This is a genomic window from Pseudodesulfovibrio alkaliphilus (assembly GCF_009729555.1).
Classification (GTDB): domain Bacteria; phylum Desulfobacterota; class Desulfovibrionia; order Desulfovibrionales; family Desulfovibrionaceae; genus Pseudodesulfovibrio; species Pseudodesulfovibrio alkaliphilus.
Genome location: NZ_WODC01000003.1, coordinates 1 through 57,671, shown reverse-complemented (window position 1 = coordinate 57,671; position 57,671 = coordinate 1). Strand labels below are relative to the sequence as shown.

General features: G+C 63.7%; 45 protein-coding genes (1 of these 45 running past the window's edge). 20 read left to right on the top strand and 25 right to left on the bottom strand.

Features of this window, described 5'->3' with window-relative positions:
* Nucleotides 1-295: the 3' portion of a carboxymuconolactone decarboxylase family protein gene (locus GKC30_RS05745; protein WP_155932972.1), read on the top strand. It extends 35 nt beyond the left edge of the window; only the last 295 of its 330 coding nucleotides appear in the window; its start codon lies off the left edge, out of view; its stop codon occupies nt 293-295.
* A gap of 143 nt (nt 296-438) precedes the next feature.
* Here GKC30_RS05745 and GKC30_RS05740 read toward each other — a convergent pair whose 3' ends face one another.
* From GKC30_RS05740 to GKC30_RS05705, 8 genes are all read right to left on the bottom strand, one after another.
* Nucleotides 439-2,064, bottom strand: coding sequence for an FmdE family protein (locus GKC30_RS05740; protein WP_155932970.1), 1,626 nt, complete (start codon nt 2,062-2,064; stop codon nt 439-441).
* A 472-nt stretch (nt 2,065-2,536) separates the two neighbouring features.
* Nucleotides 2,537-3,787, bottom strand: coding sequence for a sulfate reduction electron transfer complex DsrMKJOP subunit DsrP (gene dsrP / locus GKC30_RS05735; RefSeq protein ID WP_155932968.1), 1,251 nt, complete (start codon nt 3,785-3,787; stop codon nt 2,537-2,539).
* 11 nt (nt 3,788-3,798) lie between these two features.
* Nucleotides 3,799-4,572 carry a sulfate reduction electron transfer complex DsrMKJOP subunit DsrO gene (dsrO, locus tag GKC30_RS05730; RefSeq protein ID WP_155932966.1) on the bottom strand — a complete coding sequence of 258 codons (774 nt, stop codon included), beginning with the start codon at nt 4,570-4,572 and terminating at the stop codon, nt 3,799-3,801.
* A complete protein-coding gene (gene dsrJ / locus GKC30_RS05725) occupies nt 4,572-4,961 on the bottom strand; it encodes a sulfate reduction electron transfer complex DsrMKJOP subunit DsrJ (RefSeq protein WP_155932964.1) in 390 nt (129 codons plus the stop codon). Before dsrJ ends, dsrO begins: the two co-directional genes overlap by 1 nt.
* Nucleotides 4,962-6,632, bottom strand: a complete 1,671-nt coding sequence (gene dsrK, locus GKC30_RS05720; RefSeq protein ID WP_155932962.1) for a sulfate reduction electron transfer complex DsrMKJOP subunit DsrK — start codon at nt 6,630-6,632, stop codon at nt 4,962-4,964.
* Nucleotides 6,633-6,675: 43 nt separating this feature from the next.
* The gene (gene dsrM, locus GKC30_RS05715) at nt 6,676-7,713 is read right to left on the bottom strand and encodes a sulfate reduction electron transfer complex DsrMKJOP subunit DsrM (RefSeq protein WP_155932960.1); all 1,038 of its coding nucleotides are present in this window, start codon (nt 7,711-7,713) and stop codon (nt 6,676-6,678) included.
* A gap of 209 nt (nt 7,714-7,922) precedes the next feature.
* A complete protein-coding gene (locus GKC30_RS05710; protein WP_155932958.1) occupies nt 7,923-8,438 on the bottom strand; it encodes an RsbRD N-terminal domain-containing protein in 516 nt (171 codons plus the stop codon).
* A gap of 265 nt (nt 8,439-8,703) precedes the next feature.
* On the bottom strand, nt 8,704-11,634 hold the full coding sequence (locus tag GKC30_RS05705; RefSeq protein WP_231117064.1) for a sensor domain-containing diguanylate cyclase: 2,931 nt from the start codon (nt 11,632-11,634) through the stop codon (nt 8,704-8,706).
* 264 nt (nt 11,635-11,898) lie between these two features.
* Between GKC30_RS05705 and GKC30_RS05700 the strand changes: the two genes are divergently transcribed.
* From GKC30_RS05700 to GKC30_RS05690, 3 genes are all read left to right on the top strand, one after another.
* A complete protein-coding gene (locus GKC30_RS05700; RefSeq protein WP_231117063.1) occupies nt 11,899-12,351 on the top strand; it encodes a DUF2318 domain-containing protein in 453 nt (150 codons plus the stop codon).
* A 1-nt stretch (nt 12,352) separates the two neighbouring features.
* Complete coding sequence (locus GKC30_RS05695; protein ID WP_155932956.1) at nt 12,353-13,516, top strand: ABC transporter permease; 1,164 nt, start codon at nt 12,353-12,355, stop codon at nt 13,514-13,516.
* Nucleotides 13,517-13,758: 242 nt separating this feature from the next.
* Nucleotides 13,759-14,421, top strand: a complete 663-nt coding sequence (locus tag GKC30_RS05690; RefSeq protein ID WP_367613999.1) for an ABC transporter ATP-binding protein — start codon at nt 13,759-13,761, stop codon at nt 14,419-14,421.
* A gap of 83 nt (nt 14,422-14,504) precedes the next feature.
* On the opposite strand, the gene GKC30_RS05685 is transcribed toward GKC30_RS05690, so the two are convergent.
* The 3 genes from GKC30_RS05685 to GKC30_RS05675 form a co-directional block, all read right to left on the bottom strand.
* On the bottom strand, nt 14,505-15,437 hold the full coding sequence (locus GKC30_RS05685; protein ID WP_155932954.1) for a hypothetical protein: 933 nt from the start codon (nt 15,435-15,437) through the stop codon (nt 14,505-14,507).
* A 96-nt stretch (nt 15,438-15,533) separates the two neighbouring features.
* Entirely contained in the window at nt 15,534-16,811 is a 1,278-nt protein-coding gene (locus tag GKC30_RS05680) for a Y-family DNA polymerase (protein ID WP_155932952.1), read from the bottom strand.
* Between the two features lie 33 nt (nt 16,812-16,844).
* Nucleotides 16,845-17,261 (bottom strand): LexA family protein, encoded by a 417-nt coding sequence (locus GKC30_RS05675; protein WP_155933488.1) that lies wholly within the window; start codon nt 17,259-17,261, stop codon nt 16,845-16,847.
* A gap of 431 nt (nt 17,262-17,692) precedes the next feature.
* On the opposite strand from GKC30_RS05675, the gene GKC30_RS05670 reads away from it, so the two are divergent.
* Both GKC30_RS05670 and GKC30_RS05665 read left to right on the top strand, forming a co-directional pair.
* Nucleotides 17,693-18,436, top strand: a complete 744-nt coding sequence (locus GKC30_RS05670; protein WP_196772821.1) for a helix-turn-helix domain-containing protein — start codon at nt 17,693-17,695, stop codon at nt 18,434-18,436.
* Between the two features lie 65 nt (nt 18,437-18,501).
* Nucleotides 18,502-19,074 (top strand): EF-hand domain-containing protein, encoded by a 573-nt coding sequence (locus GKC30_RS05665; RefSeq protein ID WP_155932948.1) that lies wholly within the window; start codon nt 18,502-18,504, stop codon nt 19,072-19,074.
* Nucleotides 19,075-19,162: 88 nt separating this feature from the next.
* On the opposite strand, the gene cydB is transcribed toward GKC30_RS05665, so the two are convergent.
* The 3 genes from cydB to GKC30_RS05650 form a co-directional block, all read right to left on the bottom strand.
* Nucleotides 19,163-20,212 carry a cytochrome d ubiquinol oxidase subunit II gene (gene cydB, locus GKC30_RS05660; protein ID WP_155933486.1) on the bottom strand — a complete coding sequence of 350 codons (1,050 nt, stop codon included), beginning with the start codon at nt 20,210-20,212 and terminating at the stop codon, nt 19,163-19,165.
* Nucleotides 20,213-20,242: 30 nt separating this feature from the next.
* On the bottom strand, nt 20,243-21,565 hold the full coding sequence (locus tag GKC30_RS05655; protein ID WP_155932946.1) for a cytochrome ubiquinol oxidase subunit I: 1,323 nt from the start codon (nt 21,563-21,565) through the stop codon (nt 20,243-20,245).
* 125 nt (nt 21,566-21,690) lie between these two features.
* Nucleotides 21,691-23,016: an ATP-dependent 6-phosphofructokinase gene (locus GKC30_RS05650; protein ID WP_155932944.1), complete on the bottom strand. Its 1,326-nt coding sequence runs from the start codon at nt 23,014-23,016 to the stop codon at nt 21,691-21,693.
* 106 nt (nt 23,017-23,122) lie between these two features.
* On the opposite strand from GKC30_RS05650, the gene GKC30_RS05645 reads away from it, so the two are divergent.
* The 4 genes from GKC30_RS05645 (at nt 23,123) to GKC30_RS05630 (ending at nt 26,538) form a co-directional block, all read left to right on the top strand.
* A complete protein-coding gene (locus GKC30_RS05645; protein WP_155932942.1) occupies nt 23,123-23,542 on the top strand; it encodes an Hsp20/alpha crystallin family protein in 420 nt (139 codons plus the stop codon).
* A gap of 94 nt (nt 23,543-23,636) precedes the next feature.
* The gene (locus tag GKC30_RS05640) at nt 23,637-24,488 is read left to right on the top strand and encodes a zinc metalloprotease HtpX (protein WP_155932940.1); all 852 of its coding nucleotides are present in this window, start codon (nt 23,637-23,639) and stop codon (nt 24,486-24,488) included.
* Between the two features lies 1 nt (nt 24,489).
* A complete protein-coding gene (locus GKC30_RS05635; protein WP_155932938.1) occupies nt 24,490-25,854 on the top strand; it encodes a trypsin-like peptidase domain-containing protein in 1,365 nt (454 codons plus the stop codon).
* Nucleotides 25,855-25,899: 45 nt separating this feature from the next.
* The gene (locus tag GKC30_RS05630) at nt 25,900-26,538 is read left to right on the top strand and encodes a class I SAM-dependent methyltransferase (RefSeq protein ID WP_155932936.1); all 639 of its coding nucleotides are present in this window, start codon (nt 25,900-25,902) and stop codon (nt 26,536-26,538) included.
* A gap of 16 nt (nt 26,539-26,554) precedes the next feature.
* Here GKC30_RS05630 and GKC30_RS05625 read toward each other — a convergent pair whose 3' ends face one another.
* The 4 genes from GKC30_RS05625 to GKC30_RS05610 all read right to left on the bottom strand — a co-directional run bounded on the left by GKC30_RS05625 (nt 26,555) and on the right by GKC30_RS05610 (nt 29,918).
* The gene (locus GKC30_RS05625) at nt 26,555-27,466 is read right to left on the bottom strand and encodes a DMT family transporter (protein WP_367613998.1); all 912 of its coding nucleotides are present in this window, start codon (nt 27,464-27,466) and stop codon (nt 26,555-26,557) included.
* A gap of 128 nt (nt 27,467-27,594) precedes the next feature.
* Nucleotides 27,595-28,206, bottom strand: a complete 612-nt coding sequence (locus tag GKC30_RS05620) for a WbuC family cupin fold metalloprotein (protein WP_155932932.1) — start codon at nt 28,204-28,206, stop codon at nt 27,595-27,597.
* A 57-nt stretch (nt 28,207-28,263) separates the two neighbouring features.
* Nucleotides 28,264-29,124 (bottom strand): GNAT family N-acetyltransferase, encoded by an 861-nt coding sequence (locus tag GKC30_RS05615; protein WP_155932930.1) that lies wholly within the window; start codon nt 29,122-29,124, stop codon nt 28,264-28,266.
* Nucleotides 29,124-29,918 (bottom strand): polysaccharide deacetylase family protein, encoded by a 795-nt coding sequence (locus GKC30_RS05610; protein ID WP_155932928.1) that lies wholly within the window; start codon nt 29,916-29,918, stop codon nt 29,124-29,126. The genes GKC30_RS05615 and GKC30_RS05610 overlap by 1 nt, the downstream gene beginning before the upstream one ends.
* A 141-nt stretch (nt 29,919-30,059) precedes the next feature.
* On the opposite strand from GKC30_RS05610, the gene GKC30_RS05605 reads away from it, so the two are divergent.
* From GKC30_RS05605 to GKC30_RS05595, 3 genes are all read left to right on the top strand, one after another.
* The gene (locus tag GKC30_RS05605; RefSeq protein ID WP_155932926.1) at nt 30,060-31,136 is read left to right on the top strand and encodes a radical SAM protein; all 1,077 of its coding nucleotides are present in this window, start codon (nt 30,060-30,062) and stop codon (nt 31,134-31,136) included.
* Between the two features lie 132 nt (nt 31,137-31,268).
* The gene (locus tag GKC30_RS05600) at nt 31,269-32,435 is read left to right on the top strand and encodes a glycosyltransferase family protein (RefSeq protein WP_155932924.1); all 1,167 of its coding nucleotides are present in this window, start codon (nt 31,269-31,271) and stop codon (nt 32,433-32,435) included.
* Nucleotides 32,436-32,464: 29 nt separating this feature from the next.
* Complete coding sequence (locus tag GKC30_RS05595) at nt 32,465-33,706, top strand: glycosyltransferase family 4 protein (RefSeq protein ID WP_155933484.1); 1,242 nt, start codon at nt 32,465-32,467, stop codon at nt 33,704-33,706.
* Between the two features lie 154 nt (nt 33,707-33,860).
* Here GKC30_RS05595 and dapF read toward each other — a convergent pair whose 3' ends face one another.
* Nucleotides 33,861-34,712 carry a diaminopimelate epimerase gene (gene dapF, locus GKC30_RS05590; protein ID WP_196772820.1) on the bottom strand — a complete coding sequence of 284 codons (852 nt, stop codon included), beginning with the start codon at nt 34,710-34,712 and terminating at the stop codon, nt 33,861-33,863.
* A 174-nt stretch (nt 34,713-34,886) separates the two neighbouring features.
* On the opposite strand from dapF, the gene GKC30_RS05585 reads away from it, so the two are divergent.
* The 6 genes from GKC30_RS05585 to GKC30_RS05560 all read left to right on the top strand — a co-directional run bounded on the left by GKC30_RS05585 (nt 34,887) and on the right by GKC30_RS05560 (nt 46,513).
* Nucleotides 34,887-35,675: a polysaccharide deacetylase family protein gene (locus tag GKC30_RS05585; protein WP_155932922.1), complete on the top strand. Its 789-nt coding sequence runs from the start codon at nt 34,887-34,889 to the stop codon at nt 35,673-35,675.
* Between the two features lie 144 nt (nt 35,676-35,819).
* The gene (locus GKC30_RS05580; protein WP_155933480.1) at nt 35,820-36,491 is read left to right on the top strand and encodes an ABC transporter permease; all 672 of its coding nucleotides are present in this window, start codon (nt 35,820-35,822) and stop codon (nt 36,489-36,491) included.
* A gap of 67 nt (nt 36,492-36,558) precedes the next feature.
* Entirely contained in the window at nt 36,559-37,347 is a 789-nt protein-coding gene (locus GKC30_RS05575) for an ABC transporter ATP-binding protein (protein WP_155932920.1), read from the top strand.
* The gene (locus tag GKC30_RS05570; protein ID WP_155932918.1) at nt 37,344-42,335 is read left to right on the top strand and encodes an FtsX-like permease family protein; all 4,992 of its coding nucleotides are present in this window, start codon (nt 37,344-37,346) and stop codon (nt 42,333-42,335) included. Before GKC30_RS05575 ends, GKC30_RS05570 begins: the two co-directional genes overlap by 4 nt.
* Entirely contained in the window at nt 42,332-44,338 is a 2,007-nt protein-coding gene (locus tag GKC30_RS05565) for a DUF6785 family protein (RefSeq protein ID WP_155932916.1), read from the top strand. The genes GKC30_RS05570 and GKC30_RS05565 overlap by 4 nt, the downstream gene beginning before the upstream one ends.
* A gap of 216 nt (nt 44,339-44,554) precedes the next feature.
* On the top strand, nt 44,555-46,513 hold the full coding sequence (locus GKC30_RS05560) for an OPT family oligopeptide transporter (protein ID WP_155932914.1): 1,959 nt from the start codon (nt 44,555-44,557) through the stop codon (nt 46,511-46,513).
* An 84-nt stretch (nt 46,514-46,597) separates the two neighbouring features.
* Here the strand turns inward: GKC30_RS05560 and GKC30_RS05555 are convergent, their stop codons facing one another.
* From GKC30_RS05555 to dnaE, 5 genes are all read right to left on the bottom strand, one after another.
* Nucleotides 46,598-48,028: a sensor domain-containing diguanylate cyclase gene (locus GKC30_RS05555; protein WP_155932912.1), complete on the bottom strand. Its 1,431-nt coding sequence runs from the start codon at nt 48,026-48,028 to the stop codon at nt 46,598-46,600.
* A gap of 39 nt (nt 48,029-48,067) precedes the next feature.
* Nucleotides 48,068-48,529: a D-aminoacyl-tRNA deacylase gene (dtd, locus tag GKC30_RS05550; protein ID WP_367613996.1), complete on the bottom strand. Its 462-nt coding sequence runs from the start codon at nt 48,527-48,529 to the stop codon at nt 48,068-48,070.
* A gap of 37 nt (nt 48,530-48,566) precedes the next feature.
* Nucleotides 48,567-48,947, bottom strand: a complete 381-nt coding sequence (gene queD / locus GKC30_RS05545; protein ID WP_155932910.1) for a 6-carboxytetrahydropterin synthase QueD — start codon at nt 48,945-48,947, stop codon at nt 48,567-48,569.
* A 163-nt stretch (nt 48,948-49,110) separates the two neighbouring features.
* Nucleotides 49,111-49,458, bottom strand: coding sequence for a nucleotide pyrophosphohydrolase (locus tag GKC30_RS05540; protein ID WP_155932908.1), 348 nt, complete (start codon nt 49,456-49,458; stop codon nt 49,111-49,113).
* 163 nt (nt 49,459-49,621) lie between these two features.
* Nucleotides 49,622-53,134, bottom strand: coding sequence for a DNA polymerase III subunit alpha (gene dnaE, locus GKC30_RS05535; RefSeq protein ID WP_367613995.1), 3,513 nt, complete (start codon nt 53,132-53,134; stop codon nt 49,622-49,624).
* A 237-nt stretch (nt 53,135-53,371) separates the two neighbouring features.
* On the opposite strand from dnaE, the gene GKC30_RS05530 reads away from it, so the two are divergent.
* The gene (locus GKC30_RS05530; protein WP_367613994.1) at nt 53,372-54,619 is read left to right on the top strand and encodes an SLC13 family permease; all 1,248 of its coding nucleotides are present in this window, start codon (nt 53,372-53,374) and stop codon (nt 54,617-54,619) included.
* Nucleotides 54,620-54,659: 40 nt separating this feature from the next.
* Here GKC30_RS05530 and GKC30_RS05525 read toward each other — a convergent pair whose 3' ends face one another.
* Complete coding sequence (locus GKC30_RS05525; RefSeq protein WP_155932902.1) at nt 54,660-56,957, bottom strand: hybrid sensor histidine kinase/response regulator; 2,298 nt, start codon at nt 56,955-56,957, stop codon at nt 54,660-54,662.
* Nucleotides 56,958-57,671 lie beyond the last annotated feature (714 nt).

Genomic DNA, 57,671 nt, shown 5'->3' with positions numbered 1-57,671 from the left:
TCGGCAGATGAACAAGAACCGCCGTGACATTTTCAAGGCGTACCAGGGGTTCACTGCGGCCATCAAGAAAGGGAGCGCCATTGAGGACAAGTACCAGTCCCTCATCCTCATCGCCTGTTCCATTCTTTCCCAGTGCGACATGTGTATTTCCCTGCATGTGCAAAACGCCGCCTCCCACGGTGCCACCCGCGATGAAATCATCGACGCCGGCCTTCTCGCAGTCGCCATGGGCGGCTCCCCCAAAATGATGTATATGCGGTATGTCTACGAAGAGGTGGACAAGCTCTTCGAGTAACCGCCCTGTCCCCTGCCTCGTAACGAAAACGGCTGGTCCGCCCATATGGGGGGCCAGCCGTTTCCGTTGTAGGGCGGGATGGGGATGCCGGGTGAAACCTTACGGGAAGAGCCTCCGCTCTGGCTGGCGGAGGCTCTGTCGCATTATTTGCCGAAGGGGCATTTGGGGAAGGAGCAGGTTTTGCAGTTCATGCAGAAGCCGCCTTCGCCGAGACGGGCGAGCGTGCGTCGGGTGATGGTCTGGTTGGCGAGCAGCCTGGGCAGGAGTATGTCAAAGGAAGTGGTTTTGTAGAACAGGGCGCAGGCGGGAACGCCGATGATCTGGGCCGGGCCGAGCCTGCCCACCAGGGTCATGGTGCCGGGCAGCATGGGCGCTCCGTAGAGGTCGTCGCGCAGTCCCGCGTCCAGCAGGGCGGCGCGGGTGACATCGTCAGGGTCCACGGACATGCCTGCGGTGGTCACGATCAGGTCGCATCCGGCGTGGAGCATGGCCTTGGCGCTGGCGGTGATGGCTGCCTGTTCGTCGGGCACGATGTCGGTCCGGGTCACTTGGCAGCCGAGGTTGATGACTTTGGATGAGATGACAGGGATGAACTTGTCGTCAATGAGTCCCTGGAAGACTTCGGTGCCGGTCACGAGAATGCCCACCTTTGCCTGCCGCAGCGGGAGGATCTGGAGCAGTGGGTCGTGGCCCAGGGCTGCCAGGGCTCGGCTGAATCTTTCGCGGGAGATGTACAGGGGGATGGCGCGGGTTCCGGCCACGCCCTTGCCCTCGGGAATCAGGGCGCCGTCGTGCCGGGTGGCGAGCATGACATCGGGCGAGAGGTTGAAGCGCTCCAGGGCGTCGAGGTCGATGGAGAGCATGCCCGAAGCAGCGGCGTGGAAGTTGATCTTGCCTTCCTTGGGATTGGGGTCGTAGGTGATGCCGGGGCCAGCCATGCGTTTGGCAAAGGCCTTGACCGCGTCGTTTTCATGGACCCATTCGTCGCCGGGCAGGTCTTCCTGGACAAAGACGTTGTGCTTGCCGATACGTTGCAGGCGGCAGACATCCCCCGCCTCCAGGGTGTCGCCCGCGCTGGCGACCGGGCCTTTGGACTCGCCGGGCACGATGCCGGTCATGTCGTGCAGGGCCTTTTTGCCCACGGCCTGTTCCACCGGAACGGCGCGAAGCGCCGGGGCATCGTCGCGGCAGATGGCGTTTTCCATGGCAGCGTAGGGGGCCTCGCCCTGGCAGCCGCGGCAGATGGGCCCGTCGCTGGAGGGATAGGCCTCGGCGCAGACCGGGCAGACATCAATGGCCGACATGTGCCCGTGGCCCAGGTATTTGGGGTCAATGGTGATGGGACGGATGGAGCAGATGGTATCCCCTGCCGCCTTGATGTCGGCAAAGAGTTTTTCCGTGTCCTGCTCGGCCTTGGGCTTGAGTTTCATGAACCAGCCCTTGATCTCGGGCCAGTCCTCGAGTTTTTCCTGGTCGATGGCCACGCGAAACCCCTCGCCTGTGTACTTGTCGTACAGGGAGACGGCATAGCGGCCGAGGAGTTTGATCTTCATCCAGTTGTTGCCGATGCTGCACACGGTGAGCAACTGGACGGCGTCGGGCAGACATTTGCCGGATTCCACCATGGCTTCAAAGAGCGTCCCCTCTGGCAACCGGGCCTTGGCCGCCGCGACCATGTAGCCGCCGATGAGCAGGCCTGGGGCTGGGTAGCCGTGAAATTCCTTGGCTTTTTCCTTGAACTCTTCAAAGGTGTACGGGCCGATATTCATGCGATTCCCCTTGCTGGTGGTTTGGTTCCCGATTTCGGGTGGGCAGTGGTCCGGGCCGACCGGGCGTGGCGGGACGCGAGACTATGCCACGGGCGGGCGCGGGGTGCAATTCTCTGGCGCTTGTGACGGTTTGTCACAAGCTGTGCACACAGGAAGAAGAGGGCCTCGCTCCGTGTGGAGCGAGGCCCGTTTCTTCAGCCCGGCGAGGTGACGTTATGTGGCAGGGCTTTTGCGGCTGTTGGAAAACGACGATCTGCGGACGTTAAGCGACTGTAGGCGAGTCTTCGAGCCGTACAGAAAGCTTATTCAAAAAGTTCAAACCCTCGCGTACAGGAAGTACATCTCTGCTCTCATGATCCGTAAGGCTCGAAGACTCGCCAACGGCTCAAGGGCTTCGGTCTTGAACTTTTTTCGCGCCTAGCATCTCACCATTTTTGAACAGCCTCCATTTTTTGACTTAATCAACGGTCAGTTAGGCCTCTTTGCAGGTGCATTGGTCAGTGCAGCCGCACTCGGGGGTGCAGTCGCACTCGTCCTCGGTTGAGCAGCCGCAGGGCATGGCCTGGGCCTGTCCCAGCTCCTCTTTCACTTCGGTGGCGATCTTGAAGAGGATCGTGACCACCAGGGCGCCGATGGCGTAGACCATCATGGACACCAGCAGTTCCTTGGCCGTGGGCCAGTAAGGGGTGATGGTGTGGAACGGGGTCGGGTTGAAGCCGCCGATGAGCAGGCCAAGGCCCTTGTCGATCCAGGTGGCGATCACGAGGATGCCGAGCGTCCAGGGCAGCAGCTTGAAGTTGTTGCGGAACTTCGGAGTGACCAGCAGGGTGATGGACACAGCGGCCAGGCCGATGAATGTCCACATCAGGCCGACCAGTTCGGTATGTCCGTGGTAGCCTGCGAACAGGTAGACCAGCGGGTGCATATGGCCGGGCATGTTGGAGTAGAAGGCGGTGAAGACCTCAAGGGAGAAGAAGAACATGTTCACGCACATGGCGTACATGATGATCTTGACCAGGGTGGACACGGCCTTTTTGGGCATCTTGAAGGTGGTGAACTTCTCCGTGATCATCATCACCAGAAGGAGGATGGCGGGGCCGGAGCAGAAGGCGCTGGCCAGGAAGCGGGCGGCCAGGATGGCGGTGAGCCAGTAGTGGCGGCCGGGCAGACCCTGGTAGAGGAACGCCGTCACCGTATGGATGGAGAAGGCCCAGATGATGGAGGTGTAGATGAAGGGCTTGAGCCACTTGGGATGCGGCAGACGCGCGCGGTCGGCCTGGAGGCAGACCCATCCCACCAGCAGGTTCAGGCCCAGATAGCCGTTGAGCACGATCATGTCCCAGAAGAGGATGGAGTTGGGCGTGGCGTGCAGGATGACGTTGAGCATGCGGGTGGGCTGGCCGATATCCACCACGATGAAGAGCAGGCACATGATGCAGGCGGCAATGGCCATGAACTCGCCGAAGATGACCATGTGCTTGTTGGGTTTGTATCCATGGAAGTAGTTGGGCAGGACGATCATGACGCCCGAGGCGGCCAGACCGACCAGATAGGTGAACTGGGAGATGTAGAATCCCCAGGACACGTCGCGTCCCATGCCCGTGATCTTCAGGCCGTTGATCAGCTGGTCGAGCCAGGCCATGGACCCGATGCCGATCAGGACCAGGAGGAACGCGATCCAGCCGTAGTATCTTTTGGAACCTTTCAAGGCTATTTCAAGCATTCTGATTCCCCCTAGATGATGTAGTACACGCTGGGCTCGGTGCCAGCGGAGGGTTTGCGCCTGATGGTGAAGCGCTCGCGCAGGACGGCGCGGATCTCGGAGTTCGGGTCGTTGAGGTCTCCGAAGTGGATGGCGCCGTTGCTCGCCTCGACGCAGGCCGGGAGCTTGCCCACAGCCAGCCGCTCGACGCAGAAGTTGCACTTCTCAACAACCCCGCGCATGCGGGTGGGGTATTCCTTGTTGAGGGCGTCGAGGTCCAGGTGGTCGCGGGGCTCGCCCCAGTTGAAGGAGCGGGAGCCATAGGGACAGCCCGCCATGCAGTAGCGGCAGCCGATGCAGCGGTGGTAGTCCATGTCCACGATGCCGTCGGGCCGCTTGTAGGTGGCCTTGGTGGGGCAGACGCGCACACAGGGCGGGTTCTCGCAGTGGTTGCACAAAAGGGCGTATTGCCGCCGCGTGACCGCATCGGGCAGGTGGGGGTTCTCCTGCTCGGTGAACGAATGCTCGTAGATGTCCGGCCACAGCCATTTCACTTCCTGCTTGCCCTCGATGGACGGGACGTTGTGGACCGTGTGGCAGACCTTGGCCAGCTTTTCGATGTCCTTGGCCGTGTTGAGTTTGGTTGTGTCGATGACCATGGCCCACTGTTTGGCAGTGATGCCCTTGGGGTCATCCTTGATCGGGGCGCTTCCCCCCATGGCGGCGGCCATGGCCCTGGGGGCGATGCCCAGTCCCGCGGCGGCGATGCCGGCAAGCTTGATGAAGGATCGTCTGTTGTTCTTCATTACTTCAAACCCTCCGGCTGAATGTGGCAGTCCCAGCAGTAGGGGGAGACACCGGCGTCCGTGTGACACTTGTCGCAGAAGTCCGCCCTGGAGACATGGCACTTCATGCAGGTGTTCTGCAGGCTGATGGTGAATTCCTTGCCAGCGTGGTTGACATAGATGCGCTTGCCGTCGCGCAAGGCCCAGTCGCGCCAGTCGTTGAGCAGTTTCATGTGCTTCTCGCGCATGAACTCCTTGGACTCGACGCACTCCTTTTCATCGGCGGGCATCTTCAGCTCGGGCTGCTTGTAGGTCTTGGTCACGGCCGTGCCCACCACGAAGGGCGCACACAGCGCTCCGACGAAGATGACCAGGCCTGCAATGATGGGTGCTCCGTAGTGCATTTTCATTTATGCCTCCTCCGTGTTCGGGGGGGTCCAGTCGTCGTCCTCGTCCTCGAAACCGGGCAGCGGCTCCTGGCGCAGATCCATGGTCCGTTTTTCGCCTTCCTCGAAGACCAGGGCGTTGGCCACAAGCTCATGGGTGCCGGTGATCTGGACGCCGGGCGCCCAGTAGTCGGCCAGGGGAATGAGGGTGGCCCGGTCGATGGCGCAGATGCAGGCCATGGTGTTGACCCCGTGCCTGTCCTGCACATGCCTGAGGGCGTTGCCCCGGGGCAGACCACCGCGCAGGCGGATTTCAAGGATTTCCTCGGTGTTCAGGCCCGAGCCGCCGGCGCAGCAGAAGGTCTGCTCCCGGGTGGTGCCTTCGGGCATCTCGAAGAAGTTGTTGCACACGGCCTTGATCACGTAGCGCGGCTCCTCCAGCAGACCCATTCCCCGGGCGGGGTTGCACGAGTCGTGGAAGGTGACGCGCAGGTGGTCGTTGCGGGTGGGGTCGAGCTTGAGCTTGCCGTGCTTGATGAGGTCGGCGGTGAACTCGACGATGTGGAGCATCTTGGTGGCTGCCGCGGTGTCGAACACGGTGCCGGTGACGGGCGACTTGGGCGTGGTCATCTGGGGGCCCTGGGTGTCGCCGTTCATGGTGTCCATGTACTGGTGCACCACGCGCCACATGTGGCCGCACTCGCCGCCGAGGATCCATTTGCAGCCGAGGCGGTTGGCCTCGTGATACATCTTGGCGTTGAGCTTCTTCATGACCTCGTTGTTGGTGAACGAGCCGAAGTTGCCGCCCTCCGAGGCGTAGGTGGACATGGTGTAGTCCAGGTCCAGGTAGTCGAAGAGCATCAGGTAGCCCATGAAGGTGTAGATGCCCGGATCGGCGAACACGTCGCCCGAAGGGGTGATGAAGAGGATCTCGTGGCCGTGCTCGTTGAGCGGGGCCTTGACCCGGCGGCCGGTGATCTCTTCGATGTCGTCCACCATGAAGTCCACGATGTCCTTGAAGGCGTGGGGCTGGATGCCGAGGTGGTTGCCGGTGATGTTGCAGTTGGTGACCGGCTCCATGATCCAGTTGGTATTCAGGCCGACCAGGTGCATCAGCTCGCGGGCCATCATGGTCATTTCGGCGGTGTCGATGCCGTAGGGACAGTACAGCGAGCAGCGGCGGCACTGGGTGCACTGGTAGAAGTAGATGAACCACTCCTTGAGCACATCCTCTTCCATGACCCGGGAGCCGGTCAGCTGGGAGAGGATCTTGCCCGCCAGGGTGAACTCGCCGCGATAGACCGAGCGCATCAGCTCGGCCCGCAGCACGGGCATGTTCTTGGGATCGCCGGAGCCGATGAAGAAGTGGCACTTGTCGGCACAGGCGCCGCAGCGCACGCAGATGTCCATGAATAGCTTGAGGGTGCGGAACTTCTCAAGGCGCTCGCGGAAACCGTTGACCACGGTTTCCCTCCAGTTGGGGGGCAGCTTCCAGTCGGCATCGCCCGGCGACCATTCGCGGGCCTTTCCCCACAGGCCGGGGAGCTTGGACTCGATGTACTCGATTTTCTCCGGCTTGGCGGGGTAGCACCAGTTGCCCGGCGAGAAGTTCACCGGGGTTTCCATCCAGCCCGTGAGGGGTGGCGTGTAGTCTATGCTCTTGAAGAGCTCGTCAGCTTTGGGCATGTCGGACATATTCTTCTCTCCTAGATAAAGAGGTCTCGCCTGTTGGTGAACCCTAGGCCTTTTCCTCGGCGCCCGCGTTTTCGGGATTGTCCAGAGGCAGGCCCGCCTCGGCCATGAACGGGCCGAACTGCTTCTCGTAGTCGGCGTAGGAGTGGGCCTTGATGTTGGGGTCGTTCCAGGGGTTCACATGGTGCTTGGTCCGTGTGTCGTTGGGCAGGTTCCTGGTGGGCGAGAGGAAGACGCCCGGCAGGTGCATCAGCTTGCTGAAGGGGAAGTAGACCATGAGCACGCTGACCAGGAAGACGTGGACGAAGAAGGAGACATCAATGGTTTCCGGGATGTGGTAGTTAAAGGTCACAAGCCCCATGGTCAGTTCCTTGATGGCGATGACATCGACCATGGCGAAGTAGCGCATGTAGATGCCCGACAGGGCGATAGCCAGAATCAGGAACAGGGGAAAGTAGTCGGAAACGTAGGAGATGTAGTTGATCTTCGGGTTGACGAGGCGTCTGCCCAGGAGCAGGAGTACGCCGGCCACCAGCCCGATGTCGGCCAGATACATGGTGGGTGCGCCGATCTGCAGCAGACCGTCCACGAACTCCAGGCCGTTGACGAAGAACGGGACTGGCTCAAGGAAGAGCCTCAGGTGCCGCAGGGCGACGATGAAAAAGGAGTAATGGAAGGTGATGGCAAAGACCCAGAGCCACTTGCTCGACTTGTAGGCCACCACCGGGCCGTCCTTGGTCTCGTGCAACGATGCCGCGGTGTTGCGGAACAGGGACCGGAAGGCGAAAACTTCGAGGACCATGCGCACAAAGGTCTGGGCGCCGGTCTGCGGACAGTCGTACTTGTTCTGCTTGAACAGCACGGGGTCGAAGGACTTGAACTGACCGCCGGTTGTGGGGATGCGGAACGGCACTGCGCTCCGGCCCCAGTTGACGACTTTATAGATAAAGCCGAGCAGGAAGATGATGAACGCCGTGATCGGGATGCAGACACCGAAGAATGTCTTCATGTGTGCAGCATCAACCCCGAACAACGGGATCAACACCAGGAGAAAGACGAACAGAAGTGAGTAAAGAGCATTCATCTACCGTCACCTCGCTTGAAGGTTGGACCGGCCGGGACACTCCCGGATGGCCTGCCACATTCGGCCCGCGCCGTCGGCGGAGATGATGGATGGCGGTCTGCGGATAACGCGATGGCCGCCGCGCCCTTGGGCGCATGCCTGCCTTCGACGCGGTCAACCGGAACCCCCCAATGCCAACCACAACCCCGCGGCGCGTCCTGATCGGCCGACTAGTCGGCCGTAACGTCCACTATCATGCCGGCTTTCCTGAGCAGACTGCTCTGGGCGCGTTTCACCTCGTCAACGCGCAGCCGGTACATGGTCTCGCGACCCTTTGCGTAGATGTCAAACGACATCATGGCCAGGTTGTCCACCTTGGCCTCGAACCTGAGCAGTTCGTCGAGCCTGCCTCCGGCCTGCATGGGCTTGAAGAACTCCTCTCGCAGCAGCTTCTTGAGCAAGAAGACGAAGCTGACCGCCTGGGAGGGCGAAAAGTCCTGTACGGACCGGATGCGGATGAGCTTGTCCAGGCTGGACGCGATCTTTTCCGCGTCCTCCCATTGGAGGGTAAGATCGAACAGCTCCCGGGTCGCATCAATGATGGCGGCCCCCACCGGGTTCTGGAAACGATCCTTTTGTCGGCCCCAGATTTTCCGGGTCTCCGCAGGGTAGGACCCGAGAACCAGGTCCGCCCATTTTTCCGACAATTCGGCCTTCCGTTCGGCCAGCTCGGATTCAAACCGCATCTACGCTCTCTTCAAGGCCAATGAAATCAGGTGCATCCCGGAAGCTTCCCTTCCGGGGGGCACGCAATTTCCCAAGCCGGGCTTGAGTATGTTGTGAAAAAGGTCACTTAAAGCTCCCAACCATATTCCAAACCCCTTGGGAAACGTCAAGGTTTTTTCCAGGAAAACCCGGCTTGTGAGCTTGCGTGGGCAGTGTGGCACGGCTTTGGTAGCCAGGGCGCAACGTCTTGTGCTGTCTCGGTTTTCGAGTCCAAGGCGGGTCGGGTCAGCCGGTTTCCACCCGGTTGCGGCCCATGCGCTTGGCCCGATAGAGGGCCTCGTCGGCCCGGTTGACGGTGTCTTCGATGACGCGGTCCTTGTTCTTGAGCGCTGCGATGCCGATGCTCACGGTGAAGTTGACCGCCTTGTCGCGCAGGCGCACCGTGAGTCCGGCCAGATCCTCGCGCAGACGCTGGGCCACCCGTCGGCCGTTTTCCAGGTCGGTTTCCGGCAGGACGATGGCGAACTCCTCCCCGCCCAGCCGTCCGAAGATGTCCGTGTCGCGCAGGGAGGCGCGGACCAGGGCCGAGAGGGCCTTGAGCACCGCATCCCCGGTCTGGTGGCCGTGGGTGTCGTTGATGGATTTGAAGTAGTCGATGTCGAGCATGATCACGCTCAGGGCGTGGCCGTAGCGCCTGGCCCTGCGCAGCTCCTGCTCCGCCAGCCGGAAAAACTCGTGACGGTTGCCCGCGCCGGTCAGGGCGTCGGTGGTGGCCAGCCGTTTCATCTCGCGTTCCAGGCGCGCCCGCTCGGTGATGTCGTGGACCACCGAGTAGATGAGCTGGTTGCCCTGGACCATGATGGGGCCGGAGTAGACCTCCACATCGCGTTCCTCGCCGTTTGCCAGCCTGTGGCGGTGGATGAAATAGGGCCGCCTTTCGCGCCGGGAGTCCACCATCTCCTTGAAGATGGCTTTTTCGTCCTGGGCGTTGATGTCGGAGAGGGACATGGCGCGCAGCGTCTCGGCCGGGTGGCCGTAGAACAGGACCGCGGCAGGATTGGCGTCCACGATGCGCCCTGTCCTGGGGTCCATGAGGAGCATGACCGCGTGGTTGTTCTCAAACAGGGCGCGGTACTGCTTTTCGCGTTCGTGCAGCTGGCGGTCGGCCTCAATGCGCTTGGTGATGTCGCGGAAGGTGCCTTCCTTGCCCACGGGCCTGCCTGATTCGTCGTGCACCAGGTTGGCGCTGGCCTCGACGATGATCTGCGTGCCGTCCTTGCGCCGGGCGGTGAGCTGGTGGCCCCTGGCCGAGCCGGTGGCCTCCAGGGCCAGGATGAATCTGGCGCGTTCATTGTCATCCACATAGTGACCGCCCATGCTCCGGCCCACCAGCTCGGATTCCGAGTAGCCCAGCAGGGCGCAGGTGGCGGGGTTGACCATCCTGACGGTGCCGTCCATGTCGGTGACGATGTAGCCGTCCTCAATGGTCTCGAAGATGCGGCGGAACTTTTCCTCGCTGCGTTTGATCCGCTGCTCGGCCTCCTTGCGGTTGCTGATGTCGCGGACCACGCTGACCGTGCCCAGCTCGGAGCCGTCGTCGCCGAGGATGCGCGAGACCGAGTTCTCGGTAGGAAATTCGCTGCCGTCCTTGCGGCGCATGACGTACTCCAGGTGGGTCTGTCCCTGGGCCTCCAGCCCGGCCAGAACGCGGCGCTCGAACTCCCTGAAGCTGTCGCGGCCGGTGTGCAGGATCGCCACGGACGCGCCTTCCAGCTCCTCTTCGGTCATCTGGAACATGTTCCGCGCCGCCGGGTTGGCATCAAGGATGCGGGCGTCGGGTGTGAGGATGAAGACCGCCTCGCCCAGGGAGACAAAGGTGCTGCGCAGCCACAGCTCCTTTTGGGCCAGGGCCTGCTCGGCAGCGCGTTGTTCCGTGATGTCCGTGCCCGAGGAGAGGATGCCCGAGGGTGTCCCGGTCTCGTCGGTCAGCAGCTGGTTTTTCCAGGTGATGAGCCGGTGCTCTCCGGTGCGGGTGGTCACGTAGTTGGTGTATTGCGCATCCAGGTCCGCATCGCCGCAGTTGATGCAGTAGAAGTAGTCCCTGGTCTCGTCGCGCTGCTCCTCGGGCACGATCAGGTCCAGCCAGTTGTGGCCGATGATCTCGTCCTCCGCATAGCCCAGGGTGGCGCAGCCCGCCCTGTTGATGAGGGTGACGTTCCCGACCGTGTCCAGAACCACGACGATGGAGCCGACGATGTCCAGATAGTGGGCGGCCCGCTCGTGTTCCCGGGCAAGCTGCCGCTCCATGGCTGTCCGTTCGGTGATGTCCTCCAGGGTGACGATGGAGCGGGGAGCCCCGCCCGGACCCTCGTCCATGCGCGAGATGGCCACACTGAACCGGCGGACCCCGTCCGGTGTTTCGCCAGAGGCGTCGAAACGGCACGCCCTGCGGCCTGGTTCCAGCGGGCAGGCCCGCTCCAGGGCGTCGGCCAGCCAGGGGAGCCTGCGGCGCAGCGATGCTCCGGCACCTTGGCAGGGTTTGTCCGGGAGGCCGTCACGGCCGGTTTGCCCGGTCCGGCGCTCAATGCCCGTCAGCCGGGCAGCAGCGCGATTCATGGTCTCGGCGTTGAGATCGTCGTCAAGGAGGAACACGGGCGTGTCCAGGCTCTCGAACATGGTCAGGAACAGGTTCTTTTCCGCGTTCAGGTCGCGGCATTGCTCCTGCGTGGCGGCCAGACGCTTGCTGGGGGCTTCGGTTTCGGTCCATTCGGCGCATAGGGCCAATTCCACGCCGTCGAAGAAGCGCTCGGTCAGGGCGCGATACGTTTTTGCCTCTTCAGGGTCGAGGGGTGCGGCCGTCTGCCCTTCCGCAAGGGCGAGGAAGGCGCGGCGGCACTCTTTGAGAAGGCGCAGACACGCGACCGGGGTGGCGCCGTGCATTCGTTGACGGTGCGCCTCGGCCGCCGCATAGGCCGAGACGGGATCGTCGCCCGGGAGGCTGTCATCGGGAAGACCGTCCCAGTCAGGACCGTGGCGTTCCAGGGTGGCGACCAGGGCGGCCGAGAGCCCGGCCACAGAAAGCGGCAACATCCCGGCCCCGGCTTTGGCCCAAAGATCCCCCCCCTGTCGCCCTGCGAGGGCAACGAGCCGCTCCCCGCCTGATGCGAGAAAGGCCGAGATGCGCTCGGTGCGGGGCGGGTCGGAGTGGTGTGCCATGGTAGTCGATCATACCGGAAATGGCGGCGGGATCAAGCCATGGGAGCCAGGATTCTTTGTTGACATGTGCAGATGAGGGCATACAGATGTGCGGCATTTTGCGCATAGCGGGATGCTCCCGCGCCGCAGGAATCTCCAAGCTGCGCCAATGACAGCTGTTTTTCCGTGGCACGGGTCGTGCAAGATTCCCTTTTGGTCTTGCCAGATGCCGCCATATTTTCATACCATGGCGGTATGAAATCAACCCTGAGAGGAGTGCAGGAAATGAAACGCATGTTACCCGGCCTGGCCCTGGCCGCCTGTCTGCTGGCCTTCGCCAGCACGGCCCATGCCTTGTTCGGCTTTGGCGGCAAGTTCAAGGCTGTGCAGGCGAGCGGCGGGGTGGTGAGCATCCCCCTCTCCGAGGTGAGCGACGGCAAGGCGCACTATTATGTGTTCAAACGAGACGGTTTTGCGGTGAAGTTTTTTCTGCTGCAAAGTCCCGACGGGATGATCCGGGCGGCCTTTGACGCCTGCGACGAGTGCTTTCGCGAGAAAAAGGGCTATGTGCAGGACGGCGAGTTCATGGTCTGCGTCAATTGCAGCCAGCGCTTCCACGCCTCGCGCATCAACGAGGTCAGGGGCGGGTGCAATCCTTCGCCCCTGGAGCGGACCATCGGGCCGGACTCGGTGACCATTCGCGAGCGCGACATCATGGCCGGGCGGGGGTATTTCTGAGATGACCATGCTCGTCATCCCCTTGCGCAACCTGCGCATGAAGTGGGCCCGCTCGCTGCTCCTGCTGCTGGTCTTCACCCTCGGGGTGGCCTCCATCGTGGCTCTCAATCTGGTCTCTGGCGTGGTGGGCGAGTCTCTTGAAAAGAAGCTGGTGGCTTACGGAGCCAACATCATTGTCATGCCCCGCACCGAGAAGCTCACGGTGAGCTACGGCGGATTCTCCATGGGCGACATGCTCCTCGGCGTCAGCGACCTGGACGAGGCCGGAACCATGCAACGGATCGCCTCCATCCATCACGGCAGCCGCGTTTCGGCCATCGCGCCCAAGTTGGTGTCCATGACACGGGTGGACGGCACGGCAGTGGGCGTCATCGGCGTACGCTGGGAGCGCGAGATGGCCATCAAGGGATACTGGTCCGTTGACGGGGAGTTTCCCGGCCGGGAGGACGGTGTGCTGGCCGGGTCGCGGGCTGCCGAAAGCCTTGGATTGGCTCCGGGCGACACCCTGACCCTGGGGTCGCGCTCGGCAGTGGTCACCGGGGTGCTCCGGCCCACTGGCGGGGACGACGATTCCGTGCTTTTCGCGAACATGGGCTTTACCCAGGAGGCCTTTGGCCGCCCTGGCCGGGCCGACTATGTGGAGGTGGCGGCCCTGTGCGCCGGGTGCCCCATCGAGGAGATCGTCCTCCAGATCGCCGAGGCCCTGCCAGGGGCCGAGGTCCAGGCGCTGCAATCCGTTGTCCGGCAGCGTATGTATTCGGTGGATTTCGTGCAGCGGCTCATCCTCTCGGTCAGCCTGATAATCCTGCTCATCGCCTGCGCCATGGTCGGCGCGACCATGCTCTCGAGCGTCAACGAGCGCATCCGGGAGATCGGTCTGTTGCGTTCGCTGGGTTTTTCGCGGCCCGGCGTCTTTGCCATTTTCAGCTTCGAGGCCGTGGTCCTGGGCGCGGCAGCCGGATGCCTGGGCTATGTGGCGGGGCATGCCTTGAGCCTGCGCGTCATCGGTGCCCTGGACATCACCGAGGGGGCCATCCTGGAATTCAGCGCGGCCGGGCTGGCCCTGACCTGCCTGCTCATCGTGGCCGTGTCGGTCCTTTCCGCATTCTTTCCGGCCTGGAAGGCATCGTCCGTGGAGCCGTCAGAGGCCCTTATCTCGCTTTAGGAGGCTGTTGAAACATGGCGACCTGCGTCGTTGCTTCAAAGAGATCACAAGTCCACAGGACAGCGGGTTCGGATGTCTGCTCCCGCCGACGCCCCGCAGGGGTGCGCCCCTGGATAGGGCGAATCAAACCCTCGCGTACAGGAAGTGCGCTTCGGCCTGGATCATTTTTCGCGCCTGGCATCTCGCCATGTTTGAACAGCCTCCAGATTTTGACTTATTCAACGGCCATTGAGGAGTAGCCAGTGCTTGAAGCCAGCAACATCGTCAAGACCTTCCGCAGCCGGGGCGTGAAAAGCCCGGCCCTGGCCGGGGCAAGCCTGAACGTGGCCCAGGGCGAGTTCGTGGCCATTGTCGGCCGCTCAGGTTCCGGCAAAACCACCTTCCTGAACATTCTCTCCACGTTGCTCGCCCCGGATGCGGGCCGGTTGCGCTACCAGGGCGAGGACATCACCACCCTGCCCCCCGCCCGGCTCAACCTGCTCCGGCGCAGGGACTTCGCCATGGTCTTCCAGTTCCACTATCTGCTGCCCTGTCTGACTGCGCGCGAGAACGTGCTGCTGCCGTTTCTCCACTCCCTGGCCCCGGTTTCGGCCGAGGTGCGCCGCCGGGCCGACGCCTGTCTCGACCGGGTGGGGCTGGGCGGCAAGGGCGGGAAGCTGCCCGGCCACCTCTCGGGCGGCGAGCAGCAGCGCGTGGCCATCGCCCGCGCCCTGGTCAAGCGCTCGGCCGTGCTCTTTGCCGACGAGCCCACCGGCAACCTGGACCGGGCCACGGGCGAATCGGTCATGGATCTCCTGGCCGACCTGGGCACCGACGGACTGTCCGTGGTCATGGTCACCCACGACGAGGCCCATGCGGCCCGCGCCCACCGGACCGTCCGCATGGCTGACGGGGCCATGGCCTAAGCCGGGAGCCGGGCGCAGCAGAGCCCCGCTCCTCATCAGAGGTGCGGGGCCGCGGCTTTTTCATGTCGATCGGTCGCGGGTGTCTATCGCGACTGCTTCAGTTCTTCCGGCGTCAGATCCCGGGCTTCGATGACATACCTTGTGACTGCTGCGGGCTCCGTTGCGCCCGGGCTCCTCGGGGCGAGGGCGATTCCCCGGGCCGGGGAGGAGCCTCCGGCAGACAGGGCGACCTCTGCTATCACCACCTCCGCACCTCGGGCGGTGTCCTCGGGGGTGGTCGCGGTCCGCATCGTGATCTGGGAAGTCACTCCGCCAACCCCGGCCCAGACAGCGTCTCCAGCCCCCTCAGGGGCTTGGGTGATGGTCAGCTTCCTCATGGAGTAGCCGATGAACCGGGGGGCATCAAAGATCAGGGTGCCTTCTTTGGTTCTGTCGGCCTTTGCCTCAAGCTTTCCGGCGACCTTGTCGAGTTCGGTACCCAGCTTGACCGAGGCCCCGGAACTGTCCTTGAACGTGTATTCCATTCCATCGACCAGGAGCAGGGAGGAGATGTAGTATTGTTCGTTCATTATCAGGTTTTGCGCGGGCTTGCTGAGTGCGGGCAGGAGGCTGCTCATCAGGTTGTCCAAGGTGAGGATGTAAAGCTTCGGGTTGCGGAAGGTCACGCTGTACGAGCTTGCGCCCATGCGCTTGAGGGTGGCCGCATTGTCTCCGATGTAGGTGGCGCTGGCGTCCAGGGCATACGACTTGCTGAGGGAGGCGGAAGGCAGGGATGCTTCCTTTTCGGCGTCTTTCATGATCGCCTTGATGACTTTTGCGTCGATGCTGCTGGCCGAGGTGATGGGATCGTTCAGGTTGGGGCTCATATAGATTTCGCCCAGTGTCATGCCGGTGCGCGGCGGCTTGACCACGCTCATGTTGTATTCGCTCAGGATTGTTTGCACCGGGTCCTTTGCGGCGCATGCCGAAAGGGTCAGGGCCACAAGACACAGAAGGCCGAGCATGGCTCGCTGCATGGCTTGCCTCCAAGATAGGGTTGTGCTGACTTTGTCTCAGAATGCCTGTCGGCTGATATTTGTCAACGGGAATTGCATAAAACTTCGTCTCCCTGGTCACGCTCGCGCCACGGGTAGTTCTGTCCAGGCCGTGGTGTAACGCGGGGAGCGCATGTCGCGGCGCATGTGCCAGGCCGCGTCGGGTCGGCCCACGGCGGCAAAGGTGACGGTGTCGCGGCCCCAGCGGGCGTTTAAGTCGTCCACGATTTGCATTGTCGGGACATGGGTCGGGGTGTCCTGGGGCGGCAGGTCGAGCAGACTGAGCCAGCGGCCGTTCACCGGCTCCAGGCCCGAGAGCATGATCCCGCATTTCTTGAACTCGAAGCCCTCCTTGTGGATGCGCTCCAACCCGGCGTGAGCCGCCCGGATCAGGGTGGGCGTGTGGGCCGTGGCCACGGCCAGGGGCACGGAGGCGCTGTCGTTGTGCTGGGGCAGGCCGGGGCGGAAGGGGTTGGTACGTAGAAAGACATGCACACAGGCGGCCACCGCTCGCAGACGGCGCAGTTTTTCGGCCGCTCGGACCATGTGCAGGGCCGTGGCCTCGCGCAGATCCTCCAGGCTGGACACCGGCCTCCCGAAGGAGCGCGAGGAAACGATGGTCTTGCGGGCGGCAGGGCCGTCGGCCAGGGTATGGCAGGGCTGGCCGCGCAGCTCCAGCAGGGTGTGCAGTCCGGTCACGCTCATCTTCCTGCGCACCCAGACCGGGTCCATGTCACGAAAGGCAAGGGCGTCGCCCACGCCATACCGGACCAGTCGTGCCGCGTGGCGGCGGCCGATGCCCCAGACAGCGTCGATGGGCGTATGGCGCAGCAGCCGGTCCGGGTCCGGGCTGGCCGCGAAGTCGAAGACCCCGCGCAGACGGGGGTGCCCCTTGGCGAGGCGGTTTGCCAGCTTGGCCAGGGTCTTGGTGGGGCCGATGCCGATGGAGATGGGGATGCCGGTCCATGCCTCCACCGTGGCCTTGAGCCGACGGGAAAAGGCGTCGGCACCGCCGGGTACGCCAGTCAGGTCGGCAAAGGCCTCGTCGATGGAATAGACCGCCACCGCCGGGCAGAAACGGGCCAGCACGCCCATGACCCGGGCCGACATGTCGCCATAGAGCGCGTAGTTGGAGGAGAAGACCGTCACACCGTGACGGCGTAGCAGCCCGCGGCATTTGAAATACGGGGTGCCCATGGGGATGCCCAGGGCCTTGGCCTCGGCCGAGCGGGCTATGACGCAGCCGTCGTTGTTGGAAAGGACCACCACGGGGCGGTCGCGCAGGTCGGGCCGGAAGAGCCGTTCGCAGGAGGCGTAGAAGTTGTTGCAGTCGATGAGGGCGTAGCGCGGGGGCATGATCTGCTCCGAAAGTCTCGACGGGGCGCGGGTTCACAGCGCATGGAGCACATGCCGGACCACGCCCCATATCTCGAAATCCGTGTCCGGGGTGATGGGAGTGGGCGCGTAGTCCGGGTTTTCCGGGGCCAGCTCCATGCCCGTGGCCGTGCTGCGCAGCCGTTTGACCGTGAATTCGCCGTTGATGCGGGCGATGACCACATGGCCCGGACGGGCCGCGAGGGAGCGGTCCACCACCAGGATGTCGCCGTGGTGGATGCCTGCGCCGGTCATGGAGTCCCCGGCCACGCGTACGAAGAAGGTGGCCTCGGGCCGTGGCGCAAGATATTCGTTGAGGTCCAGAGACCTCTCCATGTAGTCTTCGGCGGGCGAGGGAAACCCGGCCGCAACCGCCTCTCCGGCCAGGGGCAGCGGCCTTGAAGGGGATGTCCGCGGCAGGGGGGGCGACATGGGGAAGCCCAGACGCTCATACCCTTCAATGAGGGGAAAGACAGGCATACACACTCCGATGTTGTCAATTTTTGAAAAACAATTTCAGCGAAAATCGGGACAAATGTCAACCTAATTAAAACTTTTTGTGCCAAATCGCTGTAATGATTGGGGGTGGTTGTCGAAGATGGCTGATTTAAGCAAGGTAGGGCGGGATGGTGTCTATGTCGATGATGGCGGTTTCGCATTCCTGTTTCGATTCCTTGTCCCGGGCGGCGGATGCCGTGCCGGGGCTGCGCATTGATTTTGCCCAGCTTGAAGGGGGGCAGTGCGGGATCGAGGTCTTCTCGGCTTTGCACGGACCCTTTCGCCTTATCCAGTGGCGCGTCGAAAAGAGGGTTCATCATCTTGGGGTGGCGCCCCTTGGCCGGGTAGGCCTCGCCGTCCATGCCGTGCAGAACTTGACCTTGAACTCCCATGGCGAGCTGTTTGACGAGAATGCCATCGTTCTGACCCCGGGAGGCTGCGCCATTGACAGCGTCGCCCCGGACGAGACCAATCTCTTTGGTCTTTCCGTGGAGGAGGGTGCGTTTGCAAACATGGTCAAGGCTTCGGGCTGCCCGGTGGCGCTCCCGAACCAGGGGCCGATCCGGCTGCTGTCCCCGTCCCCTGAAGCCATGGGCCGGTTGCGTTCCGCCTTGTGGGAGCTTCGCGAGACGGCCCTGAACGGCCGGAGCGGAGGCCCTGCGTGGGAGGCCGTTGCAGGGAGCCTCGCCGCCTGCCTTGCCTCCCTTGATGGTCCGGGGCGGATGCCCGAGGAGTCCCGCCGTCGGCGCGTTGTCCGCCGCAGTCTGGGCTACATTGGGGAAAACCTGGCCTCGCCTCTGAAACTTTCGGACATCTGTCGTATCGTGGGCGTGAGTGAACGGACGCTGATCTACGCCTTCAAGGAGCACCTGGGGCTCACGCCCAAAGCCTACTTGAACATCTGCCGCCTGAACATGGTCAGGCGCGAGATGGAGTGCGGCCGGGCCACCTCCATCACCGATGCGGCCACCCGCTGGGGATTTTGGCACATGGGTCAGTTCTCGGCCGACTACAAGCGTTTTTACGGGGAACTGCCCTCGCGCACTCTGGCCAGGGTGCGCGGCAGGTTGCCCGGTCCGGATCAGGGCCGTCGGTTCTCCACCCCTTGACTCGGCTGCGCAAAACAGGGATAGACCGTCGAGAATTCCCCAATGTCTCACCACAGGAGTGTCCCATGAAACGATTTGCGCTGCTTTCGATCCTGTTCGCCGTCCTCGCCCTGACCGCCTCGGTCGCCGGGGCCCAGCCCCCGGAGCTGCGCGGCACATGGCGCGGCTCCTCCCACATCATGGAGGCCGCCGGCCCTCGCGAGGGGCAATGCGCCTATGTCATCAATGTCCAGGAAGGACAGCTCTTTTCCGGCTACAAGCTCTGGTTCGACGCCAAGAAGGTGCTGCAAAAGGAGACCTTTACCGGCGTTTTCGGCGATGACGGCAACCTGTACATCGCCGAGCGCGACGACGGATACACCATGGGACAGCGCACCAGCAAGCAGACCATGAGCCTGTACTATCTGGAGCACGGCGCACTGAACAAGGCCATTCTCTACAAGCTCGAGCGGGTCCACTTTGTCACCGGCTTTGTGGAGATCGACATTGACGGCGACCGGACCCTGGTTCATGCCGAGATTTCCACCCACTATCCCCTCAATGCCGAGCGGATCATGGCCGAGGCCGACACCAACAAGGACGGCAAGCTGACCGAGGCGGAGTGGGAGGCGTGGAAGCAGGCCAACACATACCACTAGCCATTTCGCGCCTTGAGCGGCAAATGAGAAAGACGAACGCCCGGCCAATGCAGGCCGGGCGTTCTGATGTGCGCGGGTGGGGAGGGGATCAGTAGTGGATGTCCCCCTCGCCCATGGGGGTGGCAAAGGTCTTGTATGCCCAGAGCTGGTAGCCGATGATCACTGGCAGGAAGACCAGGACCACTCCGAGCATGATGCCCAGGGTCAGCGGGCTGGAGGCCGAGTTCATGATGGTCAGGCTGTGGCCCGGATTGGGGTTGGACGGGATGATGGCCGGGAAGATGCCGGCCACGCCGAACATGGCCGTGCCGCCTATGTACAGGCTGGAAGCGCCCCAGGCGGTCCACCATTTCTTGGCGCCCATGGCCGTGCGCATGAGCACCAGCCCGACCACGGGCAGGACCAGGATGATGAAGAGTGCGGGGTAGAGGAAGTAGTTGCTGAAGAGCTGGGTCTCCACCGCGGTGTAGGCCAGGAAGAGCACGGTCAGCACCACCTGTATCGGCCAGGTCTTGAGGGCCACTTTCTCGGCCCGGTCCCGCAGGTCGCCTGTGGCCCGGATGCACAGCCAAAGCGCTCCGTGCATGACGAAGATGACCACAAAGAGCACGCCACCTGCCAGGCCATAGGGGTTGAGCAGTCCCAGGAGTCCGGCCTGGCTGAACCCGGTCTCGTCCAGGGGCAGGCCCCGGAAGATGTTGGCAAAGGCCACGCCCAGCAGCAGGGCGGGCAAAAAGCTGCCCACCGCGTGGCAGATATCCCAGGTTTTGCGCCAGCTGGCGCTTTCCACCTTGGAGCGGAACTCAAAGGACACCCCGCGGACGATGAGCGCGAAGAGCAGCAGCATCAGCGCGGTGTAGAGCCCGCTGAACATCTGGGCATAGGCGTAGGGAAAGGCGGCAAAGGTTACGCCGCCAGCAGCGATGAGCCAGACCTCGTTGCCGTCCCAGAAGGGGCCGGTGGCGTTGAGCATGGCCCGTTTCTCCTCCTCGGTCCTGGCCAGAAAGGGATGCAGCGTGCCCACGCCGAGGTCAAAGCCGTCCAGGATGAAGTACACGGCCCAGAGCACCCCCCACAGGACGAACCAGGTCACCGCCAGATAGTAGTGAACCGTTCCGGTTTCAACGAATGTATCCATCATTGCAGCGTCTCCTTGTGGTCTCTTGGGTTAAGCGGCCTTGACCTGAATGGGGGTATGGTCTTCGGGACCCTTCTTGGCCAGCCGGACCATCAGCCAGATGCCCGCCGCGCCCAGCAGGGTGTAGAGCAGGCACATCAGGATGAAGGAAAAGGCCACGGTCCCGGTAGTGACCGGAGACACCGCGTCCGAGGTGCGCATGAGCCCATAGACGATCCACGGCTGACGGCCTACCTCGGCCAGCACCCAGCCCGCCTGCATGGCGATGTAGGGCAGGGGGATGCACCAGGGCAGGATTTTCAGGTAGAGGGGATAGCGTGTCAGCTTGTTGCGCATGACCCAGCCGAACAGGGCAAGTACCGGCAGCAACGTGCCGATGCCCACCATGACCCGGAACCCGAGAAAGGTCAGGAGGACGGGCGGACGGTCCTCCTTGGGAATGTCGTTCAGACCGACCACCTCGGCGTTGACGTCGTTGTAGGCCAGGAAGCTCAAGGCTCCGGGAATGGGCAGGGCCTCCACCAGATTGCCTTCCTTGCCGGGAACGACCAGCAGGTACAGGGGCGCGTTGCGCTGGGTTTCCCAGTGGGACTCCATGGCCGCCAGCTTGGCGGGTTGGACCTGGGACATGTGGTTGCCGTGGAAGTGGCCCTCCACCACGGTGAAGACCGAGAAGACCAGGGCCACGCCCGCGCCCACGGCAAAGGACTTCTGAAAGAACTCCACATGACTCTCGCGGATGAGGTGCCAGGCGGCGACCCCCATGACGAAGAAGCCTCCCAGGCAGAGCGCTCCGGGAATGACGTGGAAGAATTGGTACCAGCCGAAGGGGTTGGTGACCACGGCGAGGAAGTCGGTCAGCTCGGCCCGGCCGTTGCGGATGACATAGCCGGTGGGGTCCTGCATGAAGCCGTTGGCCAGGAGGATCCAGATGGCCGAGAGGTTGGAGGCCAGGGCAATGAGCCAGGCCACGATGGCGTGCGCCTTGGCCGAGAGCTTGTTCCACCCGAAGTGCCATACGCCGATGAAGGTGGATTCGAGGAAAAAGGCCGCCGTGGCCTCAATGGCCAGCAGCGAGCCGAAGATGTCGCCCACAAAGGCGGAGTAGCGCGACCAGTTGGTGCCGAACTGGAACTCCAGGGTGATGCCCGTGACCACGCCCAGAGCGAAGTTGACCAGAAATATCTTGCCCCAGAATTTGGCCATTTTCTGATAGGTCTTGTTGCCCGTGCGTACATAGGCGGTCTCCATGCAGGCGATGAGCACCGACAGCCCCAGCGTCAGCGGGACGAAGAGAAAATGAAACATGGTTGCCGCCGCGAATTGCAGCCGCGAAAGCATAAGCACATCCATACAAACCCCCTTTGCGGATATTGCCGAACCAAACCGTAAAAAAGCGCGTCAGTCCGATGGTGCGGCCAAATTATACCCAGCCCGGACACAAATCAAGAATAATAACTATAATTATCGAAAAAAAGTCAATCGTTCCTCATGGTGGCGGGTTGGCCGGTGGATTCGAGCACGGCCCGCCAGTAGTTGGAATCGGTCAGGATGCGTTTCTTGCCCCGGGTGACCAGATCAATGGGGATGTGCACATAGCGGCCGTTCCAGCGTGAGATGACGAGGTTGGTGCGCCCGGCCATGGCCGCATGGACCGCATTGATGCCGAGAAACGAGCAGTATATGCGGTCGTTGGCGTTGGCTGGTACCGAGCGGACGATGTAGCTCGGGTCGATGTATTTGAGGGTCGCATCGATTCCCTGGGCCTTGAAATGAGCGAGGATCTCGCCTTTGAGCAGCCCGCCGATGTCGCCGAGGATCTTGTTGCCCGAGGCGTCGGTCCGGCTGGTCTGGTCGAGCAGGTCCTGGCCAGCGCCCTCGGCCACCACGATGACCGCGTTGCCGCGCCGCTTCATCCGCGAATCCAGGGCAGCCAGGAATCCCTTCTCTCCGAGGAGGTCGAAGGGGGCCTCGGGGATGAGCACGAAGTTGACCGCCTGGCAGGCCAGGGCGCTCTGGGCGGCGATGAAGCCCGCGTCGCGTCCCATGACCTTGACCAGACCGATGCCCCAGGGGGCGCCTGTGGCCTCCACATGAGCCCCCTTGATGGCCATGGTGGCGGTTTCCACGGCCGTGTCAAAGCCAAAGGAAGGCGAGGCGAAGTCGATGTCGTTGTCAATGGTCTTGGGCAGGCCGACCACGCTGATGGAGAGGCGGCGCTTGACCACCTCGCGGATCACGGCGCTGGCTGCGCGCATGGTCCCGTCGCCGCCGATCATGAAGAGGATGGACACGTTCATGCGCTCCAGGGCGTCCACGATGGCTTCCGGGTCCTGAGGCCCACGCGAGCTGCCCAGGAAGGTGCCGCCGAACTCGTGGATGCGGCTGACGCGTTCGGGCGTCAGCTCCACGATGTCGTGCCCCTCCTCGGGGATGAAGCCTGCCAGGCCGAAGCGGATGCCCAGCACCGAGGGCACACGGTACTCATGGACCGCTGTCATGACGATGGCGCGGATGACATCGTTGAGGCCGGGGCACAGGCCGCCGCAGGTGACGATGGCGCACTTGGTCTTGCTGGGATCGTAGTAGACCCTGCTTCGGGGGCCGGCCGGTTCGAAAAAAGCGCGCCGTTTGCTGCCGCCCTTGCCTTGCAGTTCCACATTGGACCGCGAGATGTGGACCAGCACGGCCTCGTCCTCGTCCACGAACCGGCCCAGGCTCAAGGGGTTGTTGATCTTGGCCTCGCCCACCCGGTCGATGGCGGTCTCGGCCGGGGCAACGAGTTTTTCCTGACTGGTTTTCATGGCGCTCCTCGCGGGTTTGACAGGTTGAGCTGTGCCTCGCATTGTTATATGGATTTTCGGCAAGGGGCAAATTATTATTGATTCGAGCGGGTGCTCGGGAGCCGACATGGGCAAGGGAAACGCGCCCCCCTGGGCGGAGATGGCGGGACTCGGGGCCGCAAACCGGGCGGATCGCGGGGGCGTGGGACGCTGCTGGGTTCCTGCGGCCGATGTACTGGAGTGCGCCGACAGGGTGGTCATTGTCGTGGAGTTGCCGGGTATCAGCCTTGAGGATGTGACCGTGGAGGTGCGAGGCCAGGATCTCTGGGTCCACGGGACAGCGCCAGGTCGAACGGAAGGGGTGGTGCGCCATCACGTCGTGGAGCGGGCCGTGGGGCCTTTTGCCCGTCGTTTCGCCTTGGCCGGCCTGTGCGCCGGGGCCGGTGAGAGCGTGGGCGGCGAGATCTCGGCCGTGTTCCGGGGCGGATTGCTCACCGTAACCCTGTTGAAGTCCCGTTCCGCCCGCCGCCGGATTCCCGTGGATTGACCCGTCGCCGAGGCGCACACCCCCGTAGGGCTTGACGCCGCCGCCCCAGTGCCTATCTGATGGAAAGCATGTTTTTCCGGAGGATACCGACACCATGACGAGCAACATAAAGACCCTACTCTTCCTTGGTCTGCTGACCGGCCTGCTGCTCTTCCTCGGTGGCCTCATGGGCGGGCGCACCGGGCTTGTCCTCGCCTTTGGCTTTGCCATGGTCATGAACGTGGGCAGCTACTGGTACTCGGACAGGATCGTCCTGAAGATGTACAAGGCCCGGGATCTTTCGCGGGGCGACGCACCCCACATCCACGCCGTGGTCGAGGAGATGGCCGCCCGGGCGGGCATCCCCAAGCCCCGCATCGCGCTGATTCCCCAGGACGCGCCCAACGCCTTTGCCACGGGGCGCAACCCGGAGAACGCCGTGGTGGCCGTGACCCGTGGCATCGTGGCCATCCTCAATCCCGACGAGCTCAAGGGCGTGCTCGGCCACGAGTTGGGCCACATCGCCAACCGCGACATCCTTATCCAGACCGTGGCCGCCGTGCTGGCCGGGGCCATTGTCTTCATCGCCAATATGCTTCAGTGGACGGCCATCTTCGGCATCGGCCGCAGCGACGGGGAGCGGGGCAACCCCCTGGCGGCCATCGCCCTGGCCATCCTGGCGCCCATTGCCGCTGCCATGATCCAGATGGCCATCTCGCGCTCACGCGAGTATCTGGCCGACGAGGCCGGGGCACGCCTCAGCGGCGACCCGCTCCATCTGGCCGGGGCCCTGGGCAAGCTCGACGCCGCTGCCGAGCGCGTACCCCTGCAGGGCAGCCCTGCCACGGAGAACATGTTCATCGTCAGCCCGTTCCGGGGCAGCGGGGCGTCCTCGCTGTTCGCCACGCATCCGCCAGTGGCCGAGCGCATCGCCCGGCTGCGGGCCATGGCCGGGAGGGGGCGCTAACATGGACCGAAGTCCGCGTCGTCTGCCCGCGGTCCTGGCGCTGGTCCTGTTCATGGCCGGGCTGTGGGCCGGGGCGGGCGACGCTTTGGCCAGGAATCAGGCTGCCGGGGCGGACGAGCGGCGTACTCCCGTTGTCCGTGCCGTCCAGGCCACAAGCCCGTCGGTGGTCAACATCACCGTGGCCCGGCGCGACCAGCCCGGCGTACGCTCGCCCTTTGGCGATCCTTTTTTCGACAGGTTTTTCGGAGGGTTTCCCGGCCAGCGGTCCGGGCCGTCCCACAACCTCGGCTCCGGGGTGATCATCGACGGCGCCAAGGGACTGGTCCTGACCAACGCCCATGTCGTGGCCGGGGGCGACGACATTGCGGCTCGTCTGCTCGACGGCCGCGAGTACGTGGCCGAGCTGGTGGGTTCGGACCCGGACTTCGACCTTGCCGTGCTGCGGCTCACCGACGCCCAGGGACTGCCCCAGGTTGCCATGGGCGATTCCGACGACATCCTCATCGGCGAGACGGTCATCGCCATCGGCAACCCCTTTGGCTACTCCCACACCGTGACCACGGGGGTGGTTTCGGCCCTGAACCGGCCCATGACCACCGAGCGCGGGGCCTTCGGCAGCTTCATCCAGACCGATGCGGCCATCAATCCCGGCAACTCGGGCGGGCCGCTGCTCAACATCCACGGCCAGCTCATCGGCATCACCACCGCCATCCGGGCCGGGGCCGAGGGCATCGGCTTCGCCATTCCGGTGAACAAGGCCAAGCTCGTGGTCCGCGAGCTGCTCGACACCGGCCATGTGGCCCCCATCTGGCTCGGCCTCTTCGGCCAGGACGTGGATCAGGCCACGGCGCGGTATTTCCGGCTCAGAAGCCTGAGCGGGCTGCTGGTGGCCGAGGTCCATCCCGATACACCGGCCGCGGCCGCGGACATCCGGCCCGGAGACATCGTCCTGGACTTCAACGGCCGCGAGCTGACGGGCAAGGACGACTACCTGGCCAGGCTCTTCGGCGTGACCCGCACCGAGACCGTGACGCTGACAGTGCTGCGAGACGGTCAGGAGCGCGGATTGACCCTGCGTCCCCAGCCCCTGGACCGGGCCAGGGCGCTGGAGCTGGTGCTCGCCCGCTGGGGCTTCGAGCTGGTGGACCGCCAGGGGGGCGGGGCCGAAGTGACGCGGGTGAGGCCCGGCAGCGCGGCCGCCCAACTGGGGCTGCAACCGGGCGACATCATTCATCAGATAGGCAACAGGCGGCTGGCCTCCGGCCTTGACCTGCTCAACGCTTTTTTGCGAAACAGGATGAACAATGCCGTGTTCATGCGCGTTCAGCGCGGGCGCGGTCTCTACCATGTCCGGCTGACGCTGTAGGCGGCAGGGACGGGAACCGGGGAACGCACCACCCGAAGGAGGGGTATGCAGGATCAACGAAGATACTGGACGGAGCGGGGAAGGGACAAGACCTTCACCACGCCGTTCAGGATGGACGTTTTTCAGGAACATGTGGACAGGGACGCACGGGTGCTCGACTTCGGCTGCGGCTACGGGCGGACCCTGGCCGAGTTGGCCGCGGCGGGGTACACCGGCCTGACCGGCATTGATTTTTCCGAGCCCCTCATCGAGCGCGGCCGGGCCGAGCATCCGGGCCTGGACCTCGTTGCCTATCCGGGCGGTCCGCTTCCCTTCGGGGACAACGTCTTTGACGCGGCCATGATGCTCGGCGTGTTCACCTGCATCGTCGAGACCAGGGCCCAGGCCGAGGCCCTGCTGGAGCTCAAGCGGGTGCTGCGCCCGGGCGGGCTGCTCTACGTCAACGACTTTCTGCTCAACCGCGACCGGCGCAACCTCGACCGCTACAAGATCGGCCATGAAAAGTACGGTATTTACGGCATTTTTGACGTGGATGACGGCGGGATCATGCGTCACCATGACCGCAACCACATGGAAGCCCTGTTTCTCGATTTCGAGACGGTGGTTTTCGAGGAGACGGTCTTCGAGACCATGCACGGCCACCTCTCCAACGGATTCTGGGCTTTGCTGCGGCTTCCCGCCTGACGCTGTCCGGGGCGGGTCAGGGTTTGAGCTGGCTTAAGATCATGCCCGCCAGCATCAGGCCGCAGCCGATCAGGGCGCGCAGGGAGAGCAGTTCGCCGAGCATCAGCCAGCCGCCCACAACCGCGAACACGGCCTCAAGGCTCAGGATGATGGCCGCGTGGGCGGGCTGGGCGTCGCGTTGGGCCACCACCTGGAGGGTGTAGGCCACGCCCACGGACATGAGCCCGCCGTAGGCGATGGGCAGGGCCGCGCTACGCAGCCCGGCCAGGGCAATCTCCTCGGTGGCAACGGCTCCGATGAGGCTCAAGGCGGCGCAGGCCGCGAATTGGACTGTGGAGAGCTTGACCGCGTCCACCGCGTCCATGCCGGGCGAGAGCTTGCCGATGAGCAGCACATGCCCGGCCCAGAAAAGCGCACCGATGAGGATGAGCAGGTCGCCAAAGGCGATGGAGACCCCCGAAGTGACCGAGAGCAGGTACATGCCCACCACGGCCAGTGATGCGCCGAGCCAAGTGCCCCATCCGGGCCGCTGGGCCAGCATCAGGCCGAAGATGGGCACGAAGACCACATAGAGTCCGGTGATGAACCCCGCCTTGCCCGCGGTGGACGCCTCAAAGCCCATGGTCGCCAGTTGCGGCGCGGCCAGCCCCATCTGCTGGAGGGTGGCCCCGCAGAACAGGGCCAGCCCGAGCAGCCCGCCGCCCGCGGCCATTTTTTTCCTGTCCGTGCCCACAAAACCGGGAGTGCGGCGTTTTTCCATGTACACCACCAGCGGAACCAGGGCCAGGGCGCCCAGGGCGAAGCGCACCCCGTTGAAGGTCAGGGGGCCGATGTGGTCCATGCCCATGCGCTGGGCCACAAAGGCGAAGCCCCAGATGGCGGCGGTGACGAAGAGCAGGATGTCTGCCCGGAGAATGCGGCTGTTCACGTGCGGTCTCCTTGGAAAAAGATCACATCGTGTACAGCATTCGGGCAGTGCGGCGCAACCCCGGCGTCAGGCCCGGAAGCACGGAGCCGGGGTGGGGCGCGAAAGCTGTTCGGGCGGCGACGGGCAGGTCAGGCTTCGTCGTTCCTGTCCCGTTCTTTTTCTCCGGCGGCGTTGCCCTCCGCCTCGGCCTTTGCCGCGTCGGCCTGGGCCGTTGCCCGCTCGGACAGATCCTTGAGCATACCCAGCATGTACGCCTCGGCCTCTTGGGCATCCTCGGCCGGAGCCCAGGCCGGAATGTCCTTGTCCCTTTCCTTTTCGAAGGGGCCGTCCTTGACCTCGAAGATCAGGGTGTCGGGCTTGAGCGCCACATAGGTGTGGTAGACATGGGGAGCCACGTCCACGCCGAAGCTCTCGGTGCCGGGCTGGAGCAGGGTATGGTCGGCGATGCCGCCGTCCTCGGTGAAGCGCACAAAGAGCACCGAGCCGGAGATGACCAGGATGGTCTCGCTCTTGACCGGGTGCAGATGGCGGTGGGGGGGGATGTAGGTGCCGGGCTGGAGCGCGTTGAACATGCGGTGTGTGCCCGCGTCAAGCGTCTTGTGCAGCCTCTGGACCACCCGCTTTCGCGGGCTCTGTCGCGACATGGCCAGCAGGTTGCCCACCATGGTCAGGGTCAGGGGGACGATGTCGCCTTCGGGCGCGGCCACTGCCGTGGGAAAGTCCTTGTTGTCTTCACTCATGCCCGACCATACCCCGCCCGGGGCGTCAGGGCAAGCCGGGGAAGGCCCGGGGCTGGGTCAATCCAGCTTCTGGCCCAGCAGGACGATCTCTGAGTAGGCGAGATCCACGTTGCGCGGCTTTATCCGGGAGGATTTGTAAAAGCGCGGCGAGGGGATGGCCTCCACCTCGGCCCCGTCGCCGACTTTTTCCACAAAGCGGCGGTCGGCGGCCAGCACACAGTCGCCTTCGGGCAGCAGGGCCTGGGCTATGTCGGGCGCCCGGTCGGTGAACAGGCCGGGATTGCTGCGGTAGAGCACGTCGTAGTAGGTGACGTTGTTGCCCTTGGCGGCGATGGAGAGCAGCAGCAGGCACTGGGTGCAGCGCGTGGAAACCAGCACCGGGGTCACGGCCAGGCCCAGATGGTCCTTGAGCACCTTGACCTCGTCGGGGTTGGCCCGGGTCATCATCACCTCGGGGTCGTGAATAAGTTCGAGGTTCTCGAACTCGTGGCCGTCCTTGCGCCAGAGCAGTCGCTCGGTGTCGAGCACGTCAAGGCCCATCTTTTTAAAAAAATCAAGTCGCTTGGGAGACAGGGAGATGACAGTGTAGGTCACGTCCGGGTCTGCAGTGGCCATCTCGATCATGGCCCGGCCCAGCCCCTGGCCCCGGTATTCCTTGAGGAGGTACCAGGAGGTGAAGTTGAGAAACCGCTCGCGCCGGGAGCCGATGGGCCGATGGGAGCAGACATGGCCGTGAAAGCCCACGATGCGTCCCGCGTCCTCTGCCACGATGCCCATGTCCGGGCTTTCCGCGCACCAGGGGGCGGCAAAGAGGCGTTTCCACCGCTCAACGGGATATTCGGGATTCATGTGGGTGTGCAGCAGGGTGCAGATGGCGTCGATGTCGCTGGCTTCGGCGGGGCGCAGGGTGGCGGTCATTATGGTCTTCCTTTCGATTGGGCGGCTGGCGGCCAGATCTCGGCGGGGCTCATCCAGGCGGCGGCGGGATGGGAGCGGGTGGCCGAAAGCAGGTCTTCCATGAAGCCCCAGGCATTTTCATCCATCTCCAGATGGTGGGTGAGTATGCCCGTGGGTTCGTCCGGGTTCACGCGGCCGGACCGTTTTTCCTTAAGGTGTTCCGCAATGGAGGTCACGCATTTTTCCAGGCCCGCGAAACGCGCAGGCCCATGTTTCCATGTGAGCAGGTCGCAGTGGGCATCGGCCCGGCGCAGTCCGGGCGGTGGCGCGGGCGCATCCGTCCCGCCCTCGGCCGACACGCCGCAAAAACCCAGACCGGGCAGCAGGTCGAGCAGGGCCGGGTCCATTCTGTTCCATGGCGGCACCACGGTCGGCACGAACCGCTCTCCGAAGAGGTCGCCCAGGGTCCGCATGCCAGAGCGCAGCTCGGCCAGAATTTCGGCCATGGGCCGATGCGGGCCAAGCTCCCAGGCCCCGTTGCCCGGCGGCGCGTGGTTGGCGTGGGCGTAGCCATGCTGGAGTACCAGCAGACCGGGCGCACCCAGCACATGGTCGCGCAGCCCAATTCCCGTTCTGGCCGGGATAACGGCCAGCCCGCAGGCCACGCCGTGGTCCGCGCCCAGGCGCGTCAGCCGTTCCAGGGCGGGGCTGGGCGCGGCCGCGTCGTCGTCGCGCCACCACAGGCCCGCCACTACTCCGGCGCGGGACCAGACATCCAGCTCATCGAGCAGCGGGGTGAACAACTCAGCGACCATGGTTTCCTCGGTGACAGCCCTTGTAGCAGACGTTTCCCCGGAACCGCAAGCCGCGGTCTGGCGTTTTCATTCGATACATGTCAGGAAGGGGGCCAGAGGATTCAACCCGTGCGCGAGCCTGCCAGCAACATCATATGGAACATGACGCGGAAGTGCAATTTTCGCTGCGAATACTGCTACTTCCCCCACGACAACACCCCCGTTACCCAGATTCTGCCCGTGGACCGGATACGCGCCTTTCTTGATGCCACGGGCCGGGAGTGGACCGTGGGCATGACCGGGGGCGAGCCCTTCATCTATCCAGGTTTCGTGGACATCTGCGCCGCCCTGACCCGGCATCACCGCATCGGCGTGGACACCAACCTCTCGATGTCCTCCAGGGTGCGCGAGTTCGCCCGGCGCATTGATCCGGCCCGCGTACAGGATCTCTACGTGGCCTTGCATATCAAGGAGCGCGAGCGCGTCAGGGGGGTGGCCGCATTCATCGACAACGCCCGGCTGCTGGCGGATTCCGGGTTCAAGGTCATCGTCAACTACGTGGTCCACCCGGAGCTTGAGACACGGTTCGCTGCCGACTGCGAGTTTTTTGCCCGCCACGGCATAGGCATCACTCCGCGTCCCTTTCGGGGCGAGCATCAGGGGCGGCGCTACCCCGAGGCCTACGGCGAGCGGGCACACGCCATCTTTGCCGACCATCCCGAGCAGGGACTCAAGGTCGCCTTCAACTTCATGGGCGTGCCCTGCCACGCCGGGCGTACGCTTCTGCGCCTGGACGAGGACGGCACGGTCTATCGTTGTCCGGGCGACAAGACCGTGCTCGGCAACGTGCTCGGCGAGGTGCGCCTGTTTGACGGGCCGCAGCCCTGCGTTCGGCCGCGTTGTCCCTGCCGGGGGCTGGACCATGTGCTTCTCGACGCTGTCGGCCAACGGCTTGTCCGCGGGGTGCAATTTGCCGTGGTGGGAGACCTCGACGCCTCGGAAGCCTCCTTTGGGCAGGCCCTTGACCTCGCCCCCGGGCACCCCTGCGCCGAAAACAATCTGGGCGTCATCGCCTTCCGGCGCGGGGACAGGGCCGCCGCTGTTGAGCGGTTCGCCGCCGCCCATAGTGCCCGGTCGGGCAAGGCGGACTACCTCGACAACCTTGCCATGGCCCGCGGCCCTGGGCCTGACCGCGACCCAAAAATCTGTCTGGACGTGCATCCCGCCGCTGGAAAGTAAATGGTGGCAGAGGACGACAAACTCGGGTATGAAGTCCGGGTCGGCTTCGCTGAGAAGGGGGTCGACGGCCCCGCCTCAGGCGGGCGCCCATGCGAGCACGCTGACCGGCGCAGGACATTGCCCGAAACGGATATGGAATCGAATTCGTACAACATCCTGATGTATTCCCACGACACATACGGTCTGGGACATATTCGGCGCACCATGGCCATTGCGAGAAATCTCGTTCGGCCGGGCGTCAACATCCTCATCGTCACCGGGTCGCCCATCGTGGGCCGCTACACCATGCCCCTTGGCGTGGACTTCGTGCGTATGCCCGGCATGATCAAGAAGAGCAATACGGTCTACGTCCCCCATTCCATCAAGGTCGATCCCAAGATCGCCATCGCCATCCGCAAGAACATCATCCTGTCCACGGCCAAGGCTTTCAAGCCCGACCTCTTCATCGTGGACAAGGTTCCCTCCGGCCTCAAGGGCGAGGTGCTGCCCACCCTCAAGTGGATCAAGGGCCACCTTCCCTGCGCCCGCGTGATTCTCGGTCTGCGCGACATTCTGGATGACGCTGCCTCCACCCGGGTCGAGTGGGAAAAGAAGAAGTACTTCGACCTGCTGCGCGACCTCTATTCCGAAATCTGGGTCTACGGCGAAAAGGCCCTCTACGATCCCATCGCCGAATACGCCTTTCCCCAAGACATTGCGGACAAGACCGTGTTTACCGGCTACATTCCGCGCAAGGTGCCGGGCATACGCAAGCTCAAACGCAAGCACAAGCAGGTGGTGGTCACCATCGGCGGCGGCGGAGACGGCTATGTGGTGCTCGACAACTACCTGAAAATGCTCGAAACAAACGGAGAGGTGGATTTCAGGACATTGATGATAACAGGTCCGTTCCTCCCTCCCGCCAAGCTCGACGAACTGGCTGACCGCGCCCGTGCTGTCAAGGTCCAGATCCGCCCATTTTTCAAGAACATCGAAAAGCGTATGGCCAATGCGGACCTTGTGGTCACCATGGGCGGCTACAACACCCTGTGCGAAATCCTCTCCCTCAGGAAGCCCGCCCTGGTCATTCCCCGCGACAAACCCCGCCAGGAGCAATTGCTGCGGGCCAAGGTCTTTCGCGGACGCGGCCTGTGCGACTTTATCCGCTGGGGCGAGGTCACACCCGAGGTCCTGCGGCAGAAGGTCAACGCCCTCCTCGACAACCCCGGCGAGTGCGTGGCTGACCTCAAGGAGTTCCGAATGACCGGACTTGAGGTCATGTGCGAGCGTCTCGCCCATTTCAGAGAGAACTGTTCGTGACGCCACCCTCCAAGGGGCAGACCCTGGGGATGGTGCTCAAAGGGTATCCCCGCATATCCGAAACCTTCATCTCCAACGAGATAAGGCTGCTTGAGGCCATGGGTTTTCGCATCCACATCTATTCCATGCGAGCCCCCCGCGAAAACTTCAGCCATGCGTCCATCAAGGAAATCAAGGCCCGCGTCACCTATCTGCCCGAGTCGCTTCTCCTTGGCCTGCCCGCGCTGCTGTGGCACAATCTTCGCCTTTTCTTACGTCTCCCCCGGCGCTATCTCGGCTGCCTGAAGCTGATGGCCTCGCGCTTTCGCCTCGCGCCCAAGAAGCACACCTGGGTCAAGCACATGCTCCAGGCGGGGTATCTTGTCCAGAAGTCCGTGATGGACCATGGCGTGGACCTTGGCCACCTGCACGGACATTTCGCGCACACGCCAACCACAGTGACCATGTACGCCGCCTTCCTGGCCGGCCTGCCCTTCAGCTTCACGGCCCACGCCAAGGATATCTACACCCAGGACCCCCGCCGCTTTACCGACAAGGTGGCCCGGGCCGAGTTCGTGGTCACCTGCACCCGCTACAACGAGACCTATCTCAACTCGGTCTGCAACGATCAAACGCCCATCCACTGCGTCTATCACGGCATCAATCTCGACCTTTTCTCCCCCAACGGTCGGCCTGCCATGACCACGCCGCCCTACCACGTTCTGACCGTGGCCCGGTTCGTTCCCAAGAAGGGCATAGACACCATCCTGCGCGCCCTGGCCCGGCTGCGGGACCAGGGCATTTCGCTGCGCTACACCCTGGTGGGCGACGGCAAGAGCGCGGACAAACGCGCCATTCGCGAGCTCATCCGCGAACTCGGCCTTGATGACATGGTCTCCATGCCCGGCACCGTGACCCACGACGAGGTCATCCGACTGCTGCACGAGGCCGACTGCTTCACCTTGGGCTGCCGCAAGGCCAGCGACGGCGACCGCGACGGCATCCCCAACGTGGTGGCCGAGGCCATGGCCACTGGCGTTCCCGTGGCCGCCACCAATGTTTCTGGCCTGCCAGAACTCGTGGCCCACGACCAGACCGGCCTGCTTTGCCCCCCCGACGACCCGGCCGCCCTGGCCGGGATCATCCTCCGCCTGCTCACCGACCAACCCACTCGCGACAGGCTCATCCCGGCCGCCCGTCAGACCGTGCACCAGGTCTTTGACAACAAACAACTCATCCGCGAGTTGGGGAACATCTACCTCTCCCACCACGTCCCCTGCCCCGGCCGATAGACGGGGCAAAGAAACAAACGCCCCGCCCGCCCAGGGAAAAGGGAACAAGGCTCATTCGAACAATCAGACCCCGCCGTGTGTTTGCAACATGGCGGGGTTTTCAGGAGGCTCTCGCTTCGCGCCCGTCATCCTCGGGGCGCTTCGGGAGGCGTTTCTATCGCTTCAGGCCGAGGGGCTTGAGGTACAGCTCGCCCTTGAAGGTGAGTTCTGCCGCGCCTTGGAGGTGGATTTCGCCGTCATCGAGGATGACGGTCAGGACTTCGCCGCCAGTGGTGGTCAGATCGGCGCGGGCGTCGGTCAGGCCCAGGGTGTGGGCCACCAGTTGAGTGGCGCAGGCTCCGGTGCCGCAGGCGTAGGTTTCGTCTTCCACGCCGCGCTCGTAGGTGCGCAGGAGCAGGGTGGAGCGGTCCTTGATCTGGGCGAAGTTGACGTTGGTTCCGGCAGGGGCGAAGCGCTCGTGGAAACGCAGCTTTCTGCCGAGTTCCCTGACGTTGACCGAGGCCACGTCGTCCACCAGGACCACGGCGTGGGGTACGCCGGTGTCGGCGAAATGTACGGTCATGGGGGCTGCGTCCACATTGAGGGAGATGCCGGTCTCAATGCCTTTGGGCGGAGTGAGCCGCACCCTGACGCGTCCGGCGTCGGGGCCGTCCAGAAGCACCTTGGCCCGGATGGGGCCGGCGTCGGTGCCGAAGACGTGTTCGGCAGGGGCCAGTCCCAGGGCGTGGGCCAGTTTGCCCGCGCAGCGCGAGGCGTTGCCGCACATCTCGGCCCGGGAGCCGTCGGAGTTGAAGAAGTGCCAGCGGTAGTCCTGGGCGGGGTCTTGGGCGTCGTCGAGGAAGAATATCCCGTCGGCCCCGACGCCAAAGGCGCGGGCGCAGATCTTTCTGGCCCAGTCGGCCATGGCCGCCTCAGGCACATGGACGCTGCGGTTGTCTATGACCACGAAATCGTTGCCGCATCCCTGCATCTTGTGGAAGGGGACGCTCTCGCCGAAGATGCTCATCAATGGCTCCATGGGTTCGGGGTTGCGGCGGTTTCGTCCGCCGGATGAAAATCCTTGATGGAATCCGCGCCGATGTCAAGGCGCGTACGATCCGAGGACCGCGCCGGATACCGGGGTGTGTCGGCTGTTTCCTTTTTGCCATCCGGGCGGCGAGTGTGTTAGGTTCCGGCCTGCATGATCGTCAAGACCGCTGTTTCCGCGCTCTGGTGTGCCCCCCAATCCCTGCTGGAGGAAGGGTTGCGCCGTCTGGACGCGCTCTTTGCCCAGGCCGGGCCGGGCGTTGAGGTCTTTTTTCGCGCCGACGACGTGGCCGCTCCGGGCGAGGCGTGCGCCCGGATGCTTAAGACGTTCTCCCGTCACGGGGTGCCCCTGCACCTGGCCGTGACCCCGGCCTGGCTGACCCCGGCCCGCTGGAAGGTGCTGCGCCGATGGGCTGGGGATGGGGAACAGTGGTGCTGGCACCAGCACGGCTGGCGTCACGTCAACCATCAGCGCACCGGGCGCAAGGGCGAGTTCGGCGACGGGCGGACCCTTGAGGCCAAGCGGGCCGATCTGGCCCGTGGGCGCACTCGGCTCGAAGCGATTATGGGGGCGTGGTTCAGCCCGGTCTTCACCCCGCCGTGGAATCGTTTCGACGCCCAGACGGCGGGACTGCTGCATGAGGCCGGGTATGTGGCCGTGTCGCGCTGGGCCGGAGCGCAGCGCACGGTGCCCACGCCCGAGGGCTTGCCCGACATCGCGGTCAACGTGGACCTGCACACCCGGCGCGAGCCCGATCCGGCCGAGGGGCTGGAGGCTCTGCTCCGTGAGGTCGGCGCTGCCCTGGCCTCGGGGCGAGCGGGGTTCATGCTCCACCACCAGCGCATGAACGATGCGGCCTTCATTTTTCTCGACCGATGCCTGTCGGCCGTGGCTGCGTCCAGGCTCGCGGCCATCAGGCTGGACAGGCCCGGTCCATCGTGACAATCGCGGAAAAAACAGGGGTGCGGTGTTCTTTGGGCTTGTCATGGAAGACGCATCTGCATACCGTTTGATAATATGGAAAGTAAGTCGCCCACTTCGCACCGCGTTCCTGCGAGCGCCCGGCCCGGCCCCGGCGGATCGGTCATGGACAGGCCAAAGGGGCGCATCGATCGGCTGATCACCCTTTCTTTTGCCAAGTCGCTCCAAATCAGTTTTCAGAGTCTGCGGGTGCGGTTTTTCCGGTCCATGATCACGGTGTCGAGCCTGGTTTTGGCCGTGTCGTTCCTGGCCTTTGTGCTGGTCAATCTGGACGTGGCCTCCGGGCTGCTCGCCCACGGCGGCAGCGACGCGGCTGCGGCACTGTCGGCGGCCGGTTACGACGTGGACATGGAGGGCGGCGGAGTGAGCATGGCGGCCAAGGAGCGGTGGATCGTCTTCCTCTCGCTCTTGGTCTGCACCGTGGGCATCGTCAACGCCCAGCTCATGTCCGTGACCGAGCGGTTTTCCGAGATAGGGGTGATGAAGTGCCTGGGGGCGCTCGACTCCATGATTCTGCGCCTCTTCCTGCTTGAGGCGGCCATGCAGGGGTTGGCCGGATCTTTGGCCGGGGCCCTGCTGGGCAGCCTGTTCTCGCTGCTCGCCGGGGCGGTCCGTTTCGGGCTGGTAGCCTGGACCGATGTTTCCTGGCTTGGCGTTCTCGGTTCCGTGGGGCTGTCCACCCTGGCCGGGTGTCTGCTCAGTCTGCTCGGGGTGCTTTATCCGGCCCTGATGGCCGCCCATATGGAGCCCATCAAGGCCATCAGGGCCGAACACTAGCTGGCGGTCCTGCGCGGGGCCTGACGGCTCGCGCCCTGACCGCATCGCAGCGCAAGGGGATTTCGCAATGACCGAAGAGAGGCGCACCATCGTCCGGGTCGTGGGCGTGACCAAGAGCTTCACCATGGGCAAGGTGGAGGTCAGGGCTCTCAAGGGCGTGGATCTCGAAATATTCGCGGGCGAGTACATTTCCATCATGGGGCCGTCAGGTTCGGGCAAATCGACTCTCTTCAACATGATCGGCGGTCTGGACAAACCCAGCGACGGCAAGGTCTTCATCGACGAGGTGGACATCTCCCAGCTCGACGCCTACGAGCTGGCCTGGTTGCGCAACCGCAAGATCGGCTACATCTTTCAGACCTTCAACCTGATCCCGGTCATGTCCGCCCTGGAGAACGTGACCCTGCCCATGACCTTTGCCGGCATGAACGCGGACGACGCGCAGGACAAGGGCATCGAGCTGCTCAGGCTGGTGGGGCTTGGCGAGCGTTTTCAGCACAAGCCGCTGGAGCTTTCCGGCGGGCAGCAGCAGCGCGTGGCCGTGGCAAGATCCCTGGCCAACGATCCGGCCATCATCCTGGCCGACGAGCCCACGGGCAACCTCGACCTGACCACGGGCGAGGAGATCATCGATTTGTTGCGGATGCTCTCCCAGGAGCGCGGAGTGACCATCATCTCCGCCACCCATGACTACAAGATGCTCAACGTGTCCGACAGGGTGGTCTGGGTGCGCGACGGCGTGGTGGACCGTATTGAACGGCGCGAGGAACTCAAGATCACCGTGGGCGGCATCGGCGGCAAGGAGCGCGTTCGGAACGGGGAGCGCGAAGCCGCCGGGGAGGGGGGGCGGGCATGATCCGGCGCTGGCTGCTCGCCCTTGCCAGCCTCGTGCTGCTGGCCCCGGCCGCCCTGGCCGCTTCGGGTATGCCTGGCGGCCTTCACGGAGACTTTGTCAGGCGGCTGGCCGAGCTGGGCGACCGTTCGCCCGGTACGCCCGGCGCGGCCCGTGCGGCCGCGATGGTGGAGGCGGAGTTTTCCCGGCTCTTTCCGGGTGCGCTCACCGGGCGGCAGACCTTCCGCGTCCCGGTGGTGGCGGCGGGCGGGGCCGAGCTGCGGGTCATGGGCACGGGCCGCTCGGCCGGTTTGCGCCAGCTGCGCGTCAACGCCATGTCGCCCGGTGCCGTGGCCCCGCCAGGGCTTCGCGGCCCGCTCCTCTATGTGGGCCAGGGGGAGATCAAGGACTTCAACGGCCTGGATGTGGAAGGGGCCGTGGTTCTCATGGACATGGATTCGGGCAAGAACTGGAGCAACGCGGCCATGCTCGGGGCGCGGAGCCTGATCTTTCTCGGCGAGGCGAGCGACGGCGGTCCGTCGCCCCGCTCCCTTTTCGACTCCAAGTTCGAGCTGACTCCGCTGGATTTCCCCCTTTTCTGGATGGACGTCGAACAGGCCCGTACCCTCTTCGGCCAGGATGTGGCGTCTGGCGGACCGCGCCGTCTTGCCACGGTCCAGCTCGCCTCCCGCGCTGCCTGGAGAGGCGTCAGCGCTGAAAACGTCTACTGCCTCGTACCCGGCAGCGACCCGGATCTGGCGGGTCAGACCCTGATCCTTGAGGCGTTTTACGACGCCACGGCGCTGGCGGCGGGCGACGGGCCGGGCGCGGATGAGGGCGTGTCCATCGCCACTCTCATGGATGTGGCCGCAGAATTGAGCGGCACCCGGCCCAAGCGGTCGGTCATGCTGGTCGCCACGGCGGGCAAGGGGAGCGCCCAGGCCGGGATGCGCGAATTCACCTGGGCCCTGGTGACCAAGGGGGCGCGGCTCAAGGAGCGGCGGGACGACCTCGACATCCGGGTGCGCGAAGCGGCCAGGACCATCGAGATTCTGGACATGGGCGACCCGTTTGATGCTCAGGCCATGGCGGACGCCGCTGACCGTGCCCTGGTCAAGCGGGCCATCAAGGCGGTGGTGCGCGACCGCGAGGACGATCTGACCAACGAGCTGATGCGCCTGCGTCTGCAAAGCCAGGCGGAGCGCATGGGCATGGAAGCCGGACCGCGAGGCGGCGGGGACCACGCCATGGGGGAGCGCCCAGGCCATGAGGCCATGGCCGAGGCGGCCCGGCAGGACCGCATCAGGCATCTGGCGGCGCAGCGGATCATGCTCAAGCGGCTCAACTGGGTCCACTCCACTGTGGCCAGTTTCCCCCTGGGGGATGAGGAGCGCCTCGTGCTGGCGGAATTCGTGGCCCCGGCCCGTGCCTATCAGGCCGCCATCCTCAAGGATGCAACGGGCCAGCTTGAGGACATCCGCTCGGCCCGCGCCCTGCGCGATGCCATCGGCGAGCGGAGCATCGCGGCCCATGTCTCCCTGTACCTCTCCAGCCATGGCGACGGCGTGGGCGGCTTTGACAAGGGGTGGCTCCACGACCTGATGCCCTCGGTCAACCGCACCGCCTTTTTCCGTCCGCTGGACACGGTCATGAAGCGGGCGGTCAAGGATGTTACGCCGCATCGGCCGGACGTGGCCGCGCTGTTCAAGGACACCCTGCGGCCCGGCCGACGCGCCTGGCAGAGCTATCTGCCCGACATGCCCGAGCTGGGCGGCGAACCCATGGCCCTGGCGGGATTTCCCGGCCTGACCCTGGCCACGGTCCACGACGCCCGGCCTGCCTGGGGCACTCCCTACGATCGTCCCGAGCGAGTGAATTTCGCTTTTGCAGGCAAGCAGGCGGCCCTGGTGCGTACCCTGGTCAGGGCCCTTGCCGACCAGCCCATAGACAATGCGGGCGAACGCGCCAACAGCCACTTCGTCACCCTGGAGGGGCGGGCCAACCTGCTGCGCAAGGGGGAGATATTCCCGGACCGCCCCGGCACGGACATGGTGGTGCTCGCCTCCCAGTGGCAGACCCTCAACTACGGCATGGTCGATACCGCCGGCCGTTTCCGCATTCCGGGCTTTGCGGACAGAAAGGTCAGCTATCACAAGGCCGTGATCGAGGCCCTGCGCTTTGACGACAAGACCGGGCTGGCCGTCTGGGCCGTGGACAAGCCCAAGACGGGCAAGGATTCCTACCGGGTTAAACTGAGCCGGGCCGTGCAGGGCACGGACCTGACGCTGTTTTCCTGCACCCAGACCACGCTCTTCAACCTCGTGGACCCGCGGAGCTTCCGCTATCTCTACATTCCCACCCTCATCGACGGGCGCACCGAGGCCCCGCCCGTGAGCTACTGGTACAGCCGCCTGGATACCCGCAGCTCCACCCTGGGCACCCTGTTCCTGGAGCCGGACACGCCCATCAAGCTGACGCTTTCGGACAGTGTGCTGGACAAGAAGGTGCTGCTGCTCAACGCCGACCCGGAGCATCCGCAGGGGCTGGGCTACATCGCCCGGCTGTGGCCGGTCATCCCCTTGACCGAGTTCAGGGCCGCGCGCGACATGTGGAGCCTGCTCGACCCGCGTATCGACAACCTGGAGGACAAGGGCATCGTCAACGAGCGCATCCGTACCCTTCGCCGCCAGGGCGACGACGATCTGCGCCGCGCCGAAGTCTATCGCGAGCAGAAACGGTGGGACCGCTTCGTGGAGGCGTCTCGGGCCTCCCTGGCCAAGGCCAGCCGGGTGTATGGGGATGTGGACAAGACCCAGAAGGACGTGCTGCTCGGCGTGCTTTTCTATGTGGCCCTGTTCGTGCCGTTTGCCTACTGCATGGAGCGGCTGTTCTTCTCCTATGCGGACATCAAGAAGCGCATCGCCGCCTTCCTCGGTTTCCTGATCCTGATCATCGGCGTGGTCTATTTCGTCCACCCTGCCTTTCAGCTGACCTACTCGCCACTGGTGGTCATTCTGGCCTTTTTCATCCTGGCCCTGTCTCTGCTGGTTTCGCTGATCATTTTCATGCGCTTCGAGCGCGAGATGGTGGAGCTGCAAAAACGCTCCTCCCACATCAAGCTCACGGGCATCAGCCCCATGGCCGCCTTCGGCGCGGCCTTCGTCCTCGGGGTGGGCAACCTCAAACGCAGGCCGGTGCGTACCTTTCTCACCTTCGCCACCCTGGTCATCCTGACCTTCACCATCATGAACTTCACCACGGTCAAGTCCGTGCGCCAGAAAGGGTGGGCCAACTTCAGCGCCACGGCCACCTATGAGGGGTTGATGCTCAAGTACATCAATTGGCAGGATGTGCCCCTCGAAGCTCTCTCGGCCGTGGAAAACGCCTTTGAGGGCAGCGGCGTGGTGGCCCCCCGCGCCTGGTACGACACCGGACTGACCAGCGACAAATCCCGCGCACCGCTCATTCCGGTCTTTCTCGGCGACAGGGAATCGCCAGGGCGCGGCATGGTCGGCCTTTCCCACCGCGAGCCCGAGGTCAGCGGTCTTGACCGTATTCTGGTCAAGGGGCGTTGGTTCCGCGAGGATGAACGCTTTGCGGTCATCCTGCCGGAGCGCATGGCCGGACAGCTCGGCGCGGACCCGGAAGATCCGGCCCGAAGCACCGTCACCATCTGGGGCATTCCCATGACCCTGGTGGGAGTGTTCAGCGACGACGGCCTGCGTCTGAATCCAGACCTGGACGGCGAGCCCATGACTCCCATCGTCTTCCCCAATGTGGCGGCAAGCCAGCTCTCCGAGGTGGAGGCCGAGGCCATCGAGGAAGGTCAGGATATCGTCACCACCGCAAGCCGCTACCAGCACATCCCGGACTACGAAACCATCCTGGTCCCGGCCCGGACGCTGCTTTCCCTGGGCGGCTGCGCGGGCAGGCTCAAGGGCATTGCGGTCAAGCCCCACGCGGGCGAAGCCGCCATCACAGGCGACCTGGGCGATCGCTTTGGCATGCTCCTCTTCCGCGGCTCGTCCACGGGCACATCCCTTTACTACGCGGCCGACGCGGTCAGCTATTCGGGCATGGCCAACATCATGATCCCCCTGGGCATCGCCGTGCTCATCGTGCTCAACACCATGATCGGCTCGGTCTACGAGCGCAAACCGGAGATCGCGGTCTATACCTCGGTGGGGCTGGCCCCGCCGCATGTGGCCTTTCTCTTCATCGCCGAGGCCCTGGCCTTTGCCGTCATCTCGGTGGTGGTGGGTTATCTGTTGGCCCAGGGCGCGTCGGCCGTGCTGGCCGGAACTCCGTTATGGGAGGGCATGACGGCCAACTACTCCTCCACCGCAGGCGTGGCGGCCATGCTTCTGGTCATGGCCGTGGTCCTGGTTTCGGCCATGTATCCTGCCAGGGTGGCGGCCAGTATCGCCATCCCGGACGTGAACAGGTCGTGGACCATGCCCAGGGCCGTGGGCGACGAACTGACAGTGGTGCTCCCCTTTTTGATCAAGCTCGGAGAGATGTCCAGCGCGGGCGGATTTTTGCGCCAATACTACCTGGCTCACCACGACGTGTCCCACGGGGCGTTCTGCACCGACGACATGCAGTGCAACTTCCTCGACCTTGAGGAGCAGGAGGCCAGGACCGGCCTCCTTGCAGGCGTCGCGGACCGCGTGACCATCCCGGACGACATGTGCTTCTCCATGAGTCTTCGGGTCTGGCTGGCGCCCTTTGACTTCGGTGTGCGCCAGAAGGTGCGGCTGGTGTTCTGCCCATCGGACCTGTATGCCGGATTCCGGCAGGTCAAGGTCGTCATCCAGCGCGAGGCGGGCGAGTTCAAGGCGTGGGAAAACCTCAACCGAAACTTCATCAACGACCTGCGCAAGCAGCTCCTGGCCTGGCGCTCGCTGGACGAGGTGGCCGTGGGGCACTATGCCGCCGACCTTGACAGCGTCAAGCGCGACACGGCCATGGGCAAAAGGATCATGGCTGCCGCCAGGGAGGCCGGGCAATGAACGGACGACTCAGGTTCCGGGCGCTGCTGACCGGCCTTGTCATCGGGCTGGCCCTGTGCGTTTTCACCCCATACAACAACGCCGTGTTGCGCAACGTGCCTCTGGGCGGTGGCCATTTTCCCATGGCCCCGTTCTTCATCGTCGCCTGGATGTTCGTCCTTGACGCCCTGGCCTCGCGCCTGACCCGGCGGCCGCCCGTGTTTTCGGGCGTGGAGCTGCTCGTCGTCTGGCTCATGACCGTGCTTTTTTCCGCCATCGGCTACGCCGGGCTCACCGAGACCTTCTTCGTCAACATCACCGCGCCCGAGCGCTTCGCCAAAGACGCCTACCGCTGGACAGAGGTGCTCGGCCCGCTGCTGCCCCAGTCGTGGTTCCCCCAATCGGCCGAGGCGGTCAGCGCCTTCTACAACGGCCTGCGCGGCGGACGCGACATGGATGTGCCCGGCGTGCTGGCGGCCATCCCCTGGGGTATCTGGCTGCCGGTGCTGGCGGTCTGGGCCTTTTTCATCCTCGGCGCATTCTTCGTCATGCTCTGCCTGATGGCCCTGTTCGGCCGTCAGTGGGTGGTCAACGAGCGGGTGCTTTTTCCCATGCTGCGCGTGCCCGCCCTTATGGGCGAGGCCCTGGATCAGAAACAACTCCTCTCCTGGTGGGGCAACACCTATCTGCTGGTGGGCCTGACCCTTGCCGGGGCCCTGCACCTGATCAACGGTCTGCATTTCTACTATCCCTCGGTCCCGGCCATACCCACCCTGGTGCTGGCCGGGTCCTACTTCCCCAAGTACGGCCTTTTCTCGGGCTTCCACAAGCTCAAGCTCTATATCATTCCGGCCTTCATCGGCTTCGCCTTCCTGACCACGCGGCAGATCTCCTTTTCCATGTGGGCCTTCCACATCCTGGCGGGCCTGCTCTTCGGCCTGCTCTACGTCATGGGCTGGCAACTGCCCGAGGCCGCGCTGGGCACCACTCTGGGACCCGATCTGGCCCGGCCCGAAGGGGCGCAGACCATTGGTTCGTATCTTGTCTTCTTCGGCTTTCTCCTCTGGCTGGCCCGGCATCACTTGCGCGAAACGATCATGTGCGCCCTGCGCCGGACCTGCAAGGAATCCGACCCGGCCGCGGCCAGCGCCATCGAAACCCTGCCGACCGCATGGCATCCCCCGGCCTGGCCCCTGTGGGGGCTCCTGATTGGCATGCTCGCCCTCTCCGGCTGGTGCTGGTTTTTCGGTCTGCCGCTCATGGCGGCCCTGCTTCTGCCGGTCATGTTCGTGGTCGTGGTGCTGGTGACCAGCCGTCTGGTCTGCCAGGGCGGACTGCCCTATTTCACCCTGACCGCCGCGCCCTCGGACGCCCTGATGGGCTTTTTCGGCAGCGGCTTCTTCGGCTCGGCAGGCATGGCTGCCACGGCCGTGATGCAAAAGGTGCTCTTCCTCGACATGCGCGAGGCGGTGGCCCCGACGTTGTTTCACGGGGCCAAGGTGCGGCAGGATGCGCGGCGCAGGAATCTCGTGCTGGCCGCCATCGGCCTTTCGCTGGTGCTGGCCCTGGCCGTCGCCTTTGTGACCATGCTTGTCCTGGGGTACAAATACGGGTTGCGCGAGCTGGGGCTCGACTGGGCCACGCAGACCGTGCTGGCCAATTACGAAAACGCCCAGCGGCTGGTGGACCAGCCGGTCGGCCCCAACCCCTGGACCATCACCTATGCCGGGTTCGGCGCCCTGACCATGATCGTGCTCATTGTCTGCTATTATCGGTTCCCCTGGTGGCCGCTGCATCCGCTGGGGTATCTGGCCGCGTATTCGGCAGGCATGTCCATCCTCTGGTTTCCGTTCTTCATCGGCTGGCTGTGCAATCATCTGGTGTTGCATTACGGAGGGACGAGGCTGTTCAACCGGGTGCGGTTCCTGTTCATCGGGCTGATTCTCGGGGAGTTTCTGATGGGCGGGGTGTATGCGGTGATCGGGTTGTACAGCGGGCAGGGGTATGCGGTGTTTCCGCTGTAGGGGCAGGGATGGGTGAAGAGAAGCCGCCTTCGACGGGATGGGATGTGAAGCACTTTTTTGAGCAATTGACAGAGAATCGCTTTTCCCTGCACGCGCGAATGCGCTGAATGAAAAGTTTAGGAAGGGAGGGGGGATGGGGTCCGGGGAAGGGGAGAGGGAAAGCCCTTTTCCAAAGGCTTTCCCTCTCCCCTTCCCCGGCCGCCGGAGGCATCCTGCATGTATGACGACAAGGAACTGAAGGAATATCGCGATCTGATGAAACCCCCCGACAAGTTCGAGGAGGGTTTTGATTGGAAAACCGTGGTCGGTGCGGTGTTCATCGGCTTCCTGATGATGCCCGGCTCCATGTATCTGCAACTGGTCATCGGGCAGGGCATCGGTCCGGCTGCGCGGTGGGTGACGATCATCCTGTTCGCAGAGATCGCCAAGCGTTCATACACGCACCTGAAGCAGCAGGAGATATTCCTGTTGTACTATATGGCGGGCGCGGCCCTTGCCTCGCCGTTTCAAGGGTTGTTGTGGAACCAGTATCTTGTGCAGTCGGACGCGGCGCGGATGCTGGGGCTGACCGAGTTCATCCCGCAGTGGGTGGCCCCGGCGCTGGGTTCTGGCTCGTATCTTGAGCGCACCTTCATGCACCGGGACTGGCTGGTGCCTGTTCTGCTGCTGGTCGGGTCGCAGCTGGTGCAGCGCATCGACCATTTCGGGCTTGGATACTCGCTCTACCGCATCACCTCGGATGTGGAGAAACTGCCCTTTCCCATGGCTCCGGTAGGTGCGCTGGGGACCATGGCCCTGGCCGAGTCCACCGAGGATCGCAAGACCGGCTGGAAATGGCGGGTCTTTTCCATCGGCGGGGTCATCGGCCTCGGGTTCGGGTTTTTCTACGTGCTGCTTCCAGCCTTGTCCGGGCTGCTGTTCACCGAGCCCATCCGGCTCATACCCATCCCGTGGATCGAGCTGACCCGGTACACAGAGGGGGTGCTGCCCGCGGTGGCCACGGGGTTGCAGTTCGACCTGGGGCTGGTCTTTGTCGGCATGGTGCTGCCGTTCTGGGCGGTCATCGGCGGGCTGCTCGGGCTGATAATCACCATCGTGGGCAACCCGATCCTGTATGCCCACGGCGTGCTGCACCGCTGGCATCCGGGCATGGCCACGGTGGAAACCGTGTTCGCCAACAATTTCGATTTCTACATGAGCTTCGGCATCGGCCTTGGCTTGGCCATCGGCGCGGTGGGCGTGTATTATGTGGTCAATTCCTTTCGGCGCAAGGACGGCAAGGGGCTCGATTTCTCGGCCCTGTTCAATCCGCCACAGGGCCGGGGCGACATCAACTTCTGGGTGTCCATCGGCATCTACGTGTTCTCGACCCTGTGCTACATCGCTTTTTGCGTCTGGCTGGTGCCGTCGTTTCCGTGGATATTCTTCGTGCTTTACGGGTTTGTGTACACGCCTGTGATCTCGTACATCACGGCGCGGATGGAAGGGGTGGCCGGGCAGTTCATCGCCCTGCCCATGGTGCGCGAGTTCTCCTTCATCGCCGGGGCCAAGTTCTTCGGCTACCAGGGGCTTGAGATATGGTACGCGCCCATCCCCATCCACAACTACGGCGAGGCCACGGTCCAGTTCCGGCAGATCGAGCTGACAGGCACAAGCCTGAGGGGCATCATCAAGGCCGAGGTGGTGGTTTTTCCCATCGTCATGGTTTCCTCTCTGCTCTTTTCGCAGTTCTTGTGGCAGTTGGCGCCCATTCCGTCGCCGGAGTATCCTTTTGCCCAGGAGTTGTGGCATTTGCAGGCGCTGAACACGCTGCTCATGCAGACCTCGACCCTGGAGGGCAATTCCCTCTTCTTTGAGGCGCTGTCCGGGCCGGTGGTGCTCTCCGGGCTTGGGCTCGGGTTGGTCCTGTACACGGTGCTCAACCTGCTGGGACTGCCGGTGCTGTTGGTCTACGGCGTGGTGCGGGGGCTTGGGCAGTCCACGCCCCACGGCATGATCCTGGAGGTGATCGGTGCGCTCCTGGGTCGCTATTATTTTCTCAGGAAGTACGGGGCGCAGTGGCGGCATTACGCGCCAGTGCTTCTGGCCGGATTCGCCTGCGGCATGGGCCTGACCGGCATGTTTGCCATGGGTTGCACGCTGATTCTCAAGTCGCTTGGCCGACTGGCCTATTAGGGATCGGAAGGCTGAAAACACAGGCGGCCGCTCCGAGGGAGCGGCCGCCTGTGTCGTTGGTGCAGGGGGGGGCGGCCGGCAGCGTCAGGCCCGATCGTCCGTGTCGCAGTGGCTGCCGGTGGTCTTGGCCTTGTACATGGCCTCGTCGGCGCGCTGGGTCAGGGAGTTGAGGTCGTCGCCGTCCCGGAACTGGGCGATGCCGCAGCTAAAGGAGATGGGCTTGCCCGAGGGAGCGGCGGGCATGGCGGCGCGGACGCGCTCGGCCACAACTTCGGCCTCTTCGGCGGCTCCGTCCATGAGAATGAGGAATTCGTCGCCGCCCCAGCGCACCAGGAGGTCCGTGGGACGAAGGGTGCGGGCGATGGCCGAGGCCACGGCCTTGAGGACGCGGTCGCCCTCAATGTGGCCCAGGGTGTCGTTGATGGCCTTGAACTCGTCAAGGTCGATGACGATGACCGAGAAGGGCATGGTGTGCCGTGCCGCCCTGTATCTTGCCAGATCGAACCGTTTGGTCAGGGCGCGGCGGTTGGCGGCGCCGGTCAGGGGATCGGTCTTGGCCATGCGCTCAAGCCGGGCCTGGAAGTGGTTGACCGTGACCACGCACAGGGAAATGATGAGCAGGGATGCGCCAAGCCCCACGGAAAGGGTGCGGATGAGGTTGTTGCGGGCCGAGGCCAGGGCGGCCCCCTCGTCCTGTTCCACGATGAGGTGCCACTCGAACTCGGGCAGGTAGCGGGCCGAGACAAGGATGTGGTCGCCGTCGTGATCGTACTCGAAGGAGCGGGCGTTCTCATGGGGTTCGAGGATACCCGCGGCCACGGCGGCAATGCCCGGAGTCTCGGTGATATACATGCGCTGGATGCGCGTTCGGTCGGTGTGCACCTGGACCAGCCCGTCCTGGTCGGTGAGGAAGACATTGCGGCCATAGGCCTGGCGGGCATCTTCAAGCAGCGTGATGGCGTTGTCCATGCTCACGCCCACGCCAGTGACCCCCAGCAGCCGACCCTGGGCATCCTCCACCCTGAAGTTGATGAAGATGGTCAGCCTGTTGTCTTCGGCCTGATTGGTATCCACGACCAGATCGTATTCCTTGCCCGTGCCGACAAACGCATAATACCAGACATCGTGGGAGTCTCGCGGGCTGATGCGCTTGAGGATGCCCCGGTTGTAGTAATACTTGTCCGAGCTGGCCGAGACGAAGAAGGCCGTGAGGAAGCCGTGCTTGCCGCGCAGTTCCTCCAGGTATCTGACAATGTCCAGGGGGTCCCGCTCTCCGTCAGTCACCCAGCTTTTGAGAAAGGTGTCGTTGGCCATGGACGAGGAGACGAGAATGGGCCGCATCATGGCCGAATGGATTTCGGAGTAGATGTTCTTGCCCGTGAGCGGCAGGGAGGAGTTGATCAGTTCCTCGCGGATGGAGTCACGCGTGACCGTATAGTTGATGACGCTGGTGGCCGTAAAGGAGGCCAGCAGGATCACGGACAGGGCGAGGAGCAGCTTGGTCTTGACCGTCATTGCGCCAATATAGGGAAGGGGGAATCGCATGACAATGGGTCAGAGCATATCCGAGTCAAGGGTTATGGTCACCGGACCCCAGTTGGTCAGGGCAAGGCGCATGTCGGCACCGAACACGCCGCAGGCCACGGGGCCGGGGGCGCAGGTTCGTGCGTCTGCCGCCAGACGGTCGAAGAGGGCGGCGGCGATGCCGGGCGGGCAGGCGTCGGTGAAGGAAGGGCGGCGCCCCTTGCGGCAGTCCGCATACAGGGTGAACTGGGGGACCAGGAGCAGCCCGCCCTGGATGTCTGCCAGGGAGCGGTTGAAACGGCCCTGATCGTCCGGGAAGACGCGCAGCCCGATGAGCTTGTCGAGGAGCTTGTTCCAGACCGGGGAGCCGGGCAGGGATTCGTCCTCGCGGCCAAAACCGACCAACGCCGCCAAGCCGGTGGCGATCTCGCCCACCAGTGCGCCGTCCACGCGAACGGACGCCTCTGTGACCCGCTGGAGAATCAGGCGCACGGCCGTTTTCTGCCCATGGTCTCGCGCATGACGGGCATCACTCCTCCCAGTAGGTGGCCTTGGACGAGTCCTTTTCGGACACCGAGACCTCGGCCAGCCGGACGTGTCTCGGCAGGGAGCCCTTGAGCTCGCGGTAGATGAACATGGCCAGGTTCTCGGATGAGGGGTTCAGCTCGGTGAAGTACTCGACCTCGTTGAGGTGCCTGTGGTCGAGACGGTCGAGCACGGCCCCGGTCAGCCGCTTGAGCTCTTTGAAGTCCATAAGGTAGTGAACCTTTTCGTCGAGCCTGTCGCCCTCGACCACCACCTCGACGCCGAAGTTGTGGCCGTGCATGCGCTCGCACTTGCCGCCGTAGTTGCGCAGCTGGTGCGAGGCGGAAAAATCCCGGGTGATGGTCAGCCGCCATTTTCCGGCCATGGCTAGCGCTCCTGCTGGCTGTTGAAAAACGTCCGATTGCTATGTTGCTTCAAACAGATCAAACCCTCGCGTACCAGAAGTACGCTTCGGTCTTGATCTGTTTTCGCGCCTTGCACTTGAACATTTTTGAACAGCCTGTGAAAATGATTGGTTCGATGGTTTCTTAGTATTGGTCCGGTCGGCGATACTCGCCGCGAAATTTGTCCTTGGGATACTTGCGGTCGTTGTCGTCGCATTTTTCGTGGGCGGCCGCAACCAGATCGATGCCCAGCTCGTCGGCAATGCGGGTCAGGTAGATGAGCACGTCCGCCATCTCGCGGGCCACGGCCCGCTTCCTCTCCCCGTCGATTTCCCGGCTTTCGTCCTCGGCCATCCATTGAAAATGTTCCACCAGTTCGCCCACTTCCCCGGTCAGGGCCATGACCAGATTCTTGGGCGACTGATGGCGCTGCCAGTCCCGTTCGACCACGAACCGGCGCATTTTTTCCTTCAGATCATTCAGTGAGTCCATGCCATACCCTTTCCTTTGCCTTGCGCTATCTTCCCCGCGCGAAGCGCTCGCCAAAAAGTTTGGGAAAAGGAGGGGATGGGGGTCTGGGGGAAGGGGAGGAAAGAACCCTTTCCAAAGGGTTTTTCCTCCCCTTCCCCCAGCCGCCGGAGGCATCTCCCCCCCCTCACTCCCCCTGGCGCAGGGCGTCGCCGTTTTGCCAGGCTTCGACATCTTTCCAGAATTCGCGGCCGGGGTGGACCTGCCAGCCGTTGCCAAGGCGCATGTTGACCACCGAGTCGCGGGTGATGACGCCAAGGTTGACGGCGGTGGTGCCGGGGTAGCGTTTGAGGATGGCCTTGAGGGCGTCGAGATGCGGCGTCACGGCGTTGCGCTCGCCGATCCACAGGGACACGGGCTGGTCCGAGCCCTGGACCGCGTCGGCCAGGAAGATGACCTTTTCGGCCAGGATCTTGGCGGCCTTAGGGGCCTCCTCGTGGCCGGGCTCCTCGCGCAGGTCGATCCTGCCCTGGACGAGCAGGGGGCGGTCGGCGTCGAGTTTCTCGCGGGCCTCGGCAAAGACGTTGGGCAGCAGGGTGATCTCGCCCGAGCCGGTCAGGTCTTCGGCGGAGCAGAAGGCCATGGGATCGCCCTTTCTGGTGACGAAGCGCTTGTAGTCCGGGATGATGACGGCCACGCGCACCTCGGCTCCGTTTGGCATGGCCTTGCAGTCTTCCAGGGTGGCGGTGCGCAGCCGGGCCAGTTCGTGGCGGTAGGCCAGCAGGGGGTGGCCGGAGAGAAAGAAGCCGAGCACCTCCTTTTCCATCTGGAGTTTTTCGCGGTCGTCGAACTCTTCGCAGTCGGAGCAGGCGGGGGTGTGCGCGGTCTGTGCGCTGCTGGTGCCGAGCATGTCGAGCATGCTGATCATGCCCGAATCCTTTTCCTTGGCCTTTTTCTGGCCATAGGCCACGGCCCTTTCCAGATCCTCGAGCAGGGCGGCCCGCGAGCAGCTGAAGCAGTCGAGCGCCCCGGCCTTGATCAGGGATTCGAGAACCCGTTTGGTGACGCGGCGCAGATTGATGCGCTCGCAGAAATCGAAGATGTCGTGGAACGGACCGCCTGATTCGCGCTCGGCCACGATCTCGTTGATGGCTTCCTCGCCCACGTTCTTGATGGCGGCCATGGCGAAGAGAATGTCGCCGCCCATCACCGAGAAGCGTGCCTGGCCCGCGTTGATGTCGGGCTGTTTGACGGTGATCTCCATGTCGCGGCAGGCGTTGATGTACATGACGATCTTGTCGGTGTTGTTCATTTCCGTGCTCATGAGCGCGGCCATGAATTCCACCGGGAAATGGGCCTTGAGATAGGCGGTGTGGTAGGAGATGAGCGCGTAGGCTGCGGAGTGGGACTTGTTGAATCCGTAGGCCGCGAATTTCTCCATGGTGTCGAAGATATGGTCGGCAACGGCCTTGTCGATCTTGTTTTCCCTTGCGCCTTCAAGGAAGCGGGCTCGTTGCTTGGCCATTTCCTCGGCGATTTTCTTGCCCATGGCCCGGCGCAGCAGATCGCCTTCGCCCAGAGAGTAGTTGGCGATGATCATGGCCGTGGCCATGACCTGCTCCTGGTAGACCATGACGCCGTACGTGGGCTTTAAGGTGTCTTCAAGGGAGGGATGCGGATAGGAGACGGCCACCTCGCCGTGCTTGCGCTTGATGAACTCGTCCACCATGCCCATGCCCAGGGGGCCGGGCCGGTACAGGGCGAGCATGGCGATGATGTCTTCAAAGCAGTTGGGCCGGAGCATGCGCAGATATTTTCTCATGCCCGAGGACTCCACCTGGAAGATGCCATCAGTGTCGCCGCGGGCGAAGATCTCGTAGGTGGCCGGGTCGTCCAGGGGCAGGGTGTCGAGATCAGGGGCGGCCTTGCCCTGCTCGCGGATGATGTCCAGGCAGTCCTCGATGACGGTCATGGTGCGCAGGCCAAGGAAGTCGAACTTGATAAGGCCGACTTTTTCGACCTTCTTCATGTCGTATTGGGTGACTATTTCACCCTTTTTCCCTTTGTAGAGCGGCAGAAACTCGGTCATGGGCCGATCCGAGATGACCACGCCCGCCGCATGGGTGGAGGCGTGGCGGCACAGGCCTTCGAGGCGGGTCGAGATGTCGATGAGCTTGGCCACCCTGGTGTCGGTGGCCACCATGTCGTCCAGCTCGACAACGGCCTTGACCGCGTTGGGGACGCTGATCTTGGCCTTGTCCACACCCAGCAGCTTGGCCATGACGCCCGGGTCTTCGGGAATGAGTTTGGCGATGCGGTCGGTCTCGCCAAAGGTCATGCCCAGGGCGCGGCCCACGTCCTTGATGACTGCCTTGGTCTTCATGGTGCCAAAGGTGGTGATCTGGGCCACGCGGTCGTGGCCGTACTTGTCGGCGCAGTACTTGACCACCTCCAGGCGGCGGCGCTCGCAGAAATCCACATCGATGTCAGGCATGGAGATGCGCTCGACATTGAGAAAGCGTTCGAATAGCAGGTCGTATGGCAGGGGGTCGATGTTGGTGATGCGCAAGGCCCAGGCCACGATGGAGCCTGCGGCCGAGCCCCGGCCCGGTCCCACGGGGATGCGGTTGTCCTTGGCCCAGTTGATGAAGTCCTGGACAATGAGGAAGTAGGCCGGGAACCCCATCTCGATGATGACGCCCAGCTCATAGTCGAGCCGTTTCCAGTACACGGCCTCGTCCACGGGATAGGGGATGGTTTCGAGACGCTTGCGCAACCCCTCGCGGGAGAGTTTCTCGAACTCCTCGTTGATGTCTGCCACGCCCGCGGAGAGTTCGTAGTGAGGGAAGTAGTAGCTGCCGAGTTCGATTTCGACATTGCACCGTTCGGCGATGCGCTGAGTGTTGGCAATGGCCTCTGGCACATGGGCAAAGGCCGTCTCCATCTCCTCCGGGGTCTTGAAATACAGCTCGCGGGTGTCCATGCGGAAGCGTTTTTCGGCGTCCACGGTGGTCTGGGTCTGGATGCAGAGCAGGGTGTCGTGGGCCTCATAGTCCTCGGCGGTCAGGTAGTGGCAGTCGTTGGTGGCCACCAGGGGCAGGCCGGTTTCCCCGGCGCATTTGATCAGCAGCTCGTTGAGCCGGTTCTGTTCGGCGATGCCGTTGTCCTGGAGTTCGAGGTAGAAATTGCCGGGAAAGATCGCCTCATACTGGCGGGCCATGGCCACGCCCGCCTTGAGCCCCTCATTCATCAGCGTGCGCGGGACCTCCCCGGCCAGACAGGCAGAAAGGGCGATGAGGCCGTCTGCGTATCTCTTGAGCAGGTGCTTGCTGACACGCGGCTTGTAGTAGAACCCTTCGAGGAAGCCGATGGAGACGAGCTTGATCAGGTTTCTGTAGCCTGTCCGGTTTTTGGCCAGCAGCACGAGATGGTAGCCGCCGCTCTTGTCCTTGCTCTCGTGGGCGTGTTCGTCGTCCACATCGCCCGGAGCAACATAGACCTCGCAGCCGATGATGGGCTTGATGCCCATGGCAAGGGCCTCGGTGTAGAAGGTCACGGCCCCGAACATGGAGCCGTGGTCGGTGACGGCCACGGCAGGCATGCCGAGATCCTTGGCCCGCGAGAGCAGGTCCTTGATGCGGATGGCGCCGTCGAGCAGGCTGTATTCGCTGTGGACGTGAAGATGGACGAATTCGGCCACTGGATTCCTCGATGAACATGGGGGTGAATGGGCAGGGGAAACCATACTGGATTACGCCGGGCAAGGGAAGGCGCAGGGGGGCGGGCGAGGGTTTTTGCTGTTTAACTATCTGCAATAAAAGTAATAACCCTCCGACTTGGTGGTGGTTTTCGCGGGCATCACGGGTTGCGCGTTGACAAGGGAGAAGGAAAAGGCTTCTTTATCCAGACACGTTGGGAAACCCATACGGAGGAGTGCGTGGACGCATCCGGCGATTTCGCGGCATATGCCTGGAGCAGGGTTCCGCTCGTCCTGCTTTTCGCGGGCGGGTATCTGGTCTATCAGCTCATGGCAGCCACGCGGCTGACAGACGCCTTCGTGACCTGGGCGCTGCGGCGCTCGGGCGGGCGGGCGCCGGCCATCTTATTGTATGTAATAGGCGTGGCCGCCATCCTTTCCTCGTTCATCCCCAACGCCGTCACCGTCCTGGCCCTGCTGCCCGTACTCAAGCGGCTGGACGAGGGCTTCGCCCGGCAGGGAGCCGGGGGCATGTCCACGGTGCTCATGTGCTCGGCCATTTACGGGGCGGCCATCGGCGGCACGGGGTCTATGATCGGCTCCCCCGCCAACGCGGTGCTGTTCGGCGCTTTGGACATCTTCAACGTGCCGGGGCGTCAGGGCATCACCTTCTTTAGCTGGTTCCTGTGGTCCGTGCCCCTGGTGGTCATGCTGGTGGCCGCGGCCTGGGGAGTGGTCGCCGTTCTGGGGCTGCCGACCGGAGCCCGGAGGGTGGTCGTGCGTCTTGCCTGCGTGGGCGAGGAGTGTGCGGCCACCGACCGCCAGCGCTATGGCGGAATCCTCTTCTGGCTCTACATGGGATTTTGGGTGCTGGAGTCCGTGGCCCGCGAGGTGTGGCCCTGGTTTGCCGAGGCGGCCCCGTGGGTCTGTCTGGCCTTTACCGTCCTGTTCGTTTATCTGCTCTTCGTGCGTCCGGCGCCCGGCTCGGAGGCCGGGCAGGGGCCGCTGCTGCGGCCGCGAGACCTGCTCACAGCCGTGCCCCGGCGCGGCCTGCTCTTCATCTTGATCCTGACCGCGCTTTTTGCCGCTGTCCGCTGGCTCGGCTGGGACCGCTGGCTGGTGGTGGCCGCCGGGCGGCTGGCTGTGGGGGACATGCCTGGGGAGCTGATCTTTCTGCTCATGGTTCTTGCCGTCATCTTTCTGACCGAGGTGCTCTCCAACACCGCGGTGGTGGCGGCCTTTTTCGCCATTGCCCATTTTGCGGCCTCTGCCCACGGGCTGGACCCCCTGCCCCTGATGCTGGGGGTCAGTGTCGCCTCCACCTGCGCCTTCATGACGCCCATCGCCTCTCCCACCAACGCCCTGGCCTTTGGCGAGATGCGCGGGGCGTCGCTGTGGGGCATGCTCGGCCTCGGGCTGGTGCTCAATCTCGTGGCCGCAGTGATTCTGGCTGGCTGGCTGGGCTGGGTGTTGCCGCTGATCTATTGACCGTCCCGCCTGGCAAGTGAGGGAAAAGGTTGGTCGTCGATCAGTCGGCCGCTTCGCCGAAACCTTCCCCCAGGTGGCGCTCCACGGTTTCGCGCAAGGCGGCCTTGGTCACGGGTTTGGCCAGGAATCCCGTGCAGCCGTGCATTCGGCTCTTGGTCTCGGCCTCGGTCAGGGCATGGGCCGTGACCGCCACGATGGGCACCTCGGGCAGCCCGGTCTCCCTCTCGCGGGCGCGGACGGCCTGGGTGGTCTGGTAGCCGTCCATGCCTGCCATCTCGATGTCCATGAGGATGAGGTCATAGGGGGCCGCAAAGTGTTTGCGCAGGGCCTCTTCGCCGTTTTCGGCGGTGTCGAGGCTGTGGGGGATGTCCTTGAGGAAGAGGGTGAAGAGGAGCCGGTTGCGCTCGTCGTCCTCCACCAGCAGAATACGCCTTGGTTCGCTGTCCGGTCGGGGCGGCCGGGGGGGTGTCGGCGTTTCGCGAATGCCGCCGGACGGGTCCAGGGCCAGGCGCACGGAAAAGGTTATGGCCGTGCCCGCCTCAGGGGCGCTGCGCAGGGCAATGTCTCCGCCCATGTGGCGGACCAGGGTGCGGCAGATGGCCAGCCCAAGGCCGGTGCCGCCGTACTTGCGCGATGTGGAGCCGTCGGCCTGGGAAAACCGCTCGAAGACCAGGGCCTGCTTGTCGGCCGGTATGCCAATGCCCGTATCGCTGACCGAAAATTCGAGGAGCACGGTTTCATTTCCCGCCTCATCCTTGGCCGCCGGGGCTTCGACGCACCGAACCCCGAGGATCACCGAACCCTGCCGGGTGAACTTGACCGCATTGCTCATGAGGTTGACCAGCACCTGTCTCAGCGCCGTGGGGTCGCCCATGAGATGTTCCGGGGTGCCCGGCTCAAAACGACAGTGCAGGTCGAGCCCCTTGTTTCTCGCTTCCAGAGTGAAGAGCGCACAAGCCTTGTCGATGGTCGAGCGCAGATTGAAGGGCGTACATTCCAGTCGGAACCTCCCGGACTCGAAGCGTGAAAGGTCAAGTACGTCGCGGACCAGCTCACGCAGATGCTCGCCCGCGCTTTGGTAGATGGCCACGTAGCGCCGCTGGTCGCCGTTGAGCCGGGTTTCGGCCAGCAGTTCGCCCGCGCCGAGCATGGCGTTCATCGGAGTGCGTATCTCGTGGCTCATGCGGGCCAGGAAATGGCTTTTGGCCTCGTCAGCCCCCTCGGCCATCTCCCTGGCCCGGCTGAGTTTGCTGGCCACCAACAGCCCCATGGCCAGGGCGATGACCACCGCCACCAGGGCGATGAGGATGTTCTGGGTGCTGTTTGTCTTGATGGCGCCCAGGTAGTCGTCTTCGGGCATGTAGATGGCGATGACCCAGGGCCACTCGGAATCGGAAAAGGGCGCGAACATGGCATTGTAGCGCTCGCCGTTCAGGGCAAAGGAGGTGAAGACCGGCTCCTCCAGGTGCAGGTTGTCGGGCGGGAGCCCAAGGGACAGAAACGCCTCGCGTCCCACCGGGTCGTCCAGCTCGGTGATGCGGGTCAGTCGGCTGCGGTCCGCGCCGTCGGCTCGGCGCAATTTGTCCATCTCCGGGTAGGCGATGATGTCGCCTGAGCGGCTCATGATGAAGGCAAGGCCGTTTTCGCTGACATTGAGCTTGGAGATGAAGGTGGAGAGCTCCTCGATGCCGATGTCCACGCCGATGATGCCCACAAACTCGCCGTTGCCGTCGTAGACCGGGTTGGCCGTGGTGATGCCGGGTTTTTGCGAGGTGAAGAAGATGTAGGGATCGGTCCAGGCCAGGGCGTTCGCCGTGTGGGCGCGGGTGTACCAGGGCCGGGTGCGCGGGTCGAAGGTGTCGGTCGGGTCGAACTGGCGGCGGATCATGGAGCCGTCGGCGGCCTTGTATATCTGTTCCACGCTGCGCCGCAGGCCGTCGATGCGGACGATCTTGGTGTAGTATCCTCCCGGGGCGATCAGGTTGTAGCGCGAGGCCATGATGAACTCGCCGTCCTTGCTGCCGAAGTAGATGCCAGAGAACTGGGGATAGAGGTAGAGCTGTTCGTAGAAGTAGGCCACCATGGAGTCGGTGTCGCGGCTGCTGACGATATTTGTCCGGGAGAGGCCCCGCGTCAGCCGGGCGGCCTGGCGGGCGGGGATGAGGTGGCTCTGGGCCTTGTCGATGGTGTAGGAGGCGATGTTCTCCATGATGGTCCTGGCATGACGGCTGAGGACCGTCCGCGAGGTCAGCGCGGAGGAGACGATGATCAGGGCGGCGAGGACAACAACGAGCCCCGCGAAGACGGAGGTGATGACGAGTCGCGAGGGTATGCGCATGGCAGGATGCTCCGTGCATGTTGAGGTCTTGAGGGGCCATCCATATCACGCCCGAAAGCGGCAGGCGAGACCATTATACGCTCCCGGCCTCCCTGGACCCTGGATCCTGCGAGGAGCCAAGCCTGAATTGTCAAAAAATAAAGAAATAATTTTAAGATGTTACAAAGAAATGCGTTGTCAGCAAAAAAACCGCTTGACCTGCGGGAGGGTTTCTCCTAGAACTCCACTTCGCCGCACGGGAGCGACCGGAAGGACATCTTGGGCGGCTTGATCTTTCTCAAAAATATAGGATGGTTAACACCAAGAATGTCGGCCTGAAAAAGTCGAAAAAAGGTGTTGACGGGAGCAAGCCGAATCACTAAGTTGCCCTTCCTGCCTGACGGCAGGGTCCGCACCGGACTCAGCGAAAAAAAGTTGAAAAAAGGTGTTGACGGGGCCGGGTGAAAAGCACTAGGTTCCCCTTCCCGCCTGAGGGTGGGGCAACACCGACTCGACGAAGAAAAGTTGAAAAAGGTGTTGACGGGGATGAGCGAAATCAGTAGCTTGCCCTTCCTGCCTGACGGCGGGACGTTCTTTGAGAGACATGCAAATGGTCTTTGACAATTAAATAGCGAGTTGAGCAAATAAGATCACGAAATCACAGCCCGTTTAATAACGAGTGGATGAGTGATCACATTCTCCAAGTTTATCAACTGGAGAGTTTGATCCTGGCTC

Excerpts from the sequence above, each read along its gene's own strand:
- dapF (WP_196772820.1), bottom strand. The coding sequence starts at position 34,712 with ATGAGCATCTTCGGCGAGAGCGTCCCCTTCCACAAGATGCAGGGATGC.
- GKC30_RS05635 (WP_155932938.1), top strand. The coding sequence starts at position 24,490 with ATGGACCGAAGTCCGCGTCGTCTGCCCGCGGTCCTGGCGCTGGTCCTG.
- GKC30_RS05560 (WP_155932914.1), top strand. The coding sequence starts at position 44,555 with ATGTATGACGACAAGGAACTGAAGGAATATCGCGATCTGATGAAACCC.
- GKC30_RS05565 (WP_155932916.1), top strand. The coding sequence starts at position 42,332 with ATGAACGGACGACTCAGGTTCCGGGCGCTGCTGACCGGCCTTGTCATC.
- dsrO (WP_155932966.1), bottom strand. The coding sequence starts at position 4,572 with ATGAAGAACAACAGACGATCCTTCATCAAGCTTGCCGGCATCGCCGCC.
- cydB (WP_155933486.1), bottom strand. The coding sequence starts at position 20,212 with ATGGATACATTCGTTGAAACCGGAACGGTTCACTACTATCTGGCGGTG.
- GKC30_RS05605 (WP_155932926.1), top strand. The coding sequence starts at position 30,060 with ATGACGCGGAAGTGCAATTTTCGCTGCGAATACTGCTACTTCCCCCAC.
- GKC30_RS05540 (WP_155932908.1), bottom strand. The coding sequence starts at position 49,458 with ATGGACTCACTGAATGATCTGAAGGAAAAAATGCGCCGGTTCGTGGTC.
- GKC30_RS05740 (WP_155932970.1), bottom strand. The coding sequence starts at position 2,064 with ATGAATATCGGCCCGTACACCTTTGAAGAGTTCAAGGAAAAAGCCAAG.
- GKC30_RS05620 (WP_155932932.1), bottom strand. The coding sequence starts at position 28,206 with ATGAGTGAAGACAACAAGGACTTTCCCACGGCAGTGGCCGCGCCCGAA.
- GKC30_RS05630 (WP_155932936.1), top strand. The coding sequence starts at position 25,900 with ATGCAGGATCAACGAAGATACTGGACGGAGCGGGGAAGGGACAAGACC.
- dsrJ (WP_155932964.1), bottom strand. The coding sequence starts at position 4,961 with ATGAAAATGCACTACGGAGCACCCATCATTGCAGGCCTGGTCATCTTC.
- GKC30_RS05600 (WP_155932924.1), top strand. The coding sequence starts at position 31,269 with ATGGAATCGAATTCGTACAACATCCTGATGTATTCCCACGACACATAC.
- GKC30_RS05705 (WP_231117064.1), bottom strand. The coding sequence starts at position 11,634 with ATGGCACACCACTCCGACCCGCCCCGCACCGAGCGCATCTCGGCCTTT.
- GKC30_RS05655 (WP_155932946.1), bottom strand. The coding sequence starts at position 21,565 with ATGGATGTGCTTATGCTTTCGCGGCTGCAATTCGCGGCGGCAACCATG.
- GKC30_RS05665 (WP_155932948.1), top strand. The coding sequence starts at position 18,502 with ATGAAACGATTTGCGCTGCTTTCGATCCTGTTCGCCGTCCTCGCCCTG.
- GKC30_RS05645 (WP_155932942.1), top strand. The coding sequence starts at position 23,123 with ATGGGCAAGGGAAACGCGCCCCCCTGGGCGGAGATGGCGGGACTCGGG.
- queD (WP_155932910.1), bottom strand. The coding sequence starts at position 48,947 with ATGGCCGGAAAATGGCGGCTGACCATCACCCGGGATTTTTCCGCCTCG.
- GKC30_RS05685 (WP_155932954.1), bottom strand. The coding sequence starts at position 15,437 with ATGCAGCGAGCCATGCTCGGCCTTCTGTGTCTTGTGGCCCTGACCCTT.
- GKC30_RS05525 (WP_155932902.1), bottom strand. The coding sequence starts at position 56,957 with ATGCGCATACCCTCGCGACTCGTCATCACCTCCGTCTTCGCGGGGCTC.
- GKC30_RS05710 (WP_155932958.1), bottom strand. The coding sequence starts at position 8,438 with ATGCGGTTTGAATCCGAGCTGGCCGAACGGAAGGCCGAATTGTCGGAA.
- dsrM (WP_155932960.1), bottom strand. The coding sequence starts at position 7,713 with ATGAATGCTCTTTACTCACTTCTGTTCGTCTTTCTCCTGGTGTTGATC.
- GKC30_RS05650 (WP_155932944.1), bottom strand. The coding sequence starts at position 23,016 with ATGAAAACCAGTCAGGAAAAACTCGTTGCCCCGGCCGAGACCGCCATC.
- GKC30_RS05675 (WP_155933488.1), bottom strand. The coding sequence starts at position 17,261 with ATGTCGCCCCCCCTGCCGCGGACATCCCCTTCAAGGCCGCTGCCCCTG.
- dsrP (WP_155932968.1), bottom strand. The coding sequence starts at position 3,787 with ATGCTTGAAATAGCCTTGAAAGGTTCCAAAAGATACTACGGCTGGATC.
- dsrK (WP_155932962.1), bottom strand. The coding sequence starts at position 6,632 with ATGTCCGACATGCCCAAAGCTGACGAGCTCTTCAAGAGCATAGACTAC.
- GKC30_RS05680 (WP_155932952.1), bottom strand. The coding sequence starts at position 16,811 with ATGCCCCCGCGCTACGCCCTCATCGACTGCAACAACTTCTACGCCTCC.
- GKC30_RS05640 (WP_155932940.1), top strand. The coding sequence starts at position 23,637 with ATGACGAGCAACATAAAGACCCTACTCTTCCTTGGTCTGCTGACCGGC.
- GKC30_RS05700 (WP_231117063.1), top strand. The coding sequence starts at position 11,899 with ATGAAACGCATGTTACCCGGCCTGGCCCTGGCCGCCTGTCTGCTGGCC.
- GKC30_RS05575 (WP_155932920.1), top strand. The coding sequence starts at position 36,559 with ATGACCGAAGAGAGGCGCACCATCGTCCGGGTCGTGGGCGTGACCAAG.
- GKC30_RS05595 (WP_155933484.1), top strand. The coding sequence starts at position 32,465 with ATGGTGCTCAAAGGGTATCCCCGCATATCCGAAACCTTCATCTCCAAC.
- GKC30_RS05570 (WP_155932918.1), top strand. The coding sequence starts at position 37,344 with ATGATCCGGCGCTGGCTGCTCGCCCTTGCCAGCCTCGTGCTGCTGGCC.
- GKC30_RS05610 (WP_155932928.1), bottom strand. The coding sequence starts at position 29,918 with ATGGTCGCTGAGTTGTTCACCCCGCTGCTCGATGAGCTGGATGTCTGG.
- GKC30_RS05695 (WP_155932956.1), top strand. The coding sequence starts at position 12,353 with ATGACCATGCTCGTCATCCCCTTGCGCAACCTGCGCATGAAGTGGGCC.
- GKC30_RS05580 (WP_155933480.1), top strand. The coding sequence starts at position 35,820 with ATGGACAGGCCAAAGGGGCGCATCGATCGGCTGATCACCCTTTCTTTT.
- GKC30_RS05555 (WP_155932912.1), bottom strand. The coding sequence starts at position 48,028 with ATGACGGTCAAGACCAAGCTGCTCCTCGCCCTGTCCGTGATCCTGCTG.
- GKC30_RS05615 (WP_155932930.1), bottom strand. The coding sequence starts at position 29,124 with ATGACCGCCACCCTGCGCCCCGCCGAAGCCAGCGACATCGACGCCATC.
- GKC30_RS05585 (WP_155932922.1), top strand. The coding sequence starts at position 34,887 with ATGATCGTCAAGACCGCTGTTTCCGCGCTCTGGTGTGCCCCCCAATCC.